At 56.5% G+C, this 57,671-nt stretch carries 41 protein-coding genes (1 of these 41 cut by a window edge); 18 read left to right on the top strand and 23 right to left on the bottom strand.

The window, feature by feature from the left end:
* Both AC2FLP_RS11645 and AC2FLP_RS11640 read left to right on the top strand, forming a co-directional pair.
* On the top strand, window positions 1-506 hold the 3' end of the coding sequence (locus AC2FLP_RS11645; RefSeq protein WP_496683885.1) for a diaminopropionate ammonia-lyase. 667 nt of this gene lie to the left of the window's left edge; the window shows 506 of its 1,173 coding nt (coding positions 668-1,173); its start codon lies beyond the left edge, outside the window; its stop codon occupies window positions 504-506.
* Window positions 507-684: 178 nt separating this feature from the next.
* A complete protein-coding gene (locus tag AC2FLP_RS11640) occupies window positions 685-1,953 on the top strand; it encodes an MFS transporter (RefSeq protein WP_496683921.1) in 1,269 nt (422 codons plus the stop codon).
* Window positions 1,954-2,001: 48 nt separating this feature from the next.
* On the opposite strand, the gene ubiV is transcribed toward AC2FLP_RS11640, so the two are convergent.
* From ubiV to ubiT, 3 genes are read right to left on the bottom strand one after another with little or no spacing between them, the layout of a single operon-like run.
* Window positions 2,002-2,919, bottom strand: coding sequence for a ubiquinone anaerobic biosynthesis protein UbiV (gene ubiV / locus AC2FLP_RS11635; protein WP_496683882.1), 918 nt, complete (start codon window positions 2,917-2,919; stop codon window positions 2,002-2,004).
* Between the two features lie 4 nt (window positions 2,920-2,923).
* Window positions 2,924-3,901 carry a ubiquinone anaerobic biosynthesis protein UbiU gene (ubiU, locus tag AC2FLP_RS11630; RefSeq protein WP_496683918.1) on the bottom strand — a complete coding sequence of 326 codons (978 nt, stop codon included), beginning with the start codon at window positions 3,899-3,901 and terminating at the stop codon, window positions 2,924-2,926.
* On the bottom strand, window positions 3,901-4,443 hold the full coding sequence (ubiT, locus tag AC2FLP_RS11625) for a ubiquinone anaerobic biosynthesis accessory factor UbiT (RefSeq protein WP_496683879.1): 543 nt from the start codon (window positions 4,441-4,443) through the stop codon (window positions 3,901-3,903). Before ubiT ends, ubiU begins: the two co-directional genes overlap by 1 nt.
* 137 nt (window positions 4,444-4,580) lie before the next feature.
* Between ubiT and AC2FLP_RS11620 the strand changes: the two genes are divergently transcribed.
* Together AC2FLP_RS11620 and AC2FLP_RS11615 are read left to right on the top strand one after the other, a co-directional pair.
* Window positions 4,581-6,089 (top strand): UbiD family decarboxylase, encoded by a 1,509-nt coding sequence (locus AC2FLP_RS11620; protein WP_496683915.1) that lies wholly within the window; start codon window positions 4,581-4,583, stop codon window positions 6,087-6,089.
* A complete protein-coding gene (locus tag AC2FLP_RS11615) occupies window positions 6,086-6,703 on the top strand; it encodes a UbiX family flavin prenyltransferase (protein WP_496683876.1) in 618 nt (205 codons plus the stop codon). Before AC2FLP_RS11620 ends, AC2FLP_RS11615 begins: the two co-directional genes overlap by 4 nt.
* Before the next feature lie 62 nt (window positions 6,704-6,765).
* Here the strand turns inward: AC2FLP_RS11615 and AC2FLP_RS11610 are convergent, their stop codons facing one another.
* From AC2FLP_RS11610 to AC2FLP_RS11600, 3 genes are all read right to left on the bottom strand, one after another.
* Window positions 6,766-9,183 carry a GcvT family protein gene (locus AC2FLP_RS11610; protein ID WP_496683873.1) on the bottom strand — a complete coding sequence of 806 codons (2,418 nt, stop codon included), beginning with the start codon at window positions 9,181-9,183 and terminating at the stop codon, window positions 6,766-6,768.
* Between the two features lie 27 nt (window positions 9,184-9,210).
* Entirely contained in the window at window positions 9,211-10,461 is a 1,251-nt protein-coding gene (locus AC2FLP_RS11605) for an aminotransferase class V-fold PLP-dependent enzyme (protein ID WP_496683870.1), read from the bottom strand.
* A gap of 241 nt (window positions 10,462-10,702) precedes the next feature.
* Window positions 10,703-13,177: a CoA transferase gene (locus AC2FLP_RS11600; RefSeq protein WP_496683867.1), complete on the bottom strand. Its 2,475-nt coding sequence runs from the start codon at window positions 13,175-13,177 to the stop codon at window positions 10,703-10,705.
* A gap of 594 nt (window positions 13,178-13,771) precedes the next feature.
* On the opposite strand from AC2FLP_RS11600, the gene AC2FLP_RS11595 reads away from it, so the two are divergent.
* From AC2FLP_RS11595 to AC2FLP_RS11570, 6 genes are all read left to right on the top strand, one after another.
* On the top strand, window positions 13,772-14,878 hold the full coding sequence (locus tag AC2FLP_RS11595) for a saccharopine dehydrogenase family protein (RefSeq protein ID WP_496683864.1): 1,107 nt from the start codon (window positions 13,772-13,774) through the stop codon (window positions 14,876-14,878).
* Window positions 14,879-14,896: 18 nt separating this feature from the next.
* On the top strand, window positions 14,897-16,393 hold the full coding sequence (amaB, locus tag AC2FLP_RS11590; protein WP_496683912.1) for an L-piperidine-6-carboxylate dehydrogenase: 1,497 nt from the start codon (window positions 14,897-14,899) through the stop codon (window positions 16,391-16,393).
* A 341-nt stretch (window positions 16,394-16,734) separates the two neighbouring features.
* Complete coding sequence (locus AC2FLP_RS11585) at window positions 16,735-16,938, top strand: hypothetical protein (protein WP_496683861.1); 204 nt, start codon at window positions 16,735-16,737, stop codon at window positions 16,936-16,938.
* Window positions 16,939-17,022: 84 nt separating this feature from the next.
* Complete coding sequence (locus tag AC2FLP_RS11580) at window positions 17,023-17,877, top strand: cyanophycinase (protein ID WP_117873661.1); 855 nt, start codon at window positions 17,023-17,025, stop codon at window positions 17,875-17,877.
* Between the two features lie 54 nt (window positions 17,878-17,931).
* Complete coding sequence (gene cphA / locus AC2FLP_RS11575; RefSeq protein WP_496683857.1) at window positions 17,932-20,733, top strand: cyanophycin synthetase; 2,802 nt, start codon at window positions 17,932-17,934, stop codon at window positions 20,731-20,733.
* A 14-nt stretch (window positions 20,734-20,747) separates the two neighbouring features.
* Window positions 20,748-22,484 (top strand): Mur ligase family protein, encoded by a 1,737-nt coding sequence (locus tag AC2FLP_RS11570; protein WP_496683854.1) that lies wholly within the window; start codon window positions 20,748-20,750, stop codon window positions 22,482-22,484.
* A 438-nt stretch (window positions 22,485-22,922) separates the two neighbouring features.
* Here the strand turns inward: AC2FLP_RS11570 and AC2FLP_RS11565 are convergent, their stop codons facing one another.
* The 4 genes from AC2FLP_RS11565 to AC2FLP_RS11550 all read right to left on the bottom strand — a co-directional run bounded on the left by AC2FLP_RS11565 (window position 22,923) and on the right by AC2FLP_RS11550 (window position 27,040).
* Window positions 22,923-23,702 (bottom strand): IclR family transcriptional regulator, encoded by a 780-nt coding sequence (locus tag AC2FLP_RS11565; RefSeq protein WP_496683851.1) that lies wholly within the window; start codon window positions 23,700-23,702, stop codon window positions 22,923-22,925.
* Between the two features lie 11 nt (window positions 23,703-23,713).
* A complete protein-coding gene (locus tag AC2FLP_RS11560) occupies window positions 23,714-25,072 on the bottom strand; it encodes a TRAP transporter large permease (protein ID WP_496672895.1) in 1,359 nt (452 codons plus the stop codon).
* Window positions 25,072-25,737, bottom strand: coding sequence for a TRAP transporter small permease (locus tag AC2FLP_RS11555; RefSeq protein ID WP_117873672.1), 666 nt, complete (start codon window positions 25,735-25,737; stop codon window positions 25,072-25,074). Before AC2FLP_RS11555 ends, AC2FLP_RS11560 begins: the two co-directional genes overlap by 1 nt.
* 64 nt (window positions 25,738-25,801) lie before the next feature.
* On the bottom strand, window positions 25,802-27,040 hold the full coding sequence (locus tag AC2FLP_RS11550; protein WP_117873674.1) for a TRAP transporter substrate-binding protein: 1,239 nt from the start codon (window positions 27,038-27,040) through the stop codon (window positions 25,802-25,804).
* A gap of 109 nt (window positions 27,041-27,149) precedes the next feature.
* Here AC2FLP_RS11550 and AC2FLP_RS11545 point away from each other — a divergent pair, with 109 nt between their 5' ends.
* Window positions 27,150-28,745, top strand: a complete 1,596-nt coding sequence (locus tag AC2FLP_RS11545; RefSeq protein ID WP_496683846.1) for a GMC family oxidoreductase — start codon at window positions 27,150-27,152, stop codon at window positions 28,743-28,745.
* A 93-nt stretch (window positions 28,746-28,838) separates the two neighbouring features.
* On the opposite strand, the gene AC2FLP_RS11540 is transcribed toward AC2FLP_RS11545, so the two are convergent.
* Window positions 28,839-30,080: an acyl-CoA dehydrogenase family protein gene (locus AC2FLP_RS11540; RefSeq protein ID WP_496683843.1), complete on the bottom strand. Its 1,242-nt coding sequence runs from the start codon at window positions 30,078-30,080 to the stop codon at window positions 28,839-28,841.
* 11 nt (window positions 30,081-30,091) lie between these two features.
* A complete protein-coding gene (locus AC2FLP_RS11535) occupies window positions 30,092-31,231 on the bottom strand; it encodes a phosphotransferase family protein (protein ID WP_299901858.1) in 1,140 nt (379 codons plus the stop codon).
* On the opposite strand from AC2FLP_RS11535, the gene AC2FLP_RS11530 reads away from it, so the two are divergent.
* Window positions 31,230-32,165: a LysR family transcriptional regulator gene (locus tag AC2FLP_RS11530; RefSeq protein ID WP_496683840.1), complete on the top strand. Its 936-nt coding sequence runs from the start codon at window positions 31,230-31,232 to the stop codon at window positions 32,163-32,165. The genes AC2FLP_RS11535 and AC2FLP_RS11530 overlap by 2 nt on opposite strands.
* 81 nt (window positions 32,166-32,246) lie before the next feature.
* Here the strand turns inward: AC2FLP_RS11530 and AC2FLP_RS11525 are convergent, their stop codons facing one another.
* The 3 genes from AC2FLP_RS11525 to AC2FLP_RS11515 all read right to left on the bottom strand — a co-directional run bounded on the left by AC2FLP_RS11525 (window position 32,247) and on the right by AC2FLP_RS11515 (window position 35,851).
* Window positions 32,247-33,542 (bottom strand): glycosyltransferase WbsX family protein, encoded by a 1,296-nt coding sequence (locus tag AC2FLP_RS11525; protein WP_496683837.1) that lies wholly within the window; start codon window positions 33,540-33,542, stop codon window positions 32,247-32,249.
* Between the two features lie 129 nt (window positions 33,543-33,671).
* Complete coding sequence (locus tag AC2FLP_RS11520; protein WP_299901864.1) at window positions 33,672-34,937, bottom strand: glycosyltransferase WbsX family protein; 1,266 nt, start codon at window positions 34,935-34,937, stop codon at window positions 33,672-33,674.
* Window positions 34,937-35,851: a class I SAM-dependent methyltransferase gene (locus AC2FLP_RS11515; RefSeq protein WP_299901865.1), complete on the bottom strand. Its 915-nt coding sequence runs from the start codon at window positions 35,849-35,851 to the stop codon at window positions 34,937-34,939. The genes AC2FLP_RS11520 and AC2FLP_RS11515 overlap by 1 nt, the downstream gene beginning before the upstream one ends.
* An 882-nt stretch (window positions 35,852-36,733) precedes the next feature.
* Here AC2FLP_RS11515 and AC2FLP_RS11510 point away from each other — a divergent pair.
* Window positions 36,734-37,588, top strand: a complete 855-nt coding sequence (locus AC2FLP_RS11510; protein ID WP_299901866.1) for a glycosyltransferase family 2 protein — start codon at window positions 36,734-36,736, stop codon at window positions 37,586-37,588.
* Window positions 37,589-37,661: 73 nt separating this feature from the next.
* Here AC2FLP_RS11510 and rfbA read toward each other — a convergent pair whose 3' ends face one another.
* The 5 genes from rfbA to AC2FLP_RS11485 all read right to left on the bottom strand — a co-directional run bounded on the left by rfbA (window position 37,662) and on the right by AC2FLP_RS11485 (window position 43,440).
* The gene (gene rfbA, locus AC2FLP_RS11505) at window positions 37,662-38,528 is read right to left on the bottom strand and encodes a glucose-1-phosphate thymidylyltransferase RfbA (RefSeq protein WP_117873695.1); all 867 of its coding nucleotides are present in this window, start codon (window positions 38,526-38,528) and stop codon (window positions 37,662-37,664) included.
* Between the two features lie 18 nt (window positions 38,529-38,546).
* Entirely contained in the window at window positions 38,547-39,410 is an 864-nt protein-coding gene (rfbD, locus tag AC2FLP_RS11500) for a dTDP-4-dehydrorhamnose reductase (protein WP_496683831.1), read from the bottom strand.
* Window positions 39,407-40,447, bottom strand: coding sequence for a dTDP-glucose 4,6-dehydratase (gene rfbB / locus AC2FLP_RS11495; RefSeq protein ID WP_496672864.1), 1,041 nt, complete (start codon window positions 40,445-40,447; stop codon window positions 39,407-39,409). Before rfbB ends, rfbD begins: the two co-directional genes overlap by 4 nt.
* Window positions 40,444-41,013 carry a dTDP-4-dehydrorhamnose 3,5-epimerase gene (gene rfbC, locus AC2FLP_RS11490; RefSeq protein ID WP_299901871.1) on the bottom strand — a complete coding sequence of 190 codons (570 nt, stop codon included), beginning with the start codon at window positions 41,011-41,013 and terminating at the stop codon, window positions 40,444-40,446. Before rfbC ends, rfbB begins: the two co-directional genes overlap by 4 nt.
* 378 nt (window positions 41,014-41,391) lie before the next feature.
* Window positions 41,392-43,440 (bottom strand): dockerin type I domain-containing protein, encoded by a 2,049-nt coding sequence (locus tag AC2FLP_RS11485; protein WP_496683827.1) that lies wholly within the window; start codon window positions 43,438-43,440, stop codon window positions 41,392-41,394.
* Window positions 43,441-43,600: 160 nt separating this feature from the next.
* On the opposite strand from AC2FLP_RS11485, the gene AC2FLP_RS11480 reads away from it, so the two are divergent.
* The 5 genes from AC2FLP_RS11480 to AC2FLP_RS11460 are packed head-to-tail and all read left to right on the top strand — an operon-like array spanning window position 43,601 to window position 53,158.
* Window positions 43,601-47,509, top strand: coding sequence for an Ig-like domain-containing protein (locus tag AC2FLP_RS11480; protein ID WP_496683824.1), 3,909 nt, complete (start codon window positions 43,601-43,603; stop codon window positions 47,507-47,509).
* Window positions 47,510-47,556: 47 nt separating this feature from the next.
* Window positions 47,557-48,390: a SapC family protein gene (locus tag AC2FLP_RS11475; RefSeq protein ID WP_496683821.1), complete on the top strand. Its 834-nt coding sequence runs from the start codon at window positions 47,557-47,559 to the stop codon at window positions 48,388-48,390.
* Window positions 48,377-49,720: a TolC family protein gene (locus tag AC2FLP_RS11470; protein WP_496683818.1), complete on the top strand. Its 1,344-nt coding sequence runs from the start codon at window positions 48,377-48,379 to the stop codon at window positions 49,718-49,720. The genes AC2FLP_RS11475 and AC2FLP_RS11470 overlap by 14 nt, the downstream gene beginning before the upstream one ends.
* The gene (locus tag AC2FLP_RS11465) at window positions 49,717-51,864 is read left to right on the top strand and encodes a type I secretion system permease/ATPase (RefSeq protein WP_496683815.1); all 2,148 of its coding nucleotides are present in this window, start codon (window positions 49,717-49,719) and stop codon (window positions 51,862-51,864) included. Before AC2FLP_RS11470 ends, AC2FLP_RS11465 begins: the two co-directional genes overlap by 4 nt.
* Complete coding sequence (locus AC2FLP_RS11460; protein WP_496683812.1) at window positions 51,848-53,158, top strand: HlyD family type I secretion periplasmic adaptor subunit; 1,311 nt, start codon at window positions 51,848-51,850, stop codon at window positions 53,156-53,158. Before AC2FLP_RS11465 ends, AC2FLP_RS11460 begins: the two co-directional genes overlap by 17 nt.
* Window positions 53,159-53,300: 142 nt before the next feature.
* Here AC2FLP_RS11460 and AC2FLP_RS11455 read toward each other — a convergent pair whose 3' ends face one another.
* From AC2FLP_RS11455 to AC2FLP_RS11445, 3 genes are all read right to left on the bottom strand, one after another.
* The gene (locus AC2FLP_RS11455; protein ID WP_117873709.1) at window positions 53,301-54,002 is read right to left on the bottom strand and encodes a response regulator transcription factor; all 702 of its coding nucleotides are present in this window, start codon (window positions 54,000-54,002) and stop codon (window positions 53,301-53,303) included.
* Window positions 54,002-55,897, bottom strand: a complete 1,896-nt coding sequence (locus tag AC2FLP_RS11450; protein WP_299897270.1) for a PAS-domain containing protein — start codon at window positions 55,895-55,897, stop codon at window positions 54,002-54,004. Before AC2FLP_RS11450 ends, AC2FLP_RS11455 begins: the two co-directional genes overlap by 1 nt.
* Before the next feature lie 128 nt (window positions 55,898-56,025).
* Window positions 56,026-57,558, bottom strand: coding sequence for an alkaline phosphatase family protein (locus AC2FLP_RS11445; RefSeq protein WP_496683808.1), 1,533 nt, complete (start codon window positions 57,556-57,558; stop codon window positions 56,026-56,028).
* Between the last annotated feature and the right edge of the window lie 113 nt (window positions 57,559-57,671).

Here is a 57,671-nt window from a genome sequence, read left to right as displayed (position 1 = left end):
CGCCGACGCATGTCTTTCTGCAAGGAGGAGTCGGAGGGCTTGCCGCGGCAGTTGCGGCAGCATTGCGTCAGGCCTGGGGTGATGTCTCTCCGCGCGTCGTGGTTGTGGAACCGCATCTGGCCGCGTGTTTGTTCGAAAGCGCAAGGCAGGGGCAAGCCGCGTCTGTAGAAATCGATGAAGAGACCATTATGGCGGGTTTGTCCTGCGGTGTACCGTCTCCGATGGCATGGGAGATTTTGCGCAGTGAAGCCTCGGACTTTCTGACAATCGGCGATGAGCTGATACCGCCAACCGTCCGCCGCCTGGCGCGTCCGCAAGGCGCAGATCCGGTGATCGAAGCCGGAGAGAGCGGCGTTGCCGGATTGGCTGCATTGATTGAAGCGGCAAACAACCAAAAGCTTTTCCAGAAGCTTGGTTTGACGGCGCAGTCTCGTGTTTTGACGATCGGATCCGAAGGTGTGACGGATCCCGATATCTATGCCCTGATCATGCAAGGCGACGTGTAGCTCAGCCGCGTTTCTTGCGGTCGTAGATGCCAATCAGCTTAGTCCAAAACCCAGTTGCAACGGGTCCCAAGACGGTTGAATCCGACATATTGGCCTGCAACGGAGAAGTTCCATCAAACGACATTTCGATGTCGTAGGAGTTGTATACAGGCCTGCCCCGCATGAGTAGCCGTTGGCTATGATACGCGCGTTAAATGAAAACTGGGCGCTGTTCCTGGGGATGTTCATGCTGATGGTTGCCAACGGTCTGTTGGCGACGTTGCTGACGATCCGGGGGGCCAGCCTGGGCTTTAGTGACTTCACGATTTCCGTCATGCAGGCTAGCTATCCCTTGGGCGCGCTTGCGGGGACGGCGCTTGCCCCAAGGCTGGTCGAAAATGTCGGGCATATTCGGGCATTTTCGGCCCTCGCCTCGCTGGTTTCAATTGCGGCCATTGTGCATCTGCTGACCAGCGACGCGATCAGCTGGAGCGTGATGCGCTTGCTGGGAGGGTTTTGCTATCCAGGGCTTTACGTCATCACCGAAAGCTGGCTGAACGCAAAAAGCGAAAACAGCATGCGTGCTCAGGTTCTGTCGCTGTATTTCATTATTCAGCTTGCCGGCCCAGCCCTCGGAACGGCCATGGTCGGTTTCCCCGACCCCACCGGAAACCTTCTGTTCGGCCTTGTTTCCATCCTGATTTCGCTGTCGATCGTGCCGCTTCTTCTGTCGGGCAACAGGGCGCCGGAATATGCCGCACCGGAACGCATGTCGGTTCCCGTGCTTTACAAGGTTTCGCCCATCGCAGTCATCGGCATCGTTCTGGTCAGCATCGGTGTCGCGGCGTCCTACATCTCGTTGCCGCTTTATGCGTTGCAAAACGGCTTTACGACGGCGCAGGCGTCAGGGGCGCTGGTGGCGGCGTTGATCGCCGGTGCGGTGGTACAATACCCGATCGGCTGGCTGTCTGATCACACGGACAGACGCTATGTGGTCATTGGGCTGGGCGTTATAACGACCCTGTCCAGTCTTTGGATGACCATCGATACATCACTGTCTCATATCGTCTATGGTTTTGTACTGATCGCAATCGGGCTGTACCCTGCGTATTCGATCCTGACGGCGCATGCCAATGATCAACTCAAGCTGTCTCAGATCGTTCCGGCCAGTGGCACGATGGTGCTGCTACTGAATGTCGGCCTGCTGGTGGGAACCATGCTGGGACCGAACTCTATCTCTTTGTTCGGCGGGCGCGGTCTTCAGTTTCTTCTGGCGGCTATCGGTATTGCGGTCGCCCTTTTCGCATTGATCCGGCGTGTTCAGGTGGCCGCGCCCACCGACACCGGCGATGTGCAGGTCGTGGGGATTATCGGCACCGGGCAACCCGGGGTTTTGCAGGCCGAAACCTGGGTTCAGGAAGAAGAAACCAGGGCAGACCCGGACTCATCCCACGGGTTCAAAGCATAGGCTGTTTCATTCGCGTCAAGCGCGACGGAAGTCGTGCCAATGTGGCGGTCAAACGGAGATCGAAGCCGCCTTTGAAGCACCGGACCATTCTGCACCACAGGACCCCGTCAGAAATCCGTCGCTCAACCGAATATCAGGATCAGCACCACGCAGGGCGCGCTCCAGTTCGCCCTGGGGAAGATCGCCGTCGATACGCTTTCGATACAGTTCGCACAGTTGATGGAAGCCGCCAGATTGCGGTGACAGGCGCAATGCCGAGATGCCAACCTGTTTCAGCAGGTCGATCTGATGGTCCGTACAGGCATAGCTGTCTGACAGGGTCTGCACCCCGTTCATTGCCATGAACGGCTTGCCGTCACCCGTAAGAACGTCCAACCCATCCGGATCGTCTTCGCAGGCAAACTGGCAATTGTCCTTGCTGCGCCCATGCAATCGCGCGTGGTAACAGCGCCCGGAAATGGCCAGCGGCAACCTGCCATGCCCCCATATTTCGATCGCGACACCCAAGTCCGAGGCAGCTTGCGCAAGCGTTTTGACCGAAGCGACGGGCAGTTCCGGCGGAAGACAAACCCGGCGCGCACCCCGAGCGGCCAACCATTTCAAAGTGCCTTCGTTGTAGACATTCACCAACGGGCCAACGGTGAACGTGCAGGTGCCGGGCAAATGTGCCAACGCGGTCAGATCGTTGATCTCGACCATGACGCCCATTTCTGTAAGCTCAGCCGTGAGTTTGCGCTCGCGTTTCAGAGTCACCAGGGCCAGGCTTGTCAGCGCAACCTCTTTGCCCGCTTCGACCAATCGGGAAATCGCCTCGGGGATACGATCCTGATAAAATGGCAATCGCTTGGAACAGACCAGTTCTCCGAGCACGACGCGGTCGACGGGCGATCGGGCCAGATCATCGTAAAACGCAGCCCAGGTTTCGGCGGGCCAGAAGAACTGGTTCGGGCCTACTGTCAGTTCCATCGGATTATCTCCACGTCTTCTTGTACGCGCCGGTCGTCATGGCCTGCCCTTCGGACAATCGCGCAAGCATTCCTTCCGGCATCGGCTGGCCTGACTCCAGCGCATCGACCGCGACGCGAAAATTCCGAACGACCTGTGCGACATAGGATTTGGACCGTTGGCGCCCTTCGATCTTCAAGGCTGTCACACCTGCCTTTTGCAATTGCGGGATCAACCGTTCTGCGTTCAGGCTGACGGGATCCTCGAACAGGTGCCCGGTTTTTTCACCGGCGGAAAAACACCCTTTGCACAATGTCGGGTAAGGAGCGGGCTCATCCCGTTCGACGCGGTGGATCAGGTAACCGCCAAGGCGCGCGTTCAACGCGCCCTGTTCTTCTTGATACTGCACATGGCTGGCAGGAGAGCAGACACCATTCATATTGGGAGACAACCCGGTGGCATAAGAGGACAGCGAGCATCGCCCCTCGGCCATGACACAAAGACCGCCGAACACGAAGACTTCGGTTTCGACGTCGGTTTCAGAGTTGATTGCGGCAATTTCCGGCACGGACAAAACGCGTGGCAAGACCACCCGTTTCACACCGAAGGTTTCGGCATAGAAATTGATCACGTCAGCATTGGCCGCCGCGGCCTGCACGGACAGGTGCCTGCGTAATCCGGGGTGGTGTCGCGCGGCGTAGTCCAGCAAACCCAGATCGGCGAGAATTACAGCATCCGCATCACAGGCTTCGGCATCCGCCACTGCCCGTTTCCAGATCTCTTCGCTGCCCGCCTGCGGGAAGGTATTGATTGCAACCAACACCTTCGATCCGTGATCGTGGGCATAGGCAATTCCTGCCCGCATTTCAGCGCGATCGAAGTTGAGACCCGGAAAGTTGCGCGCATTGGTTTCATCATTGAAACCACAGTAAACAGTGTGAGCCCCGGCCTTGACAGCTGCACGCAGGGCGGTGGGCGTTCCCGCCGGGCAAACGATCTCCATTACCATAAAACAGCGTCCTCGGGTCGGGTCAGGTAAAGACCGGTCCGACGCTCTGCAAATGCGATGATCTGCTTCAGTGGGCGTGCAAGCGGGCCGGCAAGGGTTGCGGCCTCGTGCGCAAGATCCAGCTCTGCGTCGTCGATTGCGTTGCGCAACGCCAGTGCCGCGGCTGTGTCGCCCTCGATCACCAGATCGCGTGAAAAGAACAGGGCATCACCGTCAAACGCGCCGTGCACCAGCCCCAGCAGCGCGGCCAGTGGGCCGGAAATTCGCGCAGCCCCAACCACGCGCCCCCGACTCAACCTTATCCTTGGCGTGCCACCATTCGGTTCGAGGAGAAGGACAACCGGCAGATCCGTTGGATCGAGCACAAACGCGACCCGGCTGAAATCACCGAGCCGGTTGAGCAGGTCCGGGTGTTTCCCGGTTATCTTTCGGGAAAACGCCGTCAGTGACAGCGACAAAGGTGCAAGCGGAACAAACCGCAGGGTCGCTGCCAGAGCGGCAGGGCATCGCGGTATCTGGTTTTGGGGATCGGACAAACAGACCTCCTGCTGTCTCAACAAAGTGAACCGGTGCGGCCTTCCTAAAGCCGCCCCGGCGCCCGGGACTTGACGGTTGTCAATTCGACCTGCCTCTTTCGCTGCTAGAGGGTGAGTACCACCGCCGGAGCAAACCCATTCGAACTCTGCCGCCATATCCCAGCCTTCGGCATTTTCTGAAATGGTGTCAGGAAACAGGACAGTTCAGGCGCATCCCTGACCCGGTTTCCGTGTGCCATCAAATGACCGCCGTCCACCGCGCCGTGTTAGAGGCCAATGGGCCGGTGTTGCAGTTTGACACACCGACAGGTGTACCCTCGGGGCAGTGCGACATACCGATTGTGGTCAACCTGTTCGGAACTTCGGAACGCGTCGCCGCCGGACTGGGCGTTTCTTCCGAAGGGCTTGACGATTTGGGCGCATTTCTGGCCGCGCTTCGGGCCCCGACGCCCCCGGACGGGTTGCGGGATGCGCTGTCCCGGTGGCCGATGCTGAAGGCCGCATTGTCCACGCGACCGAAGCAGGTCAAAACCGCCGTTGTTCAGCAGGTTTGCCACCGCGGGACCGATGTTGATTTCTCTTCGCTGCCGATCCAGACGCACTGGCCCCAGGACGCAGGGCCTCTGATCACCTGGCCTGTTGTCATCACCCGGCCCCGTGGCAGCGACCCCGACGCGGCACAGACCTACAATGCCGGCGTCTATCGCGTTCAGGTGCTGGACCGGAACCGTCTGATCATGCGCTGGTTGCCACATCGCGGCGGGGCCGCTCATCATCGCAGTTGGGCGCAGCACGGCGAAAAGACGCCGGTCGCAATTGTTCTGGGCGCAAACCCCGCGACTTTGTTGTCAGCGGCTCTGCCCCTGCCCGAAATGATGTCTGAACTGACATTTGCCGGGGCCCTGAACCAGAACCGGCCACGGTTGGTTCCAGCCAAATCCGTCCCACTGCTGGTTCCAGCAGATGCCGAGATCGTTCTTGAAGGCTGGGTTTCGCCAAGCGAGACAGCGCCCGAAGGGCCGTTCGGAGATCATACCGGGTATTACAATCCCGCCGAGCCTTTTCCGGTGATGCATGTCACGGCCGTGACCCATCGCGAAGCACCTTTGTACCTGTCAACCTATACCGGACGCCCGCCGGACGAGCCTGCCATCATTGGCGAAGTGTTCAATCGCCTTGCCTTGCCGACCATTCGCGCTCAAATTCCCGAAATCCACGACCTCTGGCTGCCGCCTGCCGCCTGTTCCTATCGCATCGCCATCGTCGCCATCGACAAGCGATATCCGGGCCAGGCCCGACGTGTGATGATGGCGCTTTGGGGAATGCTGCCGCAATTCAGCTATACAAAGATGATCGTTGCGGTCGACGCTGATATCGACCCCCGAAACTGGGACGATATCGCTTGGGCGCTTGCCACGCGCATGGATCCAAGCCGTGATGTGATGACCCTGGACAGGACGCCTATGGATTATCTGGATTTCGCCTCACCCGAACCCGGTCTGGCCGGAAAGATAGGAATCGACGCCACGACAAAAACAAGCAGTGAAACACTGCGGGAATGGGGGACGGTCATGCGTACCGACAAGGTTGATCACGCATTTGCGGAAGACCTGATAAGCAGATTGATGCCGGAGCTGAGAACATGACGAAAACCCGTGTAGTCTTAGGCCTATCAGGCGCTTCCGGTGCGGTTCTGAGCCTTTCGGTGGCACGACACCTGAAATCGGCGGATATCGAAATCGATCTGGTCGTCAGTCCAGCTGCCCGTCTGACGCTTGCGCAGGAATGCGGCCCGGATGCTCTGAAGGAATTGCGGCAGTCGGCAACCCGTCATCACGCGTCCGCGAATGTTGGGGCCAGTATAGCGTCCGGTTCGGTGCCGGTATCCGGGATGATCGTCGCGCCCTGTTCCATGCGATCACTGGGTGCGATCGCGCATGGCCTGGACGACAACCTGTTGACACGCGCGGCCGGAGTTCAGCTCAAAGAACGACGCCCACTGGTTCTGCTGACACGAGAAGCGCCGCTGACACTGGCGCATTTGCGCAATATGACAGCCGCCGCAGAAATGGGAGCCATCATCCTGCCCCCTGTGCCTGCTTTCTATTTGAATCCAGCCAACATAACCGAAATCGCAGATCAGATCGCAGCGCGCGCAGTTGATTGTCTGAAGGTTTGCGACCCGGCGGCGAAACAGTGGCATCCCAAAAATGAGGTGGACCTTGTCGAACGGTCCGAAAGCGAATTTCATATTCCATAGCCACAGATCGCGGATGAGATCTGCGGCCACGGGATGACCTTGATCGGGCGTGGCCGGTTGCTTCAGCCGCGCAGCCTGCCACCCTGAGGATCGAACGGCGCCCCTGTCAGCACCCGTGCTTTATGTGGTTTGCCAATCACCTGGATCACCACTTCATCTCCGGGCTGTGCCACCTCGGGGTTGCGGAAACCCAATGCCAGAGATTTCCCGACTGAATAACCGTACGCCCCCGATGTGACGCGGCCGACAGGCGTACCATCAGGTGTAAAGATCGGCTCGCTGCCGGTGGCGTCGGCATCCTCGGTGACGTACAATTCGAAGACGGACAGGACCTCGCGGGGTGCATTGTCCTTTATGGACAGATAGGCGTCTTTGTGCAGGAAGTCCTTGTCCAGCTTGATCAGACCCGTCAGCCCGACCTCTTGCGGCCAGTATTCCTGAGAATACTCCCGTCCCCAGGACCCATAACCCTTTTCGATGCGAAGCGAGCCAAGCGCTCGTCCACCCACGGGGCCACCGCCGCAGTCTTTGGCGACTTCGAGCAACGCAGAGTAAAGCGCGACCTGATCGGACTCGGCGCAGTGCAGTTCCCAACCCAGATCGCCGGTAAAACTGACCCGGATGGCCACGCATTCAACACCTGCAACGGTGATCTTCCGGGACCGCATGAAGCGGAACCCTTCGTTGGAAAGGTCTGTATTGGTCAGGCGCGCCAGCGCCTCGCGTGATTTCGGACCGGCGATGTTGAACCCCGCAACGTGGTCTGTTGCGACTTCAAGTGTCGTACCCTCGGGCATCTCAACCATTTGAAAGAAACGCTGATGATAGCGTTCAGCCATACCGGAGCCAATCATCATGTATTCGTCTTCGGCAAGCTTGGTGATGGTAAAGTCACCCGCCATGCCACCGCGAACCGAGATCAGCGGCGTCAGGCAACTGCGGCCCACATCGGTGGGCACGCGATTGGCCACCAGACGATCCAGCCAGTCATAAGCGCCCGGTCCCTTGATCACGTAGTTGGCAAAGTTCGAGATATCGATGACACCCACGCTGTCCCGCAGCATCTGCACCTCGCGCCCGACCGGATCAAACCAGTTCTGACGGGTAAAGCCGGCGGTCTCTTCTGTGCCGGGTTCATCGGCAAACCACAGTGGGTGTTCCCAACCACAGTTGAGACCAAAGACACAGCCCATCTGTTTCTGCATCTCGTAGGCGGGGCGCACACGGGCCGGGCGGCCTGCGCTGCGTTCTTCATTCGGGAAGTGGATTTTGAAGCGATGGGTGTAGGCGTCTTCGACCCGGGCCTTGGTGAACTTCTTGTCGGCCCAATCGCCAAAGCGGGCGAGATCCCAGGCGAACATGTCATATTGCGGCTCACCCTCGATCATCCATTGCGCCGCCAGCAGCCCCAGCCCGCCGGATTGCGAGAAGCCAGGGATCAGACCGCCACAGAGGAAATAGTTCTTCAGCTCGGGCACCGGTCCCCACAGCATGTTGGCATCGGGCGACCAGATCATCGGGCCGTTTATCACCCGTTTCACCCCGGCAGTGGCAGCGACCGGTACACGTTCGGTGGCGCGGATCACGTTTTCCATGATCCGGTCCAGATCGTCGGGGAACAGATCATGAGCGAAGTCGAGCGGCGTGCCGTCTTCGGCCCAGAACTTCATGTCTTTTTCATAGGCACCGATCAGCAAGCCGTTGCCCTCTTGTCGGAAATAATACTCGCCGTCCCGGTCGGCGATAGACGGCAGACGGCGGCCCAGGCTCGCCACTTCGTCGATGCTCTCGGTCACGAAATACTGATGTTCCGTCGGTTGCAGTGGTAGGGTCAAGCCTGCCAGCGCTCCGACCTCGCGCCCCCAGAGACCCGCCGCGTTGACCACCCATTGGGTATGAATGTCACCTTTGGTCGTACGAACCATCCAACTGCCATCGGGTTGCTGTTCCGTGGCGATCACCGGGCAGAACCGTTCGATGGTGGCCCCCATCGCACGGGCCCCGGCGGCATAGGCATGTGGAACACCCGACGGGTCCACATTGCCGCCATCGGGTTCGTACATGATGCAGCGGATGTCATCAAACTGCGCCAGCGGGTGCAGCTCTTTGGCCTCTTCCCGGCTGACCTCGTGGAAATTCAGCCCATAGAACCGGGCCTTCGCCTCTTGCAGGCGCAACTGCTGCTCGCGCTCTTCGGTCTGGGCCAGATAGAGCGATCCGGGCTGGAACACCCCGCAGCTTTGGCCGGTTTCCTTCTCCAGCTCCTTATACAGGTTCATCGTATAGTGCTGGATACGGGTGATATTGTTGTTGTCATGCAGACCGTGAATATTCGCCGCCGCATGCCAGGTTGAGCCGCTCGTCAACTCGTCGCGTTCCAGCAGAATCGAGTCCGTCCAGCCAAGCTTGGCGAGGTGATACAGGATCGACGTACCGGCAAGGCCGCCGCCGATGACAACAGCTTGTGCATGGGTTTTCATGAGATATGTCCTTGGATATGGCGCGGCTCAGGCGGTGATTTCTTTCATGACAGCAAGGAATTTGGCGACTTCGCCAATCGAGTTGTAGTGACACATCGAGACCCGCACACAGGCGTCATAGCCAAGCGGCGTCAGGATATTGCCGGAATAGTGATCCGCCTTGCGCAGATGCGTGCGAATACCTTGTTCGTTCAGCCTTTTGACGACCTCGGACGAGGCCACGCCTTCGACACGCAGCGATACCAGACCTTCTCGCGCGGGATTGTCGGCCCCGCCCAGAATGGTGACTTTCTCCATCTCGGCCAGGCCGCTCAGATTGCCGGTGCCGTGGATCATCGCGTCGGTCAGCGCCTTTTCCTGCGCATGGATCGCATCACCCGCCGCCAGAAACTTGCCGCGCCGATCTTCGGCATCGCTGACCTGACTGCCCAGCCATTCGAAATAGGACACGACGTCTGACATAGTGGCATAAGCTCCGGTGTCGCGCGTGCCCATTTCCCAGTTGTCCGCTGGGCCATCCAGCAAGGCGTTGTGGTCCAGCGCGGTCAGCCGTTCCGAAATCCAGGCGACACCGTAACCATGGCGCGAAAATACCTTGTAGGGTGAGATCACATAACCATCGACGTCATAGGCGGTCAGATCGATCCGGCCATGCGCTGCGTGCTGGATGCCATCGACGATGATGAAACAGTCCGGAGCCACGGTTCGGATGGCCTGAGAAACGGCAGCGACATCAACGCCCATTCCTGTCACCGGAGAGGTATGCAGGATCGTCGCCACTTTGGTATCCGGTGTCACAGCCGCGGCATAGGCTTCGGCCGAGACGGTGCCGGTGGCGTCAACATGGTGCAGCAAAACGTGGGTTTGCCCGGAAATGCGCGCCCAACGATCACAGGCCGAACGCGTGGCCGGGTGTTCCAATGTGGATCCCAGCACAACGCCCGGACCTGTTCCCAGACATGCGTTCATGATCAGCCGGAACAGCAGCTCTGTACCGCTTTCACCCAAAAAGAACTGCCCGCCGGGTGCGTTCATGAAATCCCGCAAATCCGCCTTGGCCGCGTTGATCGTGGCAACCAGCGCATGAGATCCCGGATTGTCGCGCCCTTGGTTGTCCGGGATGGCGGCATAGCGCACCGAACTATCCAACACTGAATTCAATGTCAGTGCGCCTCCGGCATTCTCGAAAAAGATCCGCTCACCCTGTTCGGGGCAATGATCGATCTGGGCAAAGCGGCTGCGGATTTGTTTCAGCAGGCTCTCTGATATTTGGCTCATGGTCAGTGGTTCTTGTTTCGTTGGGTATGCAAAGCAGTGCTTTGCCGAACCTAGGACGGTTCCTGCCGCAAGGCATGCAAAAAAAACTGTGGCAAAGCGGTTGAATATTCTGTGCAAGTCGCGCGGGCACCAAACCAAAGCTTGTCACGACAGATACCACCCGTCGCCGGTGCCGAGACTCCGGGCCTGCGGCGGCGGATGGCATATCTCCTTGATTTCCGAACCGTCTGTGGCTGGTCGGCTACTCGGGCAAGTACTTTTCCGACCAGCTTACGGCGGCCGATCCAGCAGAGATCATCGCATCGATATCCTCATCTGCATAACCGACGCTTCGCAGAATGCTGCGAGTATCCGCGCCGTATTTCGGCATCGGTCCCGGAATAACGATCCGGGCGCTTTCGGGTCGCACGGCATTTGGGGCAACCAGATCGCACCACCGGCCCATGGGATGCATGTCATGCCGAATGACACTGAACGTTCCCCGCGTCAGGTCGATATTCCCGGCATTTTCCGGCTGCAACACGGCGTCGCGCGTGTCATGCAGCGATCCCAGAGGCATGACGTTGCTGGCGGAACCAGAAAACGCCTTTTGCCAGTATTCAACAGGTTGCCTGGCAAAACGATCCGCAAGAGCGGCCTGCAATTCCTTTTCCGGCACATCGGCCATGGTGGCAAGGTCTGAGACACGGCGCAGGGCTTCGCGCTGTTCGTCGGGTGCGGCAAAGAACATCCACCCGTCAGCCGCGCGATAGCAATGGTAGAATGGTCCCCAGCCCATTGCCTCGCGCCCGGAAGGTTCGTCAAAAGGCGCGCGGCCTTCGAAATCATACATCAACTGCGCCTGAATGAGGTTCCCGGCCGCCGCCAACGCAGCCCGCGCAATCCCGCCTTTGCCGGTTTTCTGCAATCTCAGCAAGGCCGCGCCAAGCGCAACACATGCGCAATAACCGGTCAGCACGTCAATCGTACCGAAATGCGCGTGTTCTTCGGGTGTCGCCATGCCACCGCCAAAACGCACCATGACCCCTGTCGCCGCCTGCGCCAGGTCGTCATACCCCAGATGGTCCGACTTGGGTCCGCGCGCAGGACCGCCAAAGGCATCGAGTTGCACAAGTATGAGGCGGGGGTTGATCGCCGCCAGCTCTTCCTCGCTCAACCCCAAGGCATCGCGCTGCTCATCCGTGCCGTTCATGGTGACGACATCCGAGGATTCGATGAGCCGCCGCAACGCCTGCTTTCCGTCATCCGAGCTCAAGTTCAGCAAAACACTTTGTTTTCCACGATGTGCGTGCAGGCCGAAAACCACGGTATTCCACGGATCGACCGAAGGCTCCACCGGCTGAACGGAAGTCACCTTTGCGCCAAATCGCGCCAGCGTGGACCCAATCGTCGGACCGGCGATCACGTTGGTCAGGTCCAACACCTTTAACCCCTCTAGCCAGCCTTGGTCACTTGCGGCTGGCGGTCCGCTGCGCGGCGGTTCAGCAAGTATCGTTGAAACGGGTGCGTCATTGGGATCCGGGCCCGGTTTTTTGACCAGCGCAGCGCCATCATCCACAAGCCAAGCAACATTTCCCATCTGCTTCATGTTCCCATGACGCGGGTCCTCTACCTCCAACACCAAACCTGAGGCCAAAGCATGTGGATCGGCCAGCCATTCCTTGCTGAACCGTTGCGCCGTTCCGGGCACCTTGGCAGACCCGAAAAGCGCTTCCCACTCATGAGAGGGCCTTGTCAGGAAGGCCTTCTTCATCGCGCTGGACACACGCGCGCGATCCCTTGCTCCGACGGGGTAGTTGCGCAGCGACCATTCGTCTGGCCAGTCTGCAGCATCGAGATAGGCGTCGAAGTCCGGCAATTGATCGGCAAGATCTTTGAGGCCAAGCGTCTCCAACACCCGCCGCGGATGTGTTTTCACACTGCCCGCGACCACATAGAACCCGCGCCCGTCGGCGCAGGTATAAGTTCGATAGAAAGGGTCCAGGAACTCTTCCAGTTCCGCAAAGCTCAGATCCGTTGGCAAGCCTTCGGCTGCGCGCCTGTCAAGTTCCACTTCGCGAGGAGACTTGTAGCGTTCGGGATAGTCTTCAATCTGCTCACAATTATAGACCAACCCTTCAAGCAACGCCGAAGCCAGAGGCACCTCGATGTGATCGCCTCCGTTCCGATCACGTGCAGCCAAAGCGAACTGCATGGCCATCGCGCCGAATGAAGCGCCATAGGCCGATGCCAGCGTCAAAGGCGAAAAGGATGGGTTGATGCCCATCAAGCGCCGGTTCAGCCCCATATCCGTGAACTGCCCGGTACGGGCAGCGATCACGGCTTCCCACGCGGGAAGATGTGCCAGCGCGGGATCGGTTGAGGCGAACCCCGGAAGTGACAATGACACGATGCGCGGATTTATGTCGCGCAGAGCTTTCGGACCCAGGCCCAGCCTCTGCATCACGCCGGGCCGGAAGTTCTCGATCACCACGTCAGCCCGGGCCACCAATTCGCGTGCGACCTTCAAACCCGCGTCCGATTTGAGGTCGATCGTCACAGCGGTTTTGCCACGTGACAGCATATCAGTGGCCGGTTCTTTCAATCGCGGGCCACCGGGCGGGTCGATGCGGATTACTTTTGCCCCCAAATCGGCAAGCATCATGCCAACCAGTGGACCGGCCAGGTATTGGCCAAAATCGAGGACACGAATATGATCGAGCGGCCTTGCAGTCATTCGTTGCTACTCATCCAGAATGATAGATTGACTTTTGCAGCGTGGGTTGTTGGCAGGTGTTCGCCATGCCCTTCCCGGAGCAGGCTGAATTGCCAAGCTTGGAACATAGTTTATCAATGCAACACCTGTCCTTATCCCGCGCGATAGAGTTGTCCCTACTGAGAGTCAAAGCCTCCTCCTGCGACAACTGGGCATACCATGCAGCCGAGCAAAGCCAAGGAGTTGTCCGATTTGACCAGGGGATGTCGCAAACGAGAAACATAGCTCAAAACTGCTCGTTTGTCGCATATTGAGAAGCGTTCCGAGGTCCGGATGGAAGCGGATCGGTCGCTATACGAGACCACCAGAAGATTGAGGCCAGAAACCAGAACGAGGGCTCGCTGAACGGCCGATGAAAGTGGACCTTCCAAGGTACCAAACGGCGCAAAACATATGATTACGGCGCGACACACCAGCGGCAATCGCAATTTCGTCATAGTGTCGCTTTTTCCGTCTTTATGCCATCTTCGTACATCAATTCGTCAAATTCACACCTATGAAATGTCACGGCTACTTGTCACGCTTGGCACAGGATAGGAAGAAGCGGAGATTTTTATGTCCTGGAATGTGTGCGTTGTCGGCGCTGGAAAGATCGGGCAGATGATCGCAACCCTTTTAAAAGGGTCGCCGAATTACTCTGTGACAGTGGCAGATCATGATCTGAAAGCTCTTGGCGATATCGCAAAAATGGGCATTGGAACCAAGCAGATTGACGCCAAAGACGCGGACGGTCTGGCCCGGCAACTGAACGGATTCGATGCAGTCATCTCTGCGGCCCCGTTTTTCTTGACCCCTACGATTGCAAAAGCATCGAAAACGGCCGGCGTGCATTATTTTGACCTGACCGAAGATGTCGCGGCCACAAGCGCAGTACGTGAACTGGCCGGGGACAGCGCGACTGCATTTATGCCTCAGTGCGGTCTGGCACCAGGTTTTGTCGGCATCGCCGGGGCTTCGCTGGCGTCGGAGTTTGACGAGATTGACAGCCTGCATATGCGGGTGGGGGCATTGCCGCTTTATCCGACCAACGCGCTGAAATACAACCTGACCTGGTCCACCGACGGGTTGATCAACGAATACTGCAACCCATGCGATGCCATCGTGAATGGCAAGCTGGTCAAGACCGCGCCGCTGGAGAACTACGAAGTGCTGGGCCATGACGGTGTGGAATACGAATGCTTCAATACCTCTGGCGGTCTGGGCACTTTGCCGGAAACGCTGGAAGGCAAGGCGCGCGCTGTGTCCTATCGCTCGATCCGCTATCCGGGCCATTGCGATATCCTGAAACTGCTTCTGAACGATCTGGGACTGGAACGCCGCCGCGACCTGCTGAAGGAGATATTCGAGGCCGCCCTGCCCCGCACCGATCAGGATGTGGTGCTGGTATATTGTACCGCAAAGGGCAAGATCGACGGTGTGCTGCGCGAAAAGTCCCTGATCAACAAATCCTTTGCCCGCAGCATCAACGGACAGGTCTGGAGCGCCATTCAGGTCACGACCGCCGCAGGCGTGCTAGGGGTGGTCGATCTGATGCGGATCGGAGCGCTGCCCTCGAAAGGCTTTGTCCGGCAGGAGCAAGTCAAGCTGGACGATTTCCTCAACACTGAATTCGGCCAGCTGTATCGCGCTGGTGACGTCACCGAACAGAACAAGGCGGCCTGAGATATGAAAGACATCGTTATGACAGCCCAAACCACGCTCGCAAATCTTGATCTGACCGAGGCCCAACTGAGAGGCGGCACGCTAAAGGTCACGTCACCGATTGACGGAAGCCTGCTGGCCGAAGTGCATGAGACGCCGATCTCTGACATGGACGCCATCTTTTCGCGTGCCAAGGCTGCGTTCAAGGAATGGCGCGTGGTCCCTGCCCCGCGCCGGGGTGAACTGATCCGCCTGTTGGGCGAGGAGTTGCGCGCGGCCAAGGATGACCTGGGCGCTTTGGTCAGTTGGGAAGCAGGCAAGATCACCTCGGAAGGTCTGGGCGAAGTGCAAGAGATGATCGACATCTGCGACTTTGCCGTCGGTCTGTCGCGTCAGCTCTATGGTCTGACTATCGCATCCGAACGTCCTGGCCACCGGATGATGGAAACCTGGCACCCTGCAGGACCGGTCGGCGTGATCTCGGCCTTCAACTTTCCGGTCGCGGTTTGGTCGTGGAACGCCGCTCTGGCAATTGTTTGCGGTGATCCGGTGATCTGGAAACCGTCCGAAAAAACCCCGCTGACGGCACTAGCCTGCCAGAAGATTTTCGAACGCGCCCTGACCCGATTTGGCGATGCGCCGGACGGTCTGCTGCAAACGCTTATCGGTGGCGCCGATCTTGGGGAAAGGCTGGTGGCTAGCGAAGATGTTCCCGTGATCTCGGCCACGGGATCGACCCGCATGGGCCGCGCTGTCGCCCCCATCGTCGCACAGCGCTTTGGCAAGTGCATTCTGGAACTGGGGGGCAACAACGCAATGATCGTCGGCCCTTCGGCTGATCTGGAGATGGCAGTGCGCGCGATTGTCTTTTCGGCAGTAGGCACCGCTGGTCAGCGCTGCACCACGCTGCGTCGGCTGATCGTGCACAACTCTATCCGGGAAGAACTGGTGAGCCGTCTAAAAAAAGCCTATTCGGGTCTGCCCGTTGGCAATCCTCTGACAGAGGGCACATTGGTTGGTCCGCTTGTGGACGAAGCGGCGGGCGCGACGATGACCGCAGCTTTGAAAGCAGCCGAAGCAGAAGGCGGTTCGGTGTTCGGCGGCAACCGCGTTACCGAAGGCGTTCCGACAGGCGTCTACATGGAACCTGCGATTGTCGAAATGCCCGATCAGACTTCAACAGTAAAAACCGAAACCTTTGCGCCGATCCTCTACGTCATAGGCTATGATGATTTCGACGACGCGGTAGAGCTTCAGAACGACGTACCGCAAGGCCTCTCATCCTGCGTGTTTACCCTAAACATGCGCGAGGCCGAGCAGTTCCTGACCGCGGCCGGGTCCGATTGCGGCATTGCCAACGTCAATATCGGACCTTCAGGAGCAGAGATCGGTGGTGCTTTCGGCGGAGAGAAAGAAACCGGCGGCGGGCGTGAAAGCGGTTCGGACGCGTGGAAAGCTTATATGCGTCGCCAGACAAATACCGTGAATTACTCTGCCGAACTCCCACTGGCTCAGGGCGTCAAATTCGACATCTGAGTATCACTGGAAAGCTGTTGGGGAAAACTTCGCAAAGCTTGCGAATACATCATCCGGGACAACCAGTCCCGGGTGATTTTCAAATTTCATTCCAGCATGTTAAGGCGGCAACCAAAGCACAGGCAAGGTCAGCTTCGTTTACGCGGTTATCCACCGGGCAGCATAGATCCGGCACCAGACTAACCAGACCTGTTTCAGGCCAGGGGTTCGGATGCCGACACAGCGGCGGTCATTCCGGGACTGATTGACTGCCATGCGTTTATCGCCGGGGTAGCGGCTGACTGCCCGCCTCTTTTCATGACGGCAATCCAACACCTTTCGGCGAGGGGTTGTCAGGGGCTTTGCGCGACCTCATTGATCAGGGGATGGTCCTGTCCGATGCGCTAGCGCTGTTCACCTCAAACGTGGCCCATACGCTGAAGCCGCGTCGCGCAGGTCGCCGGAAAGCGGGAATGGGCGCCGATCCGGTGGTTCTTGACGAAAACCTTGCTGTACGGCATGAGATGGCCCCGGGGGGGAATGGCATGTCCGCGATGGCCAGGTAGCCCGACGCGGCATGTATGAACAGATTTAAGCGTCCGAGCGGTCCCCGGTGATTGCCCGCTTCAGCACCGGAAGGTAGTTAAGATATGTGCCCTGCACCCGTTGATGCAGAGACCCCACGCGGGTTCATTATCCCGATCGGAGGCGGCGAAGATCGCGTCAAGGAAATGCAGATCCATCGCAAGTTCGTTGAGCTTTCTGGCGGCGAAGATGCTGACATCGTCGTAATCCCGACGGCCTCGATGCTGGAAGAAACAGGACCCGATTATAACCGCATCTTTTCCGAGCTGGGCGCGGGCAAGGTTGAGTTCCTGCCTATCTCGCGCAGGGCGGATTGTGACAACCCCGAGTATGCCGAGATGCTTGACCGGGCGACCGGAGTTTTCATGACCGGTGGAAACCAGTTGCGCCTTTCTGCGATTCTTGGAGGAACTCTGGTCGCCCAAAAAATACGCCGACGTAATGCAGCCGGTGTACCGGTTGCCGGAACTTCGGCGGGCGCCTCGATCATGTCCGAGCATATGGTGGCCGGTGGAAGCGGCAACTCGGCACCTGCCGAAGGCAATATCACACTTGCACCGGGCATGGGCCTGACCAATGCTGTCATCATCGATCAGCATTTCACGCAGCGGAACCGTTTGGGTCGGCTGCTAACAGCTTCATCTTTCAACCCATTTCTGATCGGCCTTGGCATTGACGAAGACACGGCCGCCTTCATCGGACCCGACAACGTCTTCGAAGTCATCGGCAGCGGTTCGGTTACCGTGGTCGACGCCAGCCAGTTGACACATTCATCAATGTGGGACGCCCGGCGGGGCGAAGCGCTGAGCCTGCTGGGACTTCGGCTTGACGTTCTGGGCGAAGGGTGCCGTTATGATCTGACGGCTCGCCAGGCTTTTCCGCCAGATGAGCATATGGCGTTCTGCACGTTGCCGGATTAATCCGGTTAAGAGGCCGCCAGCGGGGGAAATTAAAGTTAACCAACGAGGAGCCTCATGAAAATAATCTCGACCAATGTATTTGTCGGCCCGAATGTCTGGGCAAGTTTCCCGGTTATTCGCCACGTCATCGATCTTGGTGTTCTGGAAGAGTGGCCCTCGGCAAAAATTGGTTCCGAGTTTATCGATGCATTGATCGAGGCGCTTCCTGGCCTTGCCGAACATGGCTGTTCCTATCGCGAACCCGGCGGTTTCATCCGCCGCCTGCGCGAAGACGAAGGCACGTGGCTGGGTCACGTTCTGGAACATTGTGCCATCGAGGTTCAGAACGTAGCCGGCTCCGATGTGACCTTTGGCCGGACGCGCGGCACAGGCGAACCGGGCCAGTACAACATGGTGTACGAATACCGTCAGCGCGACGTTGGTCTGGATGCAGGTAAACTTGCGATGCGACTACTAATGCACCTGTTGCCGCAATCTTTGAAAGAACAGGTGGATTGCGATTTCGACCCGGACTTCAACTGGGACGATGAGCTGCGCAGTTTTGTTCTGCGCGCGCAGCGCAAGGAATTCGGCCCGTCGACCGGATCGCTGGTCAAGGCGGCGCAAGAACGCGACATACCTTGGATCAGGCTCAACTCTGGCTCGCTGGTGCAATTCGGGCACGGCAAATATCAAAAACGCATTCAGGCGACGATTACATCCGAGACCAAACATATCTCGGTCGAGATTTCCTGCGACAAGGAAGATACCCACAACCTGCTGAACGATCTTGGCCTTCCGGTACCGCAACAGCGCATGGTCTACTCCGCGCGCGAAGCAGTGCGCGCTGCACGGCGTATTGGCCATCCGGTGGTCGTCAAACCTTTGAATGCCAATCATGGGCGGGGGGTTTCGATCAATCTAAACTCGGATGAAGAGGTCGAGGCTGGCTTCGCCGAGGCCAAGGAACATTCCCGCAGCCGCGCCATTCTGGTGGAAAGCTTTGTCACCGGGTTCGATCACAGGATGCTGGTAGTAAATAACAAGCTGGTTGCAGTGGCCAAACGGGTTCCGGGCCATGTGGTCGGTGACGGCACACACACGATTGCCGAGTTGGTCGATATCGTGAACGAAGACCCGCGCCGGGGCATCGGGCATGAAAAAGTGCTGACCATGTTGGAGATCGACAATCAGGCCAAACGTCTAATGGAAGCCGCGGGCGTAACCGAAGAAATCGTATTGCCAGACGGTGAGGTTTTCTATCTGCGCTCGACTGCGAACCTTTCGACGGGCGGCACTGCAATCGACCTGACAGATGTGGTCCACCCCGACAACCGCGACATGGCGGAACGTGCCATCATGGCGGTTGGGCTGGATGTGGGCGGCGTCGATTTCCTGATCGACGACATCACCAAATCCTACAAGGACCTTGGTGGTGCAATTGTCGAAGTGAACGCGGCACCCGGGTTTCGAATGCATGTGGCCCCGTCCGAAGGACAGCCACGCGATGCGGCAGGCAAAGTGATCGACATGCTTTTTCCGGCCAATGAGGAAACCCGCATCCCGATCGCCGCGATCACCGGCACAAATGGCAAGACGACAACGTCACGGATGCTCGGGCATATCATGAAGACCAGCGGCAAGATCGTTGGCATGACCTCTACCGACGGTGTCTATGTAGACGGAAAACTGAGCGTCAAGGGTGACATGACCGGGCCAAAATCCGCACAGATCGTCTTGCGCGACCCGATGGTTGACTTCGCCGTAATGGAAACCGCGCGCGGAGGGCTTGTGCGGTCTGGTCTGGGATACCAGCGTTCGAACGTGGCGGCATGCCTGAACGTCTCGGCCGACCACCTTGGCCTTGGCGGCATAAACACGGTCGAGGAACTGGCTGTGGTGAAACGCGTGGTAGTGGAAAGCGCCACGGATACAGCGGTTCTGAATGCCGATGACATCAATTGTCTGAAAATGGCCGATTATGCCGGGGCAGATCAGATCTTCTATGTCACAACCAACCCCGGCCACGGCCTTGTCAAGGAACATATCAAGGCGGGCGGAAAGGCTATCGTGCTGGAAAAGGGCATGAGCGGCGACATGCTGACGATTTATGACAACGGGCTGCATATTCCGGTACTGTGGTCGCATCTGATCCCTGCCACGTTGGAAGGCAAGGCAATCTTCAACGTTCAAAACGCCATGTTCGCTGCAGCGATGGCGTATAGTTTTGGGGTTGATCTGGACAACATCCGGCACGGGTTGCGCACCTTCGATACCAGTTATTTCCAGGCTCCGGGGCGCATGAACGTCTATGACGAGCATTCCTTCAAGGTGATCTTGGATTACGGCCATAACCCCGCCGCACTCAAAGCGATGGCTGCGCTGGCCGATCAATTGGAGATCAAGGGTCGCAGACTTTGCGTGGTTGCCATGCCTGGAGACCGGCGCAATGAAGATATTGTAGACGGAGCAGCCGCGCTGGCCGGACATTTTGACCATTTCATCTGCAAGGCCGATGACCGCCGCAGGGGTCGAGGGCACGACGAAGTGCCGCAAATGATGCGTCAGGCACTGATCGACAACGGGGTCGACGACGCATCCATTACAATCATCCCGGATGAGGTTGAGGCCGTAAAAGCCGGGCTGGAGCAAGCAGCGCCGGGGGATCTGTTGGTGATCTTCGGCGACGAAACGACACGCTGCTGGAAACAAATCATCTATTTCAACTCTGACAGTAAAGCCCCAGAAACCGAGGATGCACCGAGGACCAGTCCCGCCGACAATTCGTTCGAGGACATGTTCGAAAGCGATCAAAACCTGATCCGAGACGAGCGCGGCGTGCGTTTAGCTCGTGAGATCAGCGAAGACGCCGACTGAGCGGAGGCGCCGGAATGGACCGGATTGAAGAGCTTGAAACCGCGCTGACCATTGCAAGCGCGACCGCTGATTATATTCAGGTGGATGACGCCCGGCGTCTGACTGGGCCCGGCCTGCTATGGAATAAACCCGGGGCAGTGATGGATGTATTTTTCACCGAGATTGACCCATCTCGGGTCTCTGCGCTGTGGGAGAAAAATGCCCGGCGCGTGCTGGACGCGCTGGGATGGCAGGATCAGGACCTGACATATCGCACCTTTACCGGCGGCATCAATCTGGTGATATCCGCACCGATGGATCAGCTGTATTCTGCGATCTTCGCGGCGCAGACGGCATGGCACTTCTGTGCCGCCGAATTGTTGGGCGCAACTTCCGGTGACTTTGATCAAATGGTGGCGGATGTCAAAGCCGTCATGGCCAAAGAAGCCAATCCCCGCCTGATCGAGCTGATCACAGCGGCCGAGGCGCATGGCGTGGACATTCTGTGTGACGATGATGAGATTTCAATCGGCCACGGCTCAGGCAGTCAGGTCTGGCCGGTCGATGCGCTGCCCGCCCCCGGTGACGTGGACTGGTCCAGCCTTCACAACATTCCCGTTGCGTTCATCACCGGAACCAATGGCAAGACCACGACGACCCGATTGCTTGAAGCGATCGCGCGCGCCTCGGGCAAACTCGCTGGGTTGACCTCGACCGAGTTTGTGCGCGTGGGCGACGATATTCTGGACCGAGGTGATTACTCGGGCCCCGGGGGCGGCCGGATGTTGCTGCGCGACAAGCGGCTTGAGATCGCCTGCCTCGAAGTGGCCCGTGGGGGCATACTGCGCCGCGGCCTGCCGACGCGTGCGGCCACGGCGGCGGCTGTCACCAACGTCGCGAATGACCATTTGGGCCAATACGGCGTCAATACCGTGCCGGAACTGGCGCAGGCGAAGTTTGCCGTTCACCGAACGCTGGTCGAAGGCGGTGTGCTGGCCCTGAACGCTGACGACGCGTATGTTCGGGCCGAGGCAAAAAACACGTTGGCGAATATCTGGTGGTTTTCGCTGGACAGGCAGAACGATCTGATACGTCAAGCCCGAGAAGCGGGCCGGCGCTGCGCCTATTTGCACCAAGGCAACATCATCTATTTTGATGGCAGTTCCGAAAGGAACGTGATTGCCGTGTCAGGTGTGCCCCTGACAATGGGCGGGGTGGCGAAATACAATATTCTGAACGCATTGGCAGCCATGTGCCTTGCTCTGGCGCTGGATCTACCCTTTCAGGCGGTGCGGGATGGGCTGGCGGGTTTCAAACCTGATGCACAGGACAATCCGGGGCGCTGCAACGAGTTCAATCATAATGACGCGCGTGTTTTTGTAGACTTCGCACATAACCCGCACTCGATTTCCGCCGTGTGCGATGCGCTGTCAGGCCTTCCGGCAAAACGTCGCTTTATCATGCTCAGCCATGCAGGTGACAGATCGGATCAGGACATTCGGGACGTCACCGCGACGGCTTTGAAGTTCCAACCCGACGTGATCGTTGCCGCTGAACTGGAAGGCTATCTGAGAGGCCGGGCCTTGGGCGAAATCCCGGACCTGATCGAAGGGACGGCTTTGCAGAACGGATACAGGGCTGATCAGATTCAAAGGGCCCGTTCCCCTTCTCAGGCGGCCGCCAATATTCTGGATCAACTCGAGCCCGGGGATCTTGCCTTGTTGCTTGTCCTATCAGAACGCGACGCTGTACTTGAGATGCTGGGCGCGTAGGTGCAACGCCCGTTGGAGTATCCCGGTGATCGATTGAAAAGCAAACCAAGCTGACAATCGGCTTGCGGCGGCCAGGAAATCACCGCCATGAGGGACTGTCAGCCCGGTCATTGATTTTCTCAGATTGTGTGGACTTAATCCATCGTTCGAGTTCGCCGGCGGAGGCTGAGCCAATTCACTCGCCGACGTTGTCAAACCCTTGGCGCCAATGGTGATCTCTTCACAATCATCCGAGACATTGCGGAACAGATCGATCAGGCCGGTAAAGCATGGGTGGTGTCGTCCTACCTTTACCCTCAACAGATACGACCCGGTTTGGGTGGACAATGTCGTGAGGTGCTTATCTCTGCAGAAAAAAAGCTGCTGAATAGCCTTCACCGTGCAGGTTCAACTTCTCAATCCTGACATTATTCGATTGCAGGTTTTCCCACTGCGCAGTTACTCGCCCAACAGACGCGACAGGTGTTCTGAACCCCTGCGCAAGGTGTCGAGAAATGACATCAGACTGCCAACATCATGCCGTTGCGTTGGGGCATGAACTGAAAGCGTGGCGACAAGCCTGCCCTGCGCGTCCTGTACTGGCACCGCGATTGCAACCATACCTGCCATGAATTCTTCGTCGTCGGTGGAGAATCCCCGCTCGGCCGTCATCTTGATTTCGCTCAACAAAGACTCCGGCTCTGTCAACGAACGGGTGGTCTGCTGTTTCAGTTTTCCCGCCGACAAGAACCCGCTCAGAGTTTTGGGGCGCAAGGTGGAAAGGTACATCTTGCCACTGGCCGTGCAGTGGAACGGCACCTGGGTTCCGATTGGCAATTGGATCCGTAACGGCCATTTGGTTTCCACACGGTCGAGGTAGATCATGCCTTCTCGATCCGGGATGGCCAGATTGCATGTTTCGCCCACTTCGTCCGCCACACCGCGCAGGATGGCAAGACGCGCGGTCCGCAGATGTTCGGCGGACATGGTATTCACGGACAACAGCCGCAATCGTCTGCCCGGACCATAAGACCGTCCGTCAAGATCACGTTGCAGAAACCCCTCTGCCTCTGCCGTTTGCAGCAAACGATGGATTGTGGGCTTGGCCAATCCCAATGCGTCGATCAGGTCCGAGGGTTTGACCGCCACCCCGCGCCGTGCCACCTCTTCAAGGATCAGCAACAGGCGCAGGTTGGTGGGTATCTGAGGTTCTCGGTCTTTTGTATCCGTCTCGGCCATTCCTTCACATTCTAGTTATTTGGCAGTAGGATCAAGGCCAGTTCGGGGACCAGCGACACCAATATCCAGACTGACAACAGGGCCACCAAGTAAGGCACCGTGTAGCGCAGCAACCGGAAGTACGGCACACCCGTCACGCCCGAAGCTACATATAGGTTAAGCCCATATGGCGGCGTAATAAATCCGATGGATGCCCCGACAAGGAATATCACCGAGAAGTGAATCGGGTCGACTCCGACCGAGGCCGCTATCGGCGCGAGGATCGGGGCCAGGATGATCGTGACCGGAAGGCTTTCCAGCACCATGCCCGAGAAGAAGACAATCACCATCGATGTGAACAGAACCGCATGGTACCCCCCCATGGAGGTCACGAAGTTTCCGATTGTTTCCTGAGCACCAAGCAGCGACAGGATTTGCTGCATCACCACCGAAATTGCGATCAAAGGTGCCAGGATACCCGTAATCTGGGCAGACCTGATAACGATTGAGGGGATCTCAGGAATCGTGAACCCTTCGACCACAAACATTTCGGCGAAACTCTTTTCGGTTGGCGGAATATCGTTCCGGGCCCCCATGATCCGGTTGATAGGGTGGCTGACCAGCCCCGCAATGACACAAAAGCCCACGGTCACACCCGCGGCCTCTGTCGGAGAGAACTTGCCAGTATAAATGCCCCAGAGCACAAGACCGATGGCGAAAAAGCCGAGCCAGGCACCAAAGGCGGTCTTCAGCACCCGATTCAATTGCAGTGGGATAAGATAGCCCCACCCGTTCATGCGGCAGATGATCCAGCACGCCAGCTGCATCCCGATGACCATCAGCGCACCCGGCAGAATACCGGCGACGAACAATTCGGAAATCGGGAGGTTCATCAGAAAGCCATAGACGATGAAGATGATCGAAGGGGGGATGATGATACCGACCGTGCCGCCCGCAGCAGCGGTGGCTGCGCTGAACCGTTCGTCATAGCCGCCTTTTACCATCTCGGGGTGAAGCATCGACCCGATGGTCGCCGTTGTGGCTGAGTTCGACCCGGAAATCGCCGCGAAAAGCCCGCAGGCACCCAGCGATGCCATTGCCAGTCCACCACGTATCCAGCCTAGGCAGGCATAGGCAAAATCACTGAGCCGTCGCGCGATACCGGATTTGTTGATCAGGTCTCCGGTCAGGATGAACAACGGCATCGCCAACAGTGCGAAGCCCTTGTTGAAGACGTTCAGCAGTTCGGCCCCCATATTGTCCAGTGTCAGACCAAGGACAAAGGAACATCCGATGACCCAGTAGCCGATGACCAGCAGCACCGGCACGCCCAGCATGAAGAGAAAGGTGACCCCCAGCGAGATTAGTGTAACAAGTGTTCCGTCTGTCATCAGTCTGCCCCGATCACGGCCTGCTTGATCAGCGGCTCGCCTGTTTTCCAGTTGTGCAAGTCATCCGCGAGGTTTTGAAACACGCGACCGACCATCAAAAAGAATGACAATGGTGCTGCCAGCAGGAACCACCACTGCATGATATTGTCCGTGCCCAGAACGATCTGAAAGTTCGAGGCCGAAAGCGCCACCAGCCGCGAGGTGGTCACGATGACAATCACCGCAAAGATGAACCACAGCACGGCGTCCAGGAACAGGCAGGCCAGTTGCCCGCCACGGGGCATGGCCGTACGGAATTCGCTGAAACTCAGATGCGTTCGTAGTCGCACGTTGTAGGAAGCACCGAACCAAGCCATTACCATAAACAGAAGCGGAGGAATGGTAGTGGACCAGGGTTCCTGATCGTTGAAAACAAACCGGTCGATCACGCCCCAGAAAATGATCAGCGCAATAGCAAGATAAGAGTACACCATGACCGAACGTTCCAGATGACGCTCGATCAACGGGACTTTTCGATAGATCAGCATGACCAGCAAACCCCCGATCGCGGCAACGACCGCACCAACGATCCAAGCGGCGTCGGATTCCAGAGCAATTTGTATCTCAAATGAATCCTGGCTGAGAAAAGCGCTGAAAATTGCGCCAATGTCTGCCCAAAGTGACATGAAGCCCGTCCTCCCAGTCGGTATTGTTTGAACCGGCCCGTTTGGGCCGGTTCTGGCAGTCCAATCAGGCCTCGCCCTTCCACCAGCGGCGCGGCTCGACGTTTTCTGGCAGCGTGTCCGCAGGGATCTCGCGCGCGATGTCGTAGATCTCCTGGTAGGTATCGATGCCACCGGCCCACTTGTTCAGCCGTTCGCGCCACTGCGCCCACGGTTCTGGGTTAAAGTTCGGGGCACACATTTCTTCGGCCAGCTTGATCTGGTCATCCGGAAGGAAGGCTGGGCGTACGCCGTTTTCCGCAAATATGGTATGCGGCAGTTGCGGGTCCGAGAACCCAACGGTGTTCAGCAGCGCCGCCTCGTTCGCGCCCTGGATCAGGGCTTGCGTGAAGTAGGACGACTCCATTACAGCATCCTGCAACTCGCCGCCCAGCCCGTCGAATACTTTGGCAGACATCGAGGTATGTTCTGTGCCGCAGAAGAACTTCAGGTTCACGGATTGCGAGACCACAGGTGCCATGTTCGCATACGCCACCGCCGAAGCCCAGGTTTCCGCCCCGTCGATTAGACCGGTTTTGAGCGCATCCAGCGTTTCTTCCCATGCTACCGGCACAGGGTTCAGATTCAGCAGTTGCATTGCGATCCGACCCAGCTGCGTGCCCGTCACGCGGTTCTTGGTGCCAAACAACTCTTCAAGCTTGGTCACGGTCGGCTTGTCGGCAAAGGTCGAGCCCATTTGCAGTCCGCGCAGTTCGCAGTGGGTGAACAGGAATTTCAACCCGTGCCGCTTTTCCAGCGGGTCGCGCAGGATGCGCTGGCTGGCCGGGCTGTAGAAGAAATGATACTGCGCCGCACGGCTCGGGAACATGTAGGCATAGTCCAGAACGTTCAGATAAGGCGCACCGCCGGCCGAGTTTTGGGTCGAGGCTGCGTATATATCGACGATTCCCTGCTGCGTTTTCTCAACGCAGCTGAGTTGTCCGCAGATCTGGTTGTCGCCGATGAACTCGATCCGAATCTCACCATCGGTCCTCTCTTCCAGATCGCGCGCGAATTCGATGGCTCCGGCGCGTTCAATCAGAAGGTTGCGGGTGTTGAAGCCCGAAGCACCGAATTTCAACGTGTGCTTTGGTTCTTTAGAAAAGCGTTTTTCGTAAGTGGATTCTGCCGCTTGCGCCAGATTTGCCAGGCTCATCGCCCCACCAAATCCTCCTGCCGCAAGTAGCGTCGAGCTCATGCCGTAACGACCCGCCACCCGGAAAAAATCCCGCCGCGAAATACCACTCAGTTTTCGACCAATCTCCATTGCTTACCTCCCTGTTCGCAATTATTGAGACGTTTTGTATCAAAAAAGACTAGTATAATTCTTGCATCTTGCATAGAGTTTTTTTCAACGACGTTGGAAGGAGGCGGTCATGGAAGTGGATTATGCGGTAGTTGGCGCGGGGTCTTCGGGTTGTGTCATCGCCAACCGGCTCAGCGCCGACCCCAACACGACCGTCGCGCTGTTGGAGGCCGGCGGCCGCGACACCAACCCCTGGATTCACATCCCGGTTGGCTATTTCAAGACCATGCACAATCCTTCGGTGGACTGGTGTTACAGGACCGAGCCTGATCCCGGTCTGAACGGGCGCTCGATCGACTGGCCGCGCGGGAAAGTGCTGGGCGGCTCATCCTCACTGAACGGTTTGCTCTATGTGCGCGGCCAAAAGGAAGATTATGACCGCTGGCGCCAGATGGGGAATGTCGGTTGGGGTTGGGACGACGTGCTGCCGCTGTTTAAACGCAGCGAAGATCAAGAGCGCGGCGAAGACCCGTATCACGGTGTCGGCGGGCCGCTATCGGTGTCGAACATGCGCATTCAGCGACCGATCTGCGACGCATGGGTCGCGGCAGCACAAGCCGCCGGATACCCTTTCAATCCAGATTACAACGGCGCAGATCAGGAAGGCGTAGGGTACTTTCAGCTGACCACCCGCAATGGCCGCAGGTGCAGTTCAGCCGTGGCCTATTTGAAACCAATTCGAAATAGGCAAAACCTGAATATCATCACGAAAGCACTGGTGACACGCATAACGCTGGATGGGAAACGGGCGACCGGACTTGTCTATAGGGATCGCGCAGGCAATGAGATAACCCTCAAGGTACGGCGCGAAATCATCCTGTCCGGTGGTGCAATCAACTCTCCTCAAATTCTGATGTTGTCGGGTATCGGCGACCCTGACCACCTGAAGAAAAACGGGATCGATCCGGTACATGCCTTGCCCAGTGTCGGCAAAAGACTGCAAGATCATTTGCAAGCCCGTCTCGTTTTCAAATGCAATGAGCCCACATTGAATGACGAGGTGCGCAGCCTGATCAATCAGGCCCGCATTGCGCTAAAATACGCGTTGTTCCGCGCAGGTCCGATGACCATGGCAGCCAGCCTTGCAACTGGATTCATGAAAACACGCCCGGACGTGGAAACGCCCGACATTCAGTTCCATGTACAACCATGGTCCGCCGACAGCCCCGGCGAAGGCGTACATCCGTTTTCCGCCTTTACCATGTCCGTGTGCCAGCTGCGGCCGGAAAGCAGAGGTGAACTGCACCTGAACGGCCCGGACCCATCACAGCATGTAAAGATCATTCCGAACTATCTGTCGACGGAAACGGATTGCCAGACCATCGTCGACGGCGTGAACATCGCCCGCAGAATCGCTCAGCATAATCCGCTGGCATCGAAGATTTCCGAAGAGTTCCGCCCGACATCTCAACTCTCTGCCAACGATTACGAGGGCACTCTGGACTGGGTCAGGTCGAATTCCGTTTCGATCTATCACCCAACGGGGACCTGCGCGATGGGTACGAATGAAACCGCAGTCGTAGATCCTGCGCTAAAGGTTCACGGTATCGAAAACCTGCGGGTCGCGGATTGTTCGATCATGCCCGAAATCGTCAGCGGCAACACAAACGCCCCCGCGATCATGATTGGAGAAAAGGCGAGTGACTTACTTGCCGCCGGAACATAGCGCAGCACGCTCCGTGTCCAAATGCCCAGACAATCCGGGCAACTCGGCTTGCATATCTTCGGGATATTCGGATGATACCATCCCTGCCCTGACTTACCGCGGAGGCGGCGTCAGCCATAGCGCGGACATCCCATAGTTGGAATTCTTCAACTCCTGTTTGGCAATAGCCTGAAGATGAACCTCATCAGGACCATCGGCGTAGCGCAACGCCCGGGCCCAAGTGTAACTGTCGGCCAATGGCGTGTCAGGCGTCATGCCCATTGCGCCAAAGACCTGCATTGCACGGTCCGTAACCGTTGCATGCACCTGGGGCGCTACCACCTTGATCAGAGATATTTCGCGGAACGCCTTTTTCGCGCCCACCTGATCTATCTTCCAGGCCGCCTTCAGGGTCAACAGCCTGGCCTGTTCGATCTCTAACCGGGATTTCGCGATCCATTCGCGGATCACGCCTTGTTCCGAAAGTTGCTTGCCAAAGGTCTTACGTTCCTGGGCGCGTTCCACCATCAAGTTCAGTGCCATTTCCGCCGCCCCGATCGAGCGCATGCAATGATGAATACGCCCCGGCCCAAGCCGGGCCTGAGCCAGTGCAAAACCGCTGCCCTCTTCGCCCAGCAGATTGCCGACCGGGACGCGCACGTCCTTGAAAACCAGTTCAGCATGACCTTCGGGATCGTGCATGTTCAGGATCGTCGGATTGCGCACGATCTCCAAACCGGGCGTATTCTTTGGAACGATGATCATGCTTTGCTGTTTATGGCGATCGGCGTTTGGGTCGGTTTTGCCCATGACGATGAATAGTCTGGTGTTGGGGTGGCAAGCATTGGTGATAAACCACTTGCGGCCATTGATGACGTATTCATCACCCGCGCGCCGGATAGATGTCGTTATGTTGGTCGCGTCCGAACTCGCCACATCCGGCTCGGTCATGGCAAAGGCCGAGCGAATCTTGCCGTTCATCAGCGGCACCAACCACTCTTCGCGCTGCTCGGGCGTGGCGAACATATGCAGCAGTTCCATGTTTCCGGTATCCGGCGCGTTGCAGTTGAACACTTCAGACGACCAGCTCACCTGCCCCATCATTTCTGCCAGGGGCGCGTAATCAAGGTTTCTGAGCCGCGTACCGGGCTCATCATCCCGCAAGGAGGGCAGGAACATGTTCCAAAGCCCCTCGGCGCGGGCCAGCGACTTGAGGTCTTCCATGAACGAAACTGGGAAATTGCCGGCTTCTATTTCCTCTTTATGGTCGCGAATGCGCGGATAGATGTGCGCCTCCATAAAGGCTTTTAGCCGGTCGTGCATTTCTTCGGCGCGTGGCGATGGAGCAAAATCCATAGTGATCCTCTTCAGTGAGTTGCAGCGGCGACTTCGTCGAGCGCCATTTGCGCCAGAGGGGCCACTAGGTCCTTGAACGCCATCGCGTTCTCGTTCGATGCATTTCCCGCCAGCGCACGACTATAAACACCCTGAGCAATCGCAGCCATCCGGAAGAAGGAAAACGCCAGATAGAAGGTCCAGTTTTCAATTTCTGGCAGTTCACGCAGCGAACAATACCGGTCGATCATCTCAGCTTCGGAAGGGATATTCAAAGCAGCCCGATCCAGCCCCTGCAACCCCCGGATCAGACCGGTCGGCGGCAACCGGAGACAGACACAGAAATATCCTAGATCAGCCATCGGGTGGCCCAGCGTCGACAGCTCCCAATCCAGAACGGCAGTGATCTGCGGGGTATCCGAAGCGAAGATAAAATTGTCTATGCGAAAATCGCCGTGGATCAGACTGACCGAACCGTCACCATCAGGCAGATTACGGGCCAGCCAGCTCATAAGCCGCTCCATCTCGGGAAGGTTGTTGGTTTCCGCAGCGCGATACTGTTTGGTCCAGCGGCTATACTGGCGTTCGAAATAATTTCCCGGCTTCCCGAAATCAGACAGACCGATGGCACTTATGTCAACCGAATGCAGCGCAGCCAGAACGCGGATCATTTCGTCAAAAATCGGACGATGGTCCGCCACGTCCAATTCAGGGAGCGCCGGGTTCCAGAAGATCCGCCCCTCCTGGAAGCTCATGACATAGAACATGGAACCGATGACATCCGTGTCCTCACACAGCACGTAAGGTTTGGCAACCGGAACCGCAGTGCCATGAAGTGCCTTGAGAACACGATATTCCCGATCCACTGCATGGGCCGAAGGCAGCAGGTCACCGGGCGGCTTGCGGCGCAGCACGTATTTCGAGCCACCGGCCTTCAGCAGATAGGTTGGGTTCGACTGCCCGCCTGAAAACTTCTGATAGGACAAAGGACCGGCGAAACCTTCGATGTGGCGCCCCAAATATGTCGAAAGCCGCTCGATATCGAGTTCGAGGCCGGATGATGTCATGCACAAATCTCCGTTTTCCGCCGGGATGTCATACAGCTTACCGCCACCAATGACATTTGTGAAATTTACTTGCATGATCGTCAGCATAAATCTGGTGAATGACATGACGACCAAGCTCAATAGGATCGACCTGAATCTTTTTGTTGTTTTTGACGCCATCTATACCGAGCGGAATCTGACCCGCGTTGCCGAACGCCTGTCGATCACACAACCGGCCGTCAGCAACGCCCTGACCCGGTTGCGCAGGACACTGAACGACCCGCTTTTCGTGAAAACCGGCACGGGGATGCAACCCACAGCCCTGGCAGAGAGTATTTCGGACAGGATCTCAGCCGCTCTCCGCCAGTTGCAAGCCGCATCGGCGCAGGTTGAACGATTCGACCCGTTCACCAGCAGACGCCTGTTCCGGGTCAGTTTGGTCGACCTTCACAGCCTCATCATCCTGCCCGGGCTTTTGTCCGGATTTCAAGGCACGGCACCGCAGGTCGAACTCAGCCTCGTGCGCATTCCCCGCCGGGATACGCGCAAGGCGTTGCAGCAGGGCACGATCGACATCGCGTCGGACATTCCGATGCCGGACAGTTCGGATCTGATCAGCCGGACCATCATGAAGGACCGTTACGTCTGTGCCATGCGACCCGACCACCCGCTGGGTTCGGGCCCATTGACGCTGGAGCGTTATCTTCAGCTGACACATCTGCATGTTTCCTCACGACCTCAGGGGGCAAGTCCGGTCGACATCGTCCTGCGCAAACTGGGTGCGCGGCGCAAACTCGGGCTTCAGATGCAAAGCTATCTGAACATCCGGGACATTCTGCACAAGACAGATATGGTTGCTACGCTGACCGAACGCAGCGCGCGTGAAATGGGGCTGCGCATGTTGAGGTTGCCGGTTGAAGTGCCTCCGATCGAACTTCGCCTGTATCGGCATATCCGTTCTGACGGCGACGAAGCCGTACAATGGATGTTCGACCAAATCGCAGGTCGCACCGTCAGAGCGAACGATACGGAACAGCATCATAGGGTCGATCAGAATTGATACGGAACCCCGGGCAACATGTGACATCAGGATATCAGAGGCGCCAACCGTCAGGTCCTCGAAATCTCAAGGTCGGAAACATCACGTATTTATCTGACTTTCAGACTTCTTGGGTAACGCGTCATACGTCGCCTGAAGATAGGCAAAGCCATATTTTCGGTCAGGCTCCAGATGAGTCCCCTCTGCCCACTCGTTCCATGCGTTTATGAAAACGATTTTTTCGTCAGCACTGTATTTTTCCTGCGCGAGAACCTGACGACACAAATGTTCCGTCCAGCGCCTGTAGGCATCGATTGAAAACCGGCCCATAATCCGAGGAGCATCCTGATTGCGCGCGGTATTGTCCCAGGAAAGCGTGGAGGACCGAAACAACTTGTATTCAGGTTCCGGCTTTTGAAGCTCTGCCTCGACCACGGCTTGATAATCCAGAACGGCTCCCGTGAACCCTGGATTGTAGATCCCCATCTCATCCGTGATGTCGGTGCGCTTTACCTGATGCGGAGGGAACTCCATAGCAGCGTCGAAACCCAATTTCTCGGGATCGCCAATATCGAAAGTCTGGGCAGCGATGAGATACAGGTCCGACTCGCCCCAGCTCTGCGCCTCTTTTCGCCATGCTGCGGTTGTTTCTTCGATATTCGGTATGATGTTCGCACGGTAAACGATAAAAACAGGCTTCCCATCTATCCGAATATAGCGCGGATCATCAAAGTATTTACGTATATGGCGGAGAAGGTTCAGGGAATCCTCGATCGTATGGTTCTGCGCGATAAGAACGTCATGCGCCCGCCCGTCCCAGCGGCGCGTCCAGTTTTCATTTGCCCATGTCAGGCAAAAAGGCATGTCAACCTCCGGATTGCCCAACATTTGTTCGAGCGGGTGTTCCATCAGGGTCTTTCCGCCGAACCAATAGTAGTAATAGGAGAAGCCTCCTATCCCGTAAGATTTCGCGATCCGCGCCTGTTCGACCATGATCTCTGGCAACCGCAAGTCGTAGTAGCCCAGATGAATCGGACAGTGAGGCTGGTAATGGCCCTGGTAATTCGGAACGGCCTTTCCGACATTGGTCCATTCGGTAAAGCCTTTACCCCACCATTCATCATTCTCTTTAAATGGGTGAAATTGCGGCAGGTAATGCGCGATCGCCCGTACTGCGGGATCAGCTTTCGCAGGCGGGTCGAAAGGTTTGAACTCTTCGGCCTGACCAACGGCTTCAATTCCCTGCCTGTTTGATTGCCCCGGTTTGTCCCAACCCCGTTTGGGGTCTCTTTTCTTGGCTGAATTTCTGAACCGCCTTGCCGTACGTGGCGACAAAGGTGGGCTGAGTTTCGACGCCGCGGTCAGCAAATAGTAAAGCAGGGTATCTTTGACGGACATGCAGTTTCTCGTACTAAGGTGCGTCGTGCCGACTATGACAAAGAAAACCTTTTTTTCTACGCAAAGCACGAGACAGAGTTGCATGACAAGTACTTGGAACTTTCATGCAACTCAATCCAGCGTGGTTTTCTATTTTGTGCGGGCCGCGGACAGCCATTGCTTCAGCAACCGACCGCTGACCGTATCGCGCAAAAGACGGAAAGCCCGTTTGGCCAATGATTTATTGGCACCATATGGAACGGGTTGCGCGTGACCTTGGGTGGCTTCGCCACGGCGCGAGATCTCGGGCACACCCACATGCGTCCAGTCGGTCAGCTTTGACCCCTGTAGAGCGGCTTTAGTCGCGTGTAAAAACGCGTGCCCATACTCCCGATCCGGTTCAAGATGACATCCTTCCGCCCATTCATTCCATGCATTCACGAAAACGAAACGTTCCTGGTCAGGGAAATCCTGAGCGGTTTTGCGCAAGGCTTGCGAGAGCCAATATTCATAGTTCTGCGGCGTTCCGTTCAAAACAATCATGGCATTTTCTTTCCGCCGGGCAGTGTTGTCCCAGGACGGAAAAACCGATCGATGAACGTTGTTTTCCGGTCCATAGTTGTGACCCAGGTACTGTTCTGCGATCGCGGAAAAGTCGACGCAATGGCCTTGGAAATCGTCGAACAAATCCACCTCTGGCGAGAGGTTGGGCACGTTGATGCTGTGGGGCGGGAATTCCACACCGGAATCAAACCCGTATGACGCGTAGTCCCAGTTACGGTGCGTAAGTGCACAGGCCAGATGTATTTTGGGGATGCCAACAGACGCGCAATAGTCTCGCCAGACCTGAACGGTTTTGCGCGAGTTCTTCAGATGTTGTGGACGATACACAATCAGGAACGGAGCGCCATCTACTGTTATGTAACGAGGGTCACGAAAAAAAGGCTCGATCGACTTAATGAATTCCAGATCGTCTTCGGGCTTGTACTTCTGCTCAATGAGGATCTCGTGTTCAGCCGCATCCCAGCGGCGCGTCCAGTTCTCATTCGCCCAGCAAAGACAAAACGGCATATCGCTTTCAGGATCCGCAAGCATTTCGTCGACGGGACGTTCGAGCAGTCGCTTTCCGGAAAACCAATAGTAATGGTAGCAGAATCCATCAATTCCGCTGGCTTTGGCCATTTCAATCTGCTCAAGCCGCGTTTCACGGACCCGCAAGTCATAAAACCCCAGATCTGTAGGAAGATGAGTTTGATAGTGCCCGGTGAAAAGTGGCTTGGCTTTTGCGACATTTGTCCACTCGGTGAAGCCCTTGCCCCACCACTCATCGTTTTCCGGGATCGGATGGAACTGAGGTAGGTAGAAGGCAATAGTCCTGATACTGCCAAATTCACGATTGGCGATGCTCGTGGACATTACTTCTTCAACCCCAACATCCGCGCGAGCGATTTTTTTTTCTTCTTGGCCAGTGGGCCAGGATCAACGCGCGAACCTGTGCCTGAGTTTACGGGACCGATCGTTGATTGCAGGTCAACGTCCTCGGACAGAGGCAAACCAGCCATCATGTTGGTCCAATGCTGCCTGGTTTCTTCATCGGGTTGTTCGACGGGTAAACCCATCAGGTAGATATCATTTACCGCGCGTTCTTTCGGGACCGATCTGCTCACGACTTGGAACACATGAGAATAGCGATTGCGCTGCAATGCAGCCTGAACATCCTGAGGCAAACGACTCCACCGGTGGCAAAACTCCGTCATCTCTGGCGAACGAACCACAAACTCGGCTTGTTCAATGCTCATACCCTCCGAAGACAGCAGGTGCTGAACATTTTTGATGCCGAAAAACCGGACATGGGTTCGATCCAACAGACCCCAGTCACGATACTCGAAATCTTCATCGACAAGACAACCAGCAATCGCTGCATGGCCAACATGCGGCAGGGAAAGAATCACCGACCCCGTGTCGTTCAAAAGCGATTTCATGCCTGAAAGAACGCTCCACGGGTCGTAAACGTGTTCCAGAACGTCTGCTGCGATCACGTAATCGAAAACCCCGTCTTTTTCGCGAACGATGTCACTCCATGAATCATCGTTGAGATCCATCGGGTACACCGAACGGGCAAACGGCTTTAGCTTCTCGATCGCCGAAGGGTCGATCTCAAGCGCCACAACATCACATTCCAACGTGCCGGAAAGATGGCGCGTGATTGAACCAGGCCCGGCCCCGATCTCAAGCACCTTGGACCCGGGCTTTACCATGCGCAGCACACGTGCAGGTGCTACATCACTATTCATATCAATGTCGTATTCGTAAGTGTGTCTATCGCTCACTGCAATTCTTCCGTGATGCTTATTTCGTGCTTCAATTCGGCTGCTATATAGTTTGGTCTGGTTCTGCAATCCCCAATACCAAACCGATACATGAGGCTTCAGATGTTATACCCAGATAATACTCAGTTTCGGCGATTACTGTTGCACAAAACTTCCCCGGCAGCAATGACCCCTCGCCTGGGGCCATTGACAACGAAGATTCTCCGCAACCACTTTCAAAGTAACGCTTTTAGGCTGAATTGTGGTTCGAAACCCGTTCACCTCGGAGAGTCGGCATACGCGTGACTGTCGAGACGTATTTCGTGGTTTCCTGCCGCATTCCATCAGAGGCATGCTTGAAATAATTGCATAGTTTCCGCAGCTTACCGATATCGCGGAAGGTTGCGGTTTAGGCAGTATGATGTCTGTCAGATGCGCGCTTGGTACAGAGCGCGCACCCTTGCGTCTGCAACCATTTGCAACACTTACGGTGCACCGCATGCGCATTACTCTGGCAAATGGATTGCACCGGGATTCCTATATCGCTTTCAAGGCGTGCTGCTACTTCTTGGTTTCAAACTGACGACAGGCAACAATCTGCTCACTCACCTCATTTGTCGGAAATCGGAAAACCACAAAGACGTTCATCGCACTGCTCAGAGCAAAAAGCCCAGCACTTCCCAACGTGTTTTCGCCAACCTGCCACCCTCGTTGATCGGTTTTATGTCCTGGCTTCACCGGTTCAAACCGCTTCAAATACTTCACAGATTGTTGTCGCTGAGCGGACAGGGCCACAGAGTGCACTCTTCAGCCCAGACCTGTCACACTGGAACCGGGGTTGACCCTAACTGTGTTTGAGAGGAAGTAACAATCAGGTCCATTCCACAGATACGGCAGGCAGGATTGTCACAGATTACGATCATAAGCGTTTGCTACAACAGCACCGGGGTCCTGCCAGAGATGCTGAGTTCGATCCCCGAAGGCGTGCCCACGATTCTAGTCGACAATGGGTCGGATGATATTGAAACGGTGCGGTTATTGGCAAAGGCACACGACGCAACTCTGGTCGAAAGCCCTGAAAACATTGGATTTGGCCGCGCCTGCAACCTTGGTGCCGCCAAAGCAACCTCGGACCTGCTTTTGTTTCTGAACCCGGATTCTCATTTGTTGCCCGGAGCGTTAGACGCTCTGCAAGAGGGGGCCGACAATCATCCGGATGCGTCAGCATTCAATCCTGCTATTCTCGACCGGAAGGGGGCACCTCGTTTCAGGCGCTACAGTGTGATCATTCCCCGAAATGAGACCCTGCCCAGGAAAACAGCCAATTCCGACTTTGAATTGCCGGTCCTCGTCGGCGCCGCGTTTCTGGTCCGCCACGAAGCATTCGAAGCGGTTGGCGGGTTTGACCCCGAAATCTTTCTGTATCATGAAGACGATGACCTGAGCCTGCGGCTCAAGGCTGTCTGCGGTCCACTGTACTATATTCACAACGCTCAGATGCGCCATGCCAGAGGCAAGTCTTCTCCAGGAAGCCCAGCCATCGCTGGCCTGAAAGGCTGGTATATGGGGCAATCGAGAGTTTATGTCGCCCGCAAACATGAAGTCCCGATGGCTTTTGGTCGAGCCCTGGCATCGGCGCTTCTGCAAATGCTGTCACCGGTTGTGTTATTCTCAGCGAGAAAACGCGCCAAACAATGGGCCTTCTTGCGCGGCGTTTGGCATGGTCGGAATGCCCGACCAGCCCCGTTCAGACCTTGATCACAAAGCGTGAAGCAGTTTGCGGCCCAAGCAAAATCCAGCCTGAACACGTAACCATGAGACAGTTCCCGGCCTAGCTCAAAAGCCCCTTAAGATAGGTGCCGTACGTGGACTTGGCGAACAGGCGCGCGCGCGTATCAAGAGCCTCGTCGTCGATCCAGCCATTCGCCCAGGCAATTTCATCCAGGCTGCCGGTCTGCATACCCTGACGTTCCGTGATCGTGCGCACGAAGTTTCCCGCATCCAGCAAAGACCCGTGTGTGCCGGTATCCAGCCAGGCAAAACCGCGCCCCATGGTCTGCACATCCAGCAAACCTTCGTCCAGATACATCTCCAACAGCGACGTGATTTCCAGCTCGCCGCGATCTGACGGTTTGACCTCAAGAGCGCGGGCCGGAGCATCGCCATCCAGAAAATAAAGACCCGTCACCGCGTAGTTCGACGGAGGTACCTTTGGTTTTTCGACGATCGCGCGGGCTTTGTTTCCTTCGAAATCCACAACGCCGTAGCGTTCGGGATCAGCGACCCGATACGCAAAAACCGTACCGCCGCGCTCCAGTTGATCCGCCTCGAGCAGCAGGTCCGGAAGGCCATGTCCGAAGAAAATGTTATCACCCAGAATCAACGCAGACGGGGCACCATCCAGAAAATCCTCGGCCAGTGTATAAGCCTGCGCCAGACCATCAGGAGACGGTTGCACAATCCAGGTCAAGGACAACCCGTATTGACTGCCATCCCCCAACAGGCGCTGAAACTGATCCTGATCCTGAGGGGTGGTGATGATCGCGATTTCGCGGATCTGCGACAGCATCAAAACACTCAGAGGGTAAAAGATCATCGGCTTGTCGTAGATCGGCAGCAACTGCTTCGATATCGCCATGGTAATCGGGTAAAGCCGGGTTCCGGACCCACCGGCAAGAATAATGCCTTTGCGCTGCATAATCTGTCCTTTCAAGGTTCAGCTGGTCGCTGACTTCAACTCGCTCAATATCTCGGCCAGTCCAGCTTTCCAGTCGGGCCTGTGAATTCCGAACACATTTTCAAGCCGCGAACAGTCCATACGTGAGTTCAGCGGCCTGGGCGCAGGCGTTGGGTACGCTTCGGTTGGAATATCTTCGATCTGAACCGACAAGCCGGATTGAGAAACAATTTCACGGGCGAAATCCGCCCAGCTGGCATCGGGTGCACCGGAATAGTGGAACACGCCGCCTTTGGCTTCGGGGCCGGCCTTGGCCATTTCAAGCAAGGTGTCGGCAATGTCGGCAGCAGGTGTTGGCCCACCGATCTGATCTGCGACAATGGTCAGCTTGTCACGGTTCTCTGCCAGTCGGATAATGGTCTTTACAAAGTTTTTTCCGTGGGCCGAAAAAACCCAGCTTGTGCGCAAAATGGCGTGCTGTCCACCAGCCGCTGCAATCTGGCGTTCGCCGTCCAGTTTGGTTTGACCATAGGCTCCCAACGGCCCGGTCGGATTATCGGTGCTCCAGGGGGTCGTTCCAGAACCGTCAAAAACGTAGTCTGTGGAAATATGCAGAAAGGGCAGGTCTCGGGCCGCGGCGGCACGCGCCATTGCTCCGGGTGAATCTCCGTTGATCCGCTTCGCCAGCTCTCTTTCTTCTTCGGCCTGGTCTACGGAAGTATAGGCTGCTGCATTGATGATCACGTCCGCATCCGTGTTCCGGATGGCTTCTGCACATTGCGTCGGATCCGACAAATCCGCCGCGGCGCGATCCAGGGATTCAACCAAGACATCATGTGCCTGCCCGCGACGTCGCAACTCGGTCGCCACCTGCCCCCCGCGGCCGAATACCAGCGCCTTCATTTGGCAACACCCAGTCGCTCACCCACACCGCTGCGGGCCTGCAGGGCGTTTAACCACGCGCTGTTGTCCAGATACCACTGGACTGTCTGTTCCAGACCAGTTTCAGGCGTATAGGAAGGGCGCCAGTTCAGTTCCGTGCGAATCCGGGTCGGGTCAATGGCATAGCGCTGATCGTGACCGGGGCGATCAGCGACGAACGTGATCAAATCCGCATAGGGAGTTTCACCCGGCTTGAGGCGATCCAGAATTGCGCATAGCATTCTGACAAGATCAAGATTGGTCATCTCATTCTCGCCACCGATGTTGTAGCTGCGGCCCAGTTCGCCCTTTTCGAGAACCAGCAACAGGGCTTCGGCATGGTCGTCGACGTGCAGCCAGTCGCGAATATTGTCACCTTTCCCGTAAATCGGGATCGGTTTGCCTGCCAGCGCGCTGAGGATGACCACGGGGATCAGCTTTTCCGGGAACTGGTAAGGGCCGTAATTATTGGAGCAATTGGTAAGAACCACTGGCAGGCCGTATGTTTCACGCCACGCCCGCACGAGATGATCCGATCCCGCTTTCGAGGCCGAATAAGGTGAGTTCGGCTGGTATGGGCTGTCTTCGGTGAAAAACCCAGTTTCACCCAAGGATCCAAAGACTTCATCGGTTGAAATATGATGAAACCGGAAATGCTCGGGTCGGCCTGCACCCACCCAATAGGTGCGTGCGGCTTCCAACAATACATAAGTACCGGTCAGGTTCGTGTCGATGAACGCTGCCGGGCCATCGATCGAACGGTCAACATGGCTTTCAGCGGCCAGATGCATGATCGCGTCGGGCTGGTGCGTGTTCAGAATTGCCGACATCGCGGCCGCATCCCGGATATCCGCATGTTCAAAAACGTATTCCGGCACATCTGCGACAGCGGCAACATTGTCCAGACAGGCCGCGTAGGTCAGGGCATCGACATTGACGACCGAATGCCCATCGGCAATCGCGCGACGGATAACGGCAGAGCCGATAAAGCCCGCCCCGCCCGTAACCAGAATTTTCATTGTGTGCCCTCGAATACGAAAGGTGATTCAATTTCGCGCAGAAGTGGTGCGATCCGATCTTTCTCGGACAGCTGGGGTTCTGAATTGTTCTGTGGCCATTTAATGCCGATATCGGGATCGTCCCAACAAACCGCACCTTCAGTTTCCGGCGCGTAGGTATCAGAACACTTGTAGACGATCTCGGTCTCCGGCTCCAACGTCACAAACCCATGCGCGAATCCCACCGGAACCAACAGCATCCGCCCATTCTCGAAACTCAGTTCTTCACCGACCCAGTGACCATAGGTGGGCGAGCCTTTGCGGATATCGACCGCGACATCAAACAGCCGCCCACGACCGCAGCGCACCAGTTTAGCCTGCGCCTTTGGCGGAGCTTGAAAATGCAGTCCGCGTACCGTGTTCACCGTGCTCGAAAGGGAATGATTGTCCTGAACGAATTGCGTATGAATCCCTTGTGCCGCAAAGCCGTCGGCATTGTAGGTTTCCTCAAAGAACCCGCGATGATCGCCAAAACGCTTCGGGGTAATCAGTTTCACTTCCGGAATGGAAAGCGCCAATATTTCCATTGTTACTAGTTTTCATCTCTGTGTTGAAGTCTCGGCCTGCTATGTCACATTTGCTCCACCGACGCCAAGACCTATGTTGTCCGATCAGCAATTTGAGCGGCTTATCGGTTCTAAAGGTCAGGCGATTATCACAGGCAAATTGCGATTCTGGTAGAATCCATTGAAAATACTGGGCCATCTCCACATGAAAACACAGGGATGGAACAGATAAGGAAGCCGCAGGCGCGACAACGCTTGGGCCGAAACCAAAAGCACCACGATGTGGTATGGCATTCGAGCGCTGAGCCTGGGACGTGTCAATTTGGCCGTAAAAGCCAGCCAGTGCCATCCTGTTTATAGAGTTACAAACCTTGCTTCACCCGAGACGTCACTCGACGTTCAGGTCGCTTCGAGATTACCCAATAAGATAGACGTCATGTCCGCGGTGATAACCCCATCCAAGGCCACAGCATCGATACCCGTTTGATAGGCTACATCATCCTTGGTTATTCCGGAAAGGTCCGCGTTTTCATCCAGAAATACCCATTCAGGGTCATGGGCCGTGGGCTGTCCGACGGCGGCTTGCAAAATTGCAAGAGCATCCAGGGCGTTCACGGTGCCATCCCTGTTGACGTCTGCGGCTATCAGGTTTTCCGCGGTCGCTGGACCCCATGTCGGATCAAGACCAACCGAGATACGCAACACTTGCAAAGCGTCCAGCGCGTCAATCTTCCCGCTTGCCGTGGAATAGTGTTTGGTGATGTCAAGCACTCCGGGAAAGGTGCCATCCGGCAATTCCAGGTCAAACCGCCCCTGATCACCTGCGGTAGCGGATACCGTACCCCCGCCGTCTGGCGTGAACCGGATTTCCGCGTCCGTCAGCCCCGGATTTGCGGCCTCGCTGTCCACCGTAATCTGCCCGACCAATCCATCAGAGCTGCCCGGTGTCTGCCCGCCCAAGTCCCCGAAATCTACCGGGATGTGATCCGGTCCGGCGAAGCCTGCGCCAAAGATATCCGTGCTTGTCAAAGCGCCGCCCGAGGCGGATTGGACCTGCACGGTCTCGCCACGATATTCGATCTGAGCCCCGTTTGCCGTGCTGGTAAAGGTCAGTTGCTGAGGCGACCGCAACAGAAGGTAGTCGAACATATCCAGTCGATCCAGGCCCGCCTGAAAATCGGTTATTGTGGTCAGACCACTACCGGACTGCATCACGAAGATGTCGGCCCCTGCACCACCCGACATCGTCGTCGCACCCTTCCCCGCGATGAGAATGTCGTCTCCGGCGCCTCCCAGTAGGGTCGTGTCCAGAATACTGCCGCTCAGGATATCGTCCGACGCACTCCCGTTCACCGTACCGAACCCTTTTCTTACCGCACCCAGATCATCAACCGGAACAGTCAGGACAGTCACTCCGGCATCCTGTTGCGATGTTACGAAAATTTGCAACTCATCACCCACATGCGCAACGCTGATCGATTCGACATTCTGCAACCCACTCGCCACCGTGTCCGCGAAACTGTCCAGATGAACCAGTTGACCTTCGAGTGTCAGAGTGAACAGAGACAGGCCATCATCGCTGCCGCCTGCAACCACAAAGACCCGCCCGTTCACGTCTATGACCGCCAGATCCTGAACCGATTCAAACCGCGTATGAAGCGTATCAAGCACATGGTCCGTCGCCTTCAAACTTCCATCGCTGTTCAATTGAAGAACACTGAGAGAGTTGCTGCCGGACCCCGCCACCACAACCCAGGATTTACCGTATGCCTCTACGGTCTCGACATCCGTTGGGGTTGAAACACCAAGGGTTCCGAGTACCGAATCATTGTTGATCTCGGTTAGCGTGCCGGTGCCGGAGTCGATGCGGTACGTCGCGACAGAGTTTGTTGCCGCGTCACTTGAGATCAGAAAATGTTCCGAACCCGACCGCAATGTCTGCATGGCATCCGCTGTGCCGGCAATCAAACCCGCAAGACTGAGCGTCCCGTTCGCGTTCACATGATAGGTTCCGATATTGTCGGTATCCTCATGCGCCATCGCAAGGACATCCGAAGACCCAAGTGAAAACTGTACGATGGCCGAGATATCTCCGCCTCCGTTGAGCGTTCCTGTTTCTTTCAGGCTACCGATCGTTCCGTCCGCGTTCACGTTATACCCGACCAGGCCCGCGGCAGTGTTGATATCGAGCGCAATCTGCTCGGTTCCCGCCAGCGTTATCGGCGTGGCACTGCGCCCCACCTGGAAGGTGATCGAACCGCTGTAATATTCTGTGTCAACCAGCTGCGGCAGGGCACCTTCGGCCAACCGCCAGACTGCGACGCCGCCACCCGGACCGGTCACCGTGTAGAGATACGTATTCCCGTTAAGCGTTTTTAAAGCCGTATCGCCGATACCTGAATCGAGCGCCGTGCTCCCCGTTGCCACTACACTTTCGAACTGAAGCATCACAGCCATCACCTCACACGCCACCCCTGGCAGTTACGGCAAGATGACCAGATGAGCAGACCGAAACCAAAGCAGAATTGTGGTGAAAACGAGAAGTTCGGTTTCAGTTTAACTCAATTTTTTCAGGTCCGATCGCAACGGCAACAAATGGGAAAGACAGATGAGCAAAACGCCAAACAGCACATCCTTTCCTGTTGCGATGATCGCGGACACCACATGCGAGGGCAAGATGACCATAGCACCTGAGGCCAACAATCGTCCGGCGGCTGACTCAACGGACGGAGATCGCAAATCTCAAGTTCAACAATGGATCAATGGAAAGCTTGGTCGTTGGGCGGGTCGAGGCGCGGCTGGCGGCCTTATGTCCACATTGATGGCTTTGCCCGCGTTGTCGCAAGCAACCGTCGAGGAGCTGTACGCCTTCCAGTTCGCAGAAACAATTCCGGGTGTGCGATCCGCCAAACTGCTGAAAAACAGCGATGTTCTTCTGAAAATGGCTGACGGTCGGACGATGATCGTGGCGGCGGAAAACGTACAGGTTTTGGACAGCGGCGCAATCATGATCGCAGAAGAGGCGGTTGCCGAAATCGCCCAGTTCAGCGCAGCTGAAGCCGGAGCGACAGCTGGTGGAATCAGCGGTGCAGGGGCTGCACTGGGTGGCCTTGGTCTGGCCGGTGCGGCTGCCGCCGCAGGCGGAGGTGGCGGTGGCGGCGATTCCTCTAAACCCGTCGCGTCAGAGCCTGAACCCCAACCCCAACCAGAACCGAGCTACACCAGCCTGAACCTGGCCGAACTTCAGGCAACGGCATTGAACAGCGCCATTACCAATGCCACCGCTCCTGAAGGAGCATCGACGGTTGAGGTCACGATAGGTTCGCTTGTTAAAAGCGTAACGCCCAACGATGACGGCAGTTGGAGCGTTTCTCTCACTGCTGCCGAAGCAAATGCGCTGCCGCAAGGCGTCTCTACGGTGACAGTCAGACATCTGGACGATTCAGGCACGGAACTGTCAAGCGAATCCGTTCAGTTCGATATTGATACAATTCCACCAACCCTGTCGATCACCGGGTTTTCCGATGGCGTTGTTTTGAATTCGATCGAACAGGCAACAGATCTGACAGTCACCGGAACGACCGATGCGGAAGACGGGCAGACCGTTACCGTCTCAATGAATGGGCAAGACTATTCGGGCACAGTATCCAACGGACAATGGAGCGTTACTGTCCCGGCGGCAGACCTCTCGGAACTACCTGACGGCTCGACGATTGCCGTTACCGCTGATGTTGCCGACGCGACGGGAAACTCCGCACCACAGGCTAGCGGAAGCTTTGATACTGATTTTACTGCACCAACTGTTTCTCTGGATCCCGTGGCTGGCGGCTCGATAGAACTGATCGACGTAGCCGGCGACCTGGCCTTGACCGGTTCCACCACGGCAGAGGACGGTCAGACCATCATCGTTACGTTCAACGGACAAGTGCATACAGGCACCGCTTCTGGCGGAAGCTGGAGTGTAACGATCCCCAATTCCGATCTGGGCAGTCTTTCCACCGGAGTGCCCGCATCGATTCTGGTTGCCGTCGAAGATGTGTCGGGCAATCCGGCAGTGCCGCTTCTTGTATCGGTTCCCGTGGACCTGACCGGCCCTTCCATTTCGATATCACCGCTTCCTGTTGGTTCCGTACTGAACGCAACCGAAGCCGGATCCGACTTGACCATCAGCGGGCTGACGTCAAATGTTGAGGATGGTCAGCAAGTTACCGTAACCCTCGATGGTCAAACATATTCCGAAACAGTATCCGGCGGGGCCTGGAACGTGACTGTGCCAACTGGGGATCTGGCGTCTCTGCCGGATGGGGGCAACTTCTCTGTTACAGCGGATGTCGACGACGCCAGCGGCGTGACGGCACCGCAGGCTGAAGTGACACTTTCCAAGGATGTGACCGCGCCGACACTCAGCATCGACAGTTTCTCGGACGGAGCTGTCATGAACGCATCCGAGCGGACTACAGATCTTTCCATCTCGGGAAGCACGACAGCAGAAGACGGTCAAATCGTAACTGTCAGCTTGAACGGGCAGTCCTATACTGCAACGGTTTCTGGAGGCAGCTGGAGCGCGACTGTACCTGCTTCGGATCTGACAGGTCTTTCTGACGCGGCGTCCATCACTGTAACAGCGGATGTCTCGGACGCTGCCGGGAATCCAGCTCCACAAGCCAACAACAGCTTTACCACCGATTTCACGCCACCGACGATTGGAATTTCAACCGTATCCGACGGGGCTGTCATGAACGCCGTTGAACAAGGAACCGACCTGACAGTGTCAGGAACTTCCGATGCGCCGGACGGAACAGTTGTTACCGTCGAGATCACGCGCACTGACGGCACTACGGACGTTACCGGAACGGCAACGGTAACCGGGGGCATCTGGACCTATACGGCAACCGTGACAGATTTGTCTGCCCTGCAAGACAACGAGACTTACAATATCAATGCGTCGATCTCGGACGCAGCGGGAAACAACAATCAAACCACAACAAGCTTTTCCACTGACTTCACAGCACCTTCAATAACCATAAACAGTCTGCCTGTGGGTGCCGTGTTGGACGTGACCGAGAGGGGCGTGGATCTTGCAATCTCGGGCACAACCACGGGTGAAGATGGCCAGACCGTTTCGGTTACATTCGGTGGGCAAACCTATACAGGCGTTGCATCAAATGGGTCTTGGGCAGTTACCATTCCCACCAGTGATCTTGGACTGCTCTCTGACGGAACGACCTATTCCATTTCCGCCACTGTTGACGATCTTGCCGGAAACAGCTCCGCAGCCGCGAACAGCTCACTCTCCACAGACTTTCGCCCCTTGTTGACGTTGAACGATATCGGGGTCAACAATTCGATTGCTCTGGACGATGCTCAAACCTCCGGTATTACCCTCAGCGGTTCATCCGCCGGACTGACAAACGGCCAGTCGGTGGATGTCACATTGAACGGAACTTCGGTCGGATCAGCAACGGTGACCGCAGACGGATCCTGGACATTGTCTGTCGCAGCGTCTGACTTTTCGGCTGTAGAGGCAGGTGAAGACCTTGTTTTTTCGGCGCAGGCGACAGTTGCGGGTGGGCCAGATCCACTGCCAGTCTCCGAGCAAGCCGTTGCGCACGAACCCGCCGCTTACGTGATCTCTGAAGTCGGGCGCACAGGATCTACGGTGACGTTCGCAATCTACGCCGAAGCCGAACGCGATATCTCCAGCGGTTTGGCTTTGACGGCAGAACTCGAATTTGACTCTTCAGTTGCCACATTCAACAGCGCGTCGGTTTCGCAAAACAACGCCTTCGATTTGTTTTTGGCCAGCCCGGGCGCCGGGGACACGGTGAATTTAGCCGGCGCCGCGACAACCTTTACAGATCTCTCTCAACCGCTTGTCACCTTCACGATGACAATCCAGGACGTCAGCCAGCCTATTGAGCTGACAATCAAAACGTCTGATGGCGGACCATCGACAGTTCACTTTGGCACCAATAGTGATGACACACTCGTCGCCGCGAATACGGACACCATCACTCGCGGCGGTGATGGCGACGATACCATTGATGTTTCTGCGGCAGGGCGAGACATCGTCGTCTTCGAAGCAGACCCGGCCAGCAATGGTACAGACACAGTGACTGGCTTCACGATTGGCCCGGCTTCGGATATATCCGACGCACTGATGTTCCACGGGCTGGACACCAATACGCTTCGCGGTGATGGCACCGGATTCGAATTGCTTTCCGCTGGCGACACGTTGGGCACAAACACCGGATTTGTCGGTCTTGACACAGTACTCACCGACCTCAACCGCAGCACAATCGAAGCTGCTGTCGAGAGTTTCGCCGGAGCCATGGCAGGCGATGAGCTTTACGTGATGGCAACCGACGGAACAAACAGTGTTCTGGTCAAGGTAGATTTCCAGGCGCCGGAAGATGCCAGCGTTGAAACCGTGGCCACGTTCCAAGACCTGAGCGATCTGAGCGGCCTGACCGCAGATAATATCCTGCACACCGACCCAACTGGGGCAACGGCTTAACCCGACCCGGCGTACGAACGAGCGGAATTCAACATCAAGAGGTGGTTATGGCACAGAATGGCTTAACTCCAGTCAGTATTCGACGACATGGTCATCGGTTCTGGAAGAGGTTTACCTCATTCGATTTCGCACGAAATATGGTAGATTGCCCCGTTGTTGAAGCCGAAATTCTTCAGGCCGCAGCCACTTTTCCAATCATTTTTCGGAAATCTGAATACGGGTATTACCCAATGGCTGTTTTGTCCATGCAACCAGACCCGCCTACACCATTTGTATCGGCGCAGGGCAATTGGCTTGCGACTTACGTCCCATCCGCTTTGCGCTGCGCTCCGTTCCGGCCCCAACTGATTGAACCGGACGGTGACGGCAGCGACGAGTTGCTTGTCGACGAAACGTCTGGGCTCATCACTGACAATCCGGATGACGAAGTATTCTTCGACAAATCAGGGCAACTTTCGCCGGAACTGAAAAAAGTCGCAGCTTTCCTTCGCGCCCTGAAAGAGTCGATGAGATACACAACTCATCTATGTCGTGTTCTTGCTGACATGGGATTGTTTAGTCCGCTTACCTCCTTCCAGGGGGTTGAGGTCCCATGCGGGCATTATGGCGTCAAGCAGAACACTCTGGAGAAAATTCCCCGGGCGCACTTGTCACTGCTTACGTCGAATGGGGGCTTGCGACTGATTCACGCTCATCAGATTTCGCTGACCCATTGTATTTGGCTGGCACATGCTCATGCCCGCGCGCATCGAGTAACTGATGGTTCTCTGACACAAAAGACCACCGGTGTTTCAGGGTTTTTGGACGCGTTGGTTGCGGCGCAACAGAAAGAAGAAGCCATGGACCGTTGCAGGCAGGAGGGTCTCCATGCGTTCCAGTAAGGCAATGCTATCTTGGGTTGCGTTCGCTGTGTTTGCGATACTGCTGTCCGCCTGCACACCCCCTCCTGATTTGTCTTCTGTGGCAGTATCCTTTGCACCCGGGACCACCGGTGCCGGTGCAACAAAGCCATCCGCAAAACTTAGTCAAAGCGCGTTCGGGCAACGCGTGCGCCAGGCGGTAGAGACAAGCCCGACACTGGCACAAAGCGATACCAGAATGGATGTCGCATCAGCCAATCGAGATGCAGCTGAAGGCGCATTTCTTCCGCAGATATCGTTGGGGATAAATGCGCGGTCTGAACGGGTTGAATCGGATATTGCAGATGTTTCACCTTATCTGAGAATCTCGCAATTGGTTTATGACGGTGGGGCCGCATCAGGGGATCTGACGGCAGCGCGAGCACGCGTTATGGAAAGCCGGGGTGATCAGATTCAAACGGCATCGGCCACGGCGCTGGCGGCCGTTGAGACCTATGTACTTGTCCTTGATCAAAGGAAGATACTCCGTATCGCAGCCGACAATGTCTCGGTCCATGAAGAACTGGTACGTCAAATTTCAGACCGTACAGCGGGTGGGGCGGGTTCAAATGCAGATGTTCTGACCGCTCAGTCCAGAATGGCAGATGCGCGAACAAGACTGGCGGATGCACGAGCACGAACTGATCGGGCCGAAGCGCGATTCCGCGAAGTGTTCGGGACTTTTCCCGGCTTATTACCCCCACCCGTGCCCGCTCCTCCGCTGAATAGCAGTGACGCCCAGATTGTGATGAACAGCCCTCAGATACGCAGGGCTGACGCTGGCTTGCTGGCGGCCAAAGCCGAGTGGTCAGCAGCTCAGGCTCGGCGTAAACCGAACGTTCGGGTCGCAGCATTTGCCAACCAGGATGACACTCGGGATGCAAATTTTGGCGTGGATCTTTCATTCAACTACGAGTTGGATAGTACTGGTCAACGCCGTGCCGCCATCGCAGCAGCTGAAGCGGAAGTGAAAGAAGCGGAATTTGCACGAGAGCAATTGGTTCGCGAAATCATGCGGGAACTGGGCTTTATTCGATCCGATCAAAAAGCAGGAGCGGAAAGACTGCGTGCGGCCCGTATTGCGGCGACCGCCAATGCCGACAGTGTAACAGCATCCCGCGCGCAGTTCTCAATTGGGCGTCGCAGCCTGATAGAAATCCTGGACGCTCAGCGCGATTACGTAAATGCGCAAGAACGCCTGATCCTGGCCGAGCAGAGCTTTTTTCTGACCAACTACGCAGCTCTGAGCCTCACCGGAGACATTTTGGATCTGCTCGGCATATCGCCCGGCAATTGGAGCGAGGAGAAATGAGCACGTTGAAATCAATGCAAGACCGCCCTCGTTTAACAAGCTTCGAAGCCTGCCTTCTGAATATTGCCGCTACACTTGAACGCCCCCTGACCCTCGCAACAATACAGGCGGCACAGACAGGCGCAGACGGGGATCTGACAATTCGTGACATCGTCGCCGTAGCGCAAAACACTGGTTTACAGGCGGGATATGGCGAGCGGCACATTACGAAATTTGACGAGACGTTGGCTCCAGCCTTGTTGCTGATGGTCGAAAACAAGGCTGTTGTGTATCATGGCCGGGCAAAAAACGGGGCCTTGCTGGTCTTTGACCCGGATCTTGGTGAAGGAATCGGTGAACTCTCGGAAGAACAGTTGACTGAAACCTACACCGGTTACGCAGTCTTGTTCCGCCGAAATCATACAGATGAATTGGACGCTGGTAACGCGCCTTACCGCGGTCATTGGTTTTGCGCGGCACTATCCGCCAATCGATGGACTTACATTCAGGTCGCGCTCGCTGCGGCGCTGGCAAACCTTCTCGGCTTATCGACGTCAATTTTCATTATGGTCGTCTATGACCGTGTGTTGCCCAATGAGGCAACCGAATCGCTCATTGCCTTGACGGCAGGCGTGGCTCTGGCGCTTCTTTTTGACTTCGCGCTAAAATTGCTGCGGGCAGCGTTTATCGACAAGGCCGGGCAAAAAGCCGACTTGCTCATGGGTCGGCGAATTTTCGACCAAGTTCTGAATATCCAGATGAAGTCGCGCTCGGGTTCTACTGGCGCTATGACCAGTACCATTCGTGAGTTCGAGACCATGCGCGAGTTCTTCACGTCCGCAACGCTTGTTGCTGTCGTTGATCTGCCGTTCATCGGGTTGTTCATATTTGTGATTTATCTGGTCGGCGGGCAACTGGCATTGGTCCCGGCTCTGGCAGTGCCTGTGGTTCTGCTGACGGGTTTGGCGGTGCAGCCGATCCTGTCTCGCATGGCGGAAAAAAACCTGGCTGACGGGCAATCTAAACAATCAGTACTCGTGGAAGCTGTCTCGGGTCTCGAAACGATAAAGACGACCGCTGCCGGTCGACAAATGCGTTCTCGGTGGGAGCAGGCGATAGAACGGCAATCCTCGCATGGCGCTCAGAGCCGGGCCGTTACACAATTTGCTCTCAACCTGACCGGTTTTACACAACAATCCGCTCAGGTGCTGATCGTTTTTTATGGTGTTTTTCTGATCACAGACGGTCAGACCAGCATGGGTGCATTGGTTGCCTCGGTGATGCTGACAGGGCGGGCACTGGCACCTTTGGGGCAGCTGGCTCAGACGTTGACAAGGCTTAACCAAGCCCGAAGTGCATACCGAAACCTCAACACTCTGATGATGGCGGAAAGCGAACGCCCACAAGGCCGAACATGGGTCAACCGGCCCGATTTCAAAGGAGAGATCGCCTTCAACAACGTGTATTTTTCCTACCCTGACCGAGGGGAAGATACCCTGCAAGGCGTTTCATTCACGATCAAACCGGGTGAAAAAGTGGCGATCCTGGGTCAGATAGGCTGTGGGAAAAGCACCATCGCACGCCTGATGCTGGGATTGTACGCGCCGCGAGTTGGATCTGTTACGTTCGACGGCCTTGATATCCGCCAGATCGATCCTGGCGATCTGCGCCGCAACATCGGATCTGTCCTACAGGACATATGGCTCTTTTCCGGGTCCGTCCGGGACAATATCGCAAGTGGCGCAATCCGGCCAAAAGATCAGGAACTGATCGAAGCGGGCCGCACCGCCGGGGTTGAAGATTTCGTGGCCACCCATCCAGGCGGTTACGATCTTCAACTCGCGGAACGTGGCGAAGGGCTCTCTGGCGGACAACGGCAGGCTATTGCCCTGGCAAGAGCACTCATCGGCCGCCCGCCGGTTCTCCTGCTTGATGAACCAACAAGCGCGATGGATGTCAAAACCGAAGCCCAGGTTATCCAGCGTCTGAAAAAAAGCTCTGCGGACTCAACCATGGTTGTCATAACGCACAGAACCAGCCTGTTGGAGCTTGTTGACAGAGTCATAATCCTTGAAAACGGGAAAATCGCAGCAGATGGTCCCAAGAGCCTGCTGACACAACATGTTCGTCCGACAGGGCGGCACCTGAATGTCGCAGCATCCTGACCTAGCCGCACTGGCTAGAGAGATGCAGGGGCGCTCTCCTGTCCGGAGTTCGTTGCTGCTGCTGGTGATCCTGTTCTGCCTGATCGCCGCCGGATTGTGGGCGTATCTGACTGAACTGGACGATGTCACGCGTGTGGACGGTCGAATCGTGCCTTCAGGGGACATTCAGTTGATCGAAGCCACCGAGCCCGGCGTATTGCAGTCGTTGCATGTTCGCGAAGGTCAATTGGTCGACAAAGGTGCATTGCTGATGGAACTCGACACGACCCAGATTGACAGTCAGCTCAGTCAGGAACAACAACGCGCATTCGGACTTATGGCCCGGGTCCAACGTCTTCGGTCCGAAATAGATGGGACACAACTGGAGTTCGATGTCCAACTGATCAATGGCGCGCCTACCCTCGTACAATCTGAAACTGCACTGTACCAAGGGCGACGGGCTGAATTGGAGGCAGAAATCGCCATCCTGGAGCGTCAGCGTCAACAAAAGCAAAGAGAATTTGAGGAAGGCCTGGTCGATCAAGTGACGGCGGACGAAACCCTACTGGTCCTGGCCGAAGAGAGGGCGATCATGGCTCCGCTGGTCGAGCGTCAAATGGAGCCTGCAACAACATTGCTTGCGTTGCGGCGGAGTGAAGCCGAATGGCGTGGTCGCAAGGTTCGGGCAGAAGCTGTAACCAACAGGTTGCAAACGGGCTTGGACGAAATCGACGATCGGATTCAGGCGGTGCGAAGCCGGTTTCGCAGCGCAGCGCTGACGGATCTGGCGCTTGCCACTGCCGAGCTGGCTGCTTTGCAACCCGCCTTGCCCGCTTTGCGCGACCGGGCCTCAAGAGCGCAGGTTCGGTCTCCGGTACGCGGCATTGTAAACCGAATTCATCGCTCAACTATCGGCGGCCTTGCCCGTAGCGGAGAGGACCTTGTTGAAATCGTGCCGCTGGACGACACATTGCTTGTCGAAGCTTATGTAAAGCCTGAGGACATCGCGTTTTTGCACGCCGGTCAGCCTGTGAAAGTCAAAATCACGGCTTATGATTTTGCACGATACGGGGCACTGGATGGTGAAATCATTCGCATCGGCGCAGACACGATCACACGATCAGAGCGTAATGATGAAGATGTCTTTGTTGTGGAAATCCGAACCAATAACACCATGCTTGATGGCAATGGCATAGCAGTCGAAATCATACCAGGCATGATCGCTGAAGTGGACATCCTGTCTGGCCGCAGATCAGTGCTGGATTACATTCTGCAACCGGTTGTGAAGATAAAAGATCAGGCGTTGCGCGAATAAGCGAAGGGACGATTTATGTTCGACGAGTCAGTTCCAACACGGGTATCAAGTTGTCAGTAGCTTCAGCATTGAGTGCTCGAAGAGACCAAACAGATATGGAAAACAACTCATCTGACCAAGTTTCGGCCGATTGGATCAGCGCCTACTTCCAACCAACGTCACCCAAGAATATATACCCTGCTCCATAGATCGTCTTGATCAACCGCGGGTTCTTGGGATCCTCTCCCAGCTTGGTACGCAACCTGGAAATCCGAACATCCATCGCCCTGTCAAAACTGTCTCCGGCTGCACCGCCCAGGGACTCTTGCATTTGCCCCCTGCTGATCAGCCGCTTGGGGCTTTCCAGAAACAGACGCAGGACTTCCCCCTCAGCATGGCTGAACGGTGTTTCGTCACCTGATTCATTTTCAAGAACGTATCGGTCAAAATGTGCGGTCCAGCCGTTGAATTCTGCCGTATCCGAATGTGAGGTCTGAGTGCGGGGTGTTCTTAATCTTGCCCTGATCCGCGCCACGACTTCCGCAGGGTCAAACGGTTTTGTAATATAGTCGTCTGCACCAAGCTCCAATCCTGTAACACGATCCTGCACCTGCGCACGCCCCGAAATAATGATCACGGCCGCACCTTGTTCCAGCGCCAGACGATGAACCAACGCCAGCCCATCCGTGTCCGGCAAGGACAGGTCGACCAGACAGACATCAGGCGTCACACGATTGAGCGCAGCCTCGAACTCTCGCGCGCGGGAAAAACTCTGCGTTCGGAAACCGGCATCCTCCAGAGCGTCCGTCAGGATGCGTCGGATTTCGGGTTCGTCGTCGAGGATGGTAACCAGCGGTTGCGTCATCAGGCGGCCTCGGTTTGGATCAGGGCCGACAATTGAGCCTGCGAAAACGGTTTACGCAACACCGGGCCCAACGCAAGGCCGCGCCGGTACAACGGGTCCGAACTGGGCAGCGATGTCATAAGGATACATGGCAATCCCGGCTTCACCTGTCGCAATATGTCCAGACCGGTACCACTTCCTTCCAGACGTATGTCAGATAGAACAAGAGAAATGTCTTCAACGCTGTTTATCAGCGCCAGCGCCTCATCTACCGAATTGGCCTCGATGACGGCGAAGCCCAGCTCTACCAGCATATCCCGAAACTGACCCCGCAGATCTTCACTGTCTTCAACCAGAAGTACCAAACCGTTCTGCACGGGCGGAGCAGGTCGAAATGGAAGCCGCAAAACAACGGACGCGCCTGATGGCGTGTTTTTGAGATGCAAATCGCCACCGGCGAGCTTCACAGTGTCATACACCATGGGGAGACCCAGCCCCGACCCGTCGCTTCCCTTGGTGGTAAAGAATGGATTCAACGCCTTTTCCAGCGCCTCTGGTGTAAAGCCCGGGCCAGTGTCTGATACGGTGACTTCAATCCAAATTTCTCCGATAGTATGCGCGCTGATTGTAATCTGGCCCGAACTGCCGCAGGCGTCCCGCGCATTCAGCACCAGATTCAGCAATGCATCCTGTACCATTCCCGGGTCCAGCATCAAAGCCCGGTCCGGTAAAGTGTTGACCACTGACAAACCGACGCCGCGCGGTAAAGAAGGCGAGGCCAAAATTCTCAGGTCTTCCAACAGTGCCCTCATATCCGTGGCCTGAGGCTGTGGCGTACGGTTCCCGGTCATGTCCGCGATCCGGTTCAGCAATTGCCCACCCCGACGCGCGGTTTGCTGAGTCGCGGCAACAAGCTCGTGCGCCTCATCCGACAGGTCCATTTTGTTCAGTTTGGACTGCATCCCAAGGATGATCGTCAGCAAATTGGAGAAGTCGTGTGCCAACCCACTGGTCATTTGGGCGGCCATCGCCCGTCGGCGTGTTTGCTGCAAGACAACGCGCGCCTGCGTTTCTTCGGTGATGTCAACCGACATCACATACACGCCTCCGGCGTCATCCGGAGTGAATGAAACCCGGATGCGGCGGGAATCCTGATCCTCGTTGAACTCGAATACGGAGGTTTCTCCGTCATATGCTTTTGCCAGATGCGTTTCGACCCTCTGAAACGCGGCGGCACCAAGCGCTTCAGATATGTGAAGCCCCAAAATTTCGGACGGGCGTCCGGGCAAGACAGCGCTCAAACGGCGGTTGGAGTAATCATATCGACCAGTGCTATCCAAATGCGCGATATGAGCCGGCATCATTTCAGTCATCATGCGTGTGCGGGCTTCGATCTCGGTCAGCTCGCGTTTGGCCTCTTCCAATGCCGTGATCGTGGCCGCAAGCTTTCGGTTGGTTGCAGACAGTTCTTCGGCGTGGCCGAGCAATTGTTCCGACAATTCTTCCGATCGCGCCCGCAGCAGGTTTTCTGCACGCCGGGTGCCGGTTATGTCGGTGTAGACCGCAACCCATCCGCCCTGCGGCAGTGGTGCGCCTTCAATCGAGATAACTTGCCCGTTGGGTCGTACTCGTTCCATATAATGAGGCTCAAACGCCAAAGCCTGCTCTACACGCAGGTTGACCATTTCCTCCACGCTTTCTTCGTCACCGTATTCCCCACGGCTGGCGAGAAAATGGATGGTATCCCGAAACAAGGCTCCGCGTTCGACCAGTTCATCCGGCAGGTCGAACATTTCCTTGAACCGACGATTGCTCAACACCAGTTTCAGCTTACTGTCATAGATCGAAAGCGCCTGACCGATGAGGTTCAGCCCGGCAGTCGTCATCGCCTTTATGCGCTGTTCGGTAATGTCCAAGTTGGTCCTCTCCACAACCCATGGGTACCATCAGAATTCATGCGCCGGTAGTGGAATTGATGAACGACAAAATGTCCAAAGCAATTTGCCTTATCCAACAGAAAAGAGGACGAAAGCGTGCAGTGATCCTAATACCTGGAACGGGACTTCGCGCCTTCGGAGGTGATGGAGTGCAACGACAAGGTATGATCCATGTTTCGCATCCGGTGGCGCAGCATCTGTCTGCCCAATCGGGCAAGATCAGCCGAAAACTCGGGGTTTTCCGCAAGATTTTCGAATTCTCCCCGGCCCTGATGATCAAACAGGATCGGCGGGAGGTCAGCTGCAAATTCGATCAACGTGAATCGTTCGTCCCGCAATATTCCCAGACATGAATCGCTGTTTCCCGTTCCCAACCGCTGTTGCCAGACGGTCGGTTCTTCGGGTTCGGAGAAATCCAGCTCGCTGAAGGAATAGCTGCGCCAGTCATCGGGGACGTCGCCATGCAACAAGGGCAGCAAAGAGCGGCCATCCATGGCGTTTGGGGCAGTCTGCCCAATCCAATCAAGGATTGTCGGTGTCACGTCAACGGATTCGGTAGGCACGGTGACTTTTGCGCCGGCCCTTGCCTCGTTCCCCGGCACGCGGATCATAAGCGGAGTGTGATAGGCCGCATCGTACACAGTCATTTTGCCCCAGCTGTACCTATCGCCCAGCATTTCGCCATGATCAGCCGTTATGATCAACATGGTATCGTCGTATTGCCCACTGTCCTTGAGATACTGAACAACGCGCCCGATATGGTGATCGACCTCGGTCGCCAATCCCAGATAAACAGCTCGCAAAGTGCGAACGTTTTCATCCGTTGGCTCAACATCATCGAAGCCATGAACAAACTTATTTGCGGTATAAGAATCCAGCTTTGGCCCGAAAAAAGGATGAAGCGCCTTTTCAGCGGTTTCACTCGGCAAGCGCTGCGGCAGCGGGATATCCGCCGGATCGTACATGTCGTTATACGGAGCAGGTGCGACCAAAGGTGGATGCGGACGGATGTAAGTCAGATGAGCAAACCACCCCTGGCCACGATAAGGTGCAATCCCGTCCAGAAACGCATCGGTCAGGAAGGCCGTGTCGCTGTGTTCAGCCCGATACATGGCCGGGTCGTTCAACTTGGGAACCTGACCATCCGGAGAGACAGGCTTGTAGACATCCCAATATGTCTCGAACGTGTAGCCATTTTTCATCAAATATGATTGCCAAGGATATGACTCTTCCAGGCGCATTTCGACAACTTCAAGGAACCCGTTCATCGATTGCTCATAAGATTTGAGCACGGGATCGTTGGGATCATGGACTCGGGGGTCGGCAGACGTATCTGTGTACCCGAACAGCATCGGCATATAACCCGCCTTTCGCATTTCCGTAGCAATGTTCGGAGTGTCATGACGCAGCGGCGTACCATTTCGCACGGAACGATGGTTCATCGCGTATTGGCCGGTCAAAATCGATGCTCGGGATGGTCCACAGGGATTGGTGACAGAGAAATGGCGCGTAAAGGTCACAGCCTCATCCATGAAGGCCCGCAGGTTCGGTAGTTTTACGTTATCGGCCAGAGCGCCGCTCAGGCAATCTGCCCTCAATTGGTCGATGATGATGAACAGAACGTTCTTGGCGTGATGCATACCGACTTCTCCGAAATTCGCACCCTGGGTTCCGCTGCGGAATGTGTCCCGCTTCCGATCTTCGCGCAACCGATTAGTCGAACAGTCCTGCGTTTTCTCTTCCAGTCTGATTT

Source organism: Ruegeria sp. CDSA141, from assembly GCF_059612005.1.
This window is presented reverse-complemented; position numbering and strand designations above follow the sequence as displayed.

Bases quoted from the DNA above. Each gene is read 5' to 3' on its own strand.
- AC2FLP_RS11570 (WP_496683854.1), top strand. From the start codon at position 20,748: ATGGACCGGATTGAAGAGCTTGAAACCGCGCTGACCATTGCAAGCGCG.
- AC2FLP_RS11600 (WP_496683867.1), bottom strand. From the start codon at position 13,177: ATGACTGCAAGGCCGCTCGATCATATTCGTGTCCTCGATTTTGGCCAA.
- AC2FLP_RS11445 (WP_496683808.1), bottom strand. From the start codon at position 57,558: ATGCATCACGCCAAGAACGTTCTGTTCATCATCATCGACCAATTGAGG.
- cphA (WP_496683857.1), top strand. From the start codon at position 17,932: ATGAAAATAATCTCGACCAATGTATTTGTCGGCCCGAATGTCTGGGCA.
- AC2FLP_RS11475 (WP_496683821.1), top strand. From the start codon at position 47,557: ATGGCACAGAATGGCTTAACTCCAGTCAGTATTCGACGACATGGTCAT.
- AC2FLP_RS11545 (WP_496683846.1), top strand. From the start codon at position 27,150: ATGGAAGTGGATTATGCGGTAGTTGGCGCGGGGTCTTCGGGTTGTGTC.
- AC2FLP_RS11580 (WP_117873661.1), top strand. From the start codon at position 17,023: ATGTGCCCTGCACCCGTTGATGCAGAGACCCCACGCGGGTTCATTATC.
- AC2FLP_RS11595 (WP_496683864.1), top strand. From the start codon at position 13,772: ATGTCCTGGAATGTGTGCGTTGTCGGCGCTGGAAAGATCGGGCAGATG.
- AC2FLP_RS11525 (WP_496683837.1), bottom strand. From the start codon at position 33,542: ATGTCCGTCAAAGATACCCTGCTTTACTATTTGCTGACCGCGGCGTCG.
- rfbC (WP_299901871.1), bottom strand. From the start codon at position 41,013: ATGGAAATATTGGCGCTTTCCATTCCGGAAGTGAAACTGATTACCCCG.
- AC2FLP_RS11455 (WP_117873709.1), bottom strand. From the start codon at position 54,002: ATGACGCAACCGCTGGTTACCATCCTCGACGACGAACCCGAAATCCGA.
- AC2FLP_RS11555 (WP_117873672.1), bottom strand. From the start codon at position 25,737: ATGTCACTTTGGGCAGACATTGGCGCAATTTTCAGCGCTTTTCTCAGC.
- rfbB (WP_496672864.1), bottom strand. From the start codon at position 40,447: ATGAAAATTCTGGTTACGGGCGGGGCGGGCTTTATCGGCTCTGCCGTT.
- AC2FLP_RS11465 (WP_496683815.1), top strand. From the start codon at position 49,717: ATGAGCACGTTGAAATCAATGCAAGACCGCCCTCGTTTAACAAGCTTC.
- AC2FLP_RS11535 (WP_299901858.1), bottom strand. From the start codon at position 31,231: ATGTCATTCACCAGATTTATGCTGACGATCATGCAAGTAAATTTCACA.
- ubiU (WP_496683918.1), bottom strand. From the start codon at position 3,901: ATGGAGATCGTTTGCCCGGCGGGAACGCCCACCGCCCTGCGTGCAGCT.
- AC2FLP_RS11530 (WP_496683840.1), top strand. From the start codon at position 31,230: ATGACGACCAAGCTCAATAGGATCGACCTGAATCTTTTTGTTGTTTTT.
- AC2FLP_RS11605 (WP_496683870.1), bottom strand. From the start codon at position 10,461: ATGAGCCAAATATCAGAGAGCCTGCTGAAACAAATCCGCAGCCGCTTT.
- AC2FLP_RS11485 (WP_496683827.1), bottom strand. From the start codon at position 43,440: ATGCTTCAGTTCGAAAGTGTAGTGGCAACGGGGAGCACGGCGCTCGAT.
- AC2FLP_RS11565 (WP_496683851.1), bottom strand. From the start codon at position 23,702: ATGGCCGAGACGGATACAAAAGACCGAGAACCTCAGATACCCACCAAC.
- AC2FLP_RS11640 (WP_496683921.1), top strand. From the start codon at position 685: ATGATACGCGCGTTAAATGAAAACTGGGCGCTGTTCCTGGGGATGTTC.
- AC2FLP_RS11615 (WP_496683876.1), top strand. From the start codon at position 6,086: ATGACGAAAACCCGTGTAGTCTTAGGCCTATCAGGCGCTTCCGGTGCG.
- AC2FLP_RS11460 (WP_496683812.1), top strand. From the start codon at position 51,848: ATGTCGCAGCATCCTGACCTAGCCGCACTGGCTAGAGAGATGCAGGGG.
- ubiV (WP_496683882.1), bottom strand. From the start codon at position 2,919: ATGGAACTGACAGTAGGCCCGAACCAGTTCTTCTGGCCCGCCGAAACC.
- rfbD (WP_496683831.1), bottom strand. From the start codon at position 39,410: ATGAAGGCGCTGGTATTCGGCCGCGGGGGGCAGGTGGCGACCGAGTTG.
- AC2FLP_RS11540 (WP_496683843.1), bottom strand. From the start codon at position 30,080: ATGGATTTTGCTCCATCGCCACGCGCCGAAGAAATGCACGACCGGCTA.
- AC2FLP_RS11610 (WP_496683873.1), bottom strand. From the start codon at position 9,183: ATGAAAACCCATGCACAAGCTGTTGTCATCGGCGGCGGCCTTGCCGGT.
- amaB (WP_496683912.1), top strand. From the start codon at position 14,897: ATGACAGCCCAAACCACGCTCGCAAATCTTGATCTGACCGAGGCCCAA.
- AC2FLP_RS11480 (WP_496683824.1), top strand. From the start codon at position 43,601: ATGAGCAAAACGCCAAACAGCACATCCTTTCCTGTTGCGATGATCGCG.
- AC2FLP_RS11550 (WP_117873674.1), bottom strand. From the start codon at position 27,040: ATGGAGATTGGTCGAAAACTGAGTGGTATTTCGCGGCGGGATTTTTTC.
- rfbA (WP_117873695.1), bottom strand. From the start codon at position 38,528: ATGCAGCGCAAAGGCATTATTCTTGCCGGTGGGTCCGGAACCCGGCTT.
- AC2FLP_RS11520 (WP_299901864.1), bottom strand. From the start codon at position 34,937: ATGTCCACGAGCATCGCCAATCGTGAATTTGGCAGTATCAGGACTATT.
- AC2FLP_RS11470 (WP_496683818.1), top strand. From the start codon at position 48,377: ATGCGTTCCAGTAAGGCAATGCTATCTTGGGTTGCGTTCGCTGTGTTT.
- AC2FLP_RS11560 (WP_496672895.1), bottom strand. From the start codon at position 25,072: ATGACAGACGGAACACTTGTTACACTAATCTCGCTGGGGGTCACCTTT.